This is a genomic window from Streptomyces sp. GC420 (genome assembly GCF_009916105.1).
Lineage (GTDB): Bacteria > Actinomycetota > Actinomycetes > Streptomycetales > Streptomycetaceae > Streptomyces.
Genome location: NZ_JAAAXQ010000008.1, coordinates 1 through 48,730, shown reverse-complemented (window position 1 = coordinate 48,730; position 48,730 = coordinate 1). Strand labels below are relative to the sequence as shown.

Here is a 48,730-nt window from a genome sequence, read left to right as displayed (position 1 = left end):
GTCGGGGACGAGCTGGGCGTTTCCGTCCGCGAGGGCGGTCGCCATCGGCGAGGTGGGCACGACGAAGCGGATGAGCTCCCCGACCGGCTGCAGGGGCACGTCACCCCCGACGCCCGCGGCTGCGGTGCGGCGCATCGCGGTGAAGGAGCCGGTCGGCTCCTCGCCACGCAGTACGGGCTCCAGCAACTCCACCGTGACCATGTCGGCGAACCGGGGGACGACGAATCCCGCCAGCTCCTCGGCCGTGTGCACCACGTCCAGCGTGGTGCCGATCCGGGTGCCCGCCTCGTAGAGCAGAGTCAGCCGCTCTCGCGCCGCCTGCGCCCGCCCCGCCAGCGCCACCAGTTCCGTGGATTCCCGCAGCGTCAGTACGCTGCCCGCGGGTCGTCCGTGCAGCTCCGTCGGCCGCTTGTTCACCGCCAGCAGCCGGCCGCCCGCCAGACGCACCTCGTCGGTCACGGGCTCGTCCGAGGCCAGCAGCTCCGCCGTCGCGTCGTCCAGTCCCAGCTGCGACACGTGTCGCCCCTCGGCGTCCTCCGGAAGGTTCAGCAGCAGCCGGGCCTCGTCGTTGGCCAGCGACAGCCGGCCGTTGCCGCCGATGATCAGCACACCTTCCCGTACGGCGTGCAGCACCGCGTCGTGGTGCTCGTACATCCGGGTCATCTCCGCCGGCGCCAGGCCGTGCGTCTGCCGCCGCAGCCGCCGCGACACCAGGGCCGTACCCGCGGCCGCCAGCCCCAGCGCCACCGCGGCCGCCGCCAGCAGCACCGGAAGCTGCCGGTCGGCCGAGCTTTCCACCGTCTCCGTGGTGATTCCGACCGAGACGATGCCGGCGATCGACCCGTCCGGCCGGACGACCGGGCTGGTGGTGTCGACGGCCGGCCCCAGACTGCCGGAGAAGGTCGTGGTCTCGGTACGGCCTTCCAGCGCCTCGTCGTACGTGCCGATGACATGTTTGCCGATCAGGCTGGGGTCCGGATGGGTGTAGCGGATGCCGTCCGTGCTGAACACGACGATGTAGTCCACGCCCGTCCGCTGCCGGATCTCCTCGGCCGACGGCTGCAGCACGGCAGTCGGGTCGGCGCTGTCCAGCGCCTGCACCACACCCGGCCCCCGCACGAACGTCTCGGCGATGACGAGCGACTGCTGTCGGGCCTCACCCGTGACGTCGCGCTCCTTCTCGAGCGTCAGGGCCACGACGCCGGCGAGCACCAGCACCAGCACGACCACGACCTGCAGCGTGAAGACCTGACCGGCGACACTGCGCACCGACAGCAGGGAACGCAGCGTCGGCCACCAGCCACGGCGCGGCGTCCACCGCCTCTCGCTCCCGTCCGGAGTGCGGTCGGAGCCGTCAGCCTCCCCGGCGCGCCGCCGGCGCCCGGCATCCGTGGCGGGCGTCCGGGGCTCCTGGTCCGGATCCTTGCGCCGATCCCGTGGGGCTTCCGCGCCGCGGCGACCGGGCGCACGAGACGACGGCCGCGAGGATCGACCGAAAAGTCTGACCACGTCCCATTTCTAGCACCCTGTGAGTTCGCGAGGCTGATCGTCGCAGCGCGGCAGTCCCGGGGAACGGTCGCAGCGCTCAGCGGCTCCGACGCCTCACACGGCCGGAGCGTCGCGGCCGCGCTGTCCGGCGGGGGTCTCCTTCGCGCTCCCGCCCCGTGTCGCCTCACCACGACCGCCGCCGCGGGAGGTGAACGGCGTGTCGAGCGGCAGCGCACCGGGGCCGCTGGAGAGCAGCAACAGGAAGGCCCAGCAGTACAGCACCGGCCCCTCGCCCTTGTTCTGAAGGGGGAACAGGCCGTCGGGCTGGTGCACGGTGAAGTACGCGAAAGCCATCGCACCCGAGGCTGTGAAGGCCGCGCCGCGCGTCCCGACACCCAGCAGCACCAGCGTTCCGGCCACGAGTTCGATCACCGCCGCCCCCAGTACGGCCAGTCGCCCGCACGCTCCGCTTCACGGCCCAGCAGGCCGAACAGCGAGGCCGCTCCCTGGGAGGCCAAGAGCAGACCGATGACGACGCGGAACAGTCCGAGGACGTAGGGCTGGAACCGCTTCAGCCGGGCCGTCAGCCTCGCGCCGGCCGTGACCACTCCTGACACCAGAGGACGTGGGGCACCAGGAAACCCCAAAGCCATGGCCGAGCGCAGCCCATCACCGGGTACGAAGGGTCAGGGGCGGGGCTCGGGCCGGGTTCCGTTACCAACGGCGCTCATGCTTGGACGTTCCTACGAAGTTTCGAGGGCGTTGAACATCCCTGAGCTCGTCCGCGTATCGAGGCCAAGGCATCGGTACGCGTGACCGGCAACGAGGCCAGGAGCATCACCTTGAGACGCAGAACGAGAAGACGCCCCACCGGGGCAAGACGCGCGACCGCCGCGGCCGTCGCTCTGATACTGGGCGGGGGCGGCCTGATCGCGGTCACGTCCTTCGCTTCGGCATCCGAAGGCTGGGGGTCGGGGGCGCAGAGTCCGGAACGGCAGGACCAGGTATCACCGCGGTCCATGTCGACGATCAAGTGCCCGGACGTGGCGACCGGACTCAGTGAGGTGCCGGAGCAGGCCCGCCCCGAAGTGGACAAGGAACTGGCCGCCATGGACGGTCAGATCGTCGACGCCTACCAGCGTCTTGCCGACGGGACGGGACGGCAGGAGCAAGACCCGCAGGCTGTCCGGTCGACCGTGCTCGGGTCACTGCGTACGCAGCGGACAGAGAGCCTCGACCGCATAGCCCGGGCGATCGGCCGCGTGACCGGTGAACAGCCGCAGGATCTTGCCGGCCAGGCCACGTGCACCGTGTAGGAGGCCGCCGACGACAGTGACGGTCAGGACCAGGGCGGCAACCAGGGTGGCGACCAGGGCCAGGGTCAGGACCAGGGGCAGGGACAGGGACAGGGACAGGGACAGGGACAGGGCAACGGCGGGCAGGCCGGCAACGGCCCCGTCGCCGCGGACTTCGTGGACATCACCACCGTCCAGCCCAACGTCCAGAACCCGCGCAAGTCGCGCGGCGCCTCCCGGCCTTCTCCACCAGCTGCGGCGTGAACGCCAACGGACTGTTCAACTCCGACAACGTGATCGTCGCCCCCGGCGTCTCCAACGGCGCGCACCACTTCCACGACTACGTCGGCAACCAGGCCAACGACGCCTTCGCCAGCGACGACGAACTCGCCGGCGCGGACACGACCTGCCAGAACCAGGGCGACAAGTCCTCGTACTTCTGGCCGGTGCTGCGCCTGCAGAACGGCACCCAGGAACAGGACGCCAACTCCCCCGGCGGCGGCATCGAGGGCAACGCCGGCGAAATCGTCACGCCCAAGCAGGTCACCATGAAGTTCGTGGGCAACCCGCGCGGCAAGGTCGTCGGCATGCCCCGGCTGCTGCGCATCATCACCGGTGACGCCAAGGCCTTCGTCAACGGCAACGCCAACGCCAACGCCTCCTGGAGCTGCACCGGGTTCGAGAACCGCCAGCTGAAGGACAAGTACCCGATCTGCCCCGAGGGCAGCGACGTGGTCCGCACCTTCAAGTTCCAGAGCTGCTGGGACGGCCAGAACATCGACAGCGCCAACCACCGCACCCACGTCGCGTTCGCCGACGCGGGCGGAAACTGCGCCAACGGCTTCCGGGCCATCCCGCAGCTGGTCCAGCGCATCGTCTACGACGTGGACGCGCCGAGCCTGAACGACGGCGGACAGACCACCCCGCTGTTCGCGGTCGACTCCTTCCCCGAGCAGCTGCACAAGCCCGTCACCGACCACGGCGACTTCATCAACGTCTTCTCCGAGCAGCTCATGCGAGAGATGGTGGACTGCATCAACGGCGGCCGGGTCTGCGGCACCGGCGCCCCCTCCGGGCAGGAGCCGCCGCAGAACACGGCCGGCCCCGACCCCAGCGCCTCGTCCGGCTCCGGCGCCTCGCCCGACCCCAGCGCTTCGCCCGACCCCAGCGCCACGTCCGGCTCCGGCGACAACGACGGCGGCCCCGCGGAAAACGAGGGCTCAGTATCAGCGGCGCCCACGGCCAGTGCCCAGCACACCGATCCGGCCAACACCCCGGGCAACGACCGGGCCGGCGACGCCGTACCCAAGGCGGAGACGTCGCCCTCGGCCGTCGGGAGTGGGCCCGCCGATGGGCCCGTGGATGACGCCCAGGGCGCAGGCTCCGTCCCCGGCTCCCGCCAGTCACCCGGCACGGCCGGGAACGACCCGTCCGCCGCCGCGCGGACCCAGCCCCGGGCGACCGGGGGCGGCGCGCTCGCCGACACAGGAGCCCGGCTGTGGCCGGCCGCGGCCGGAGGAGGGCTCGTCATCGCCGGCTTCGCGCTCCTCCACCGCACCCGGCGCAAGGCGGGCTGACGGCACCCCGGCGGCCACCCTCGCAGACGCCGCCGCGGGCTTCGGTCACCAGTAGTGATTGCGGCCTGCGACGGCGTGGCCGGTGGCTCCGAGGACCCACAGAACGGCGCCGACCACGGCCAGGATGATTCCGATCGTCCACAGGATCGAGATCCCGGTGACGAAGCCGATGATGAGCAGAATGAGACCCAGAATGATCATGGCATTCTCCGGTGGCCTCGTGGTGGCCGAGTAGTTCCGCCCTACCGTGTACCCCTGTCCTGCCGTCCCTCACCCGGGGAACGCGGCGATTCGATCCACCCCAGCGAGCGCTCGACGGCTCGCTGCCAGTTGTCGTACTCCGACTCCCGCCGCTCGGGGTCCATGTCCGGCAGCCATTGGGCGGCCCGGTGCCAGTTGCGGCGCAGCACTTCCAGGTCCGGCCAGTAACCCACTGCGAGCCCGGCGGCGTAGGCGGCGCCAAGTGAGACCGTCTCCGCGACCATGGGCCGTACCACCGGCACGTCGAGCACGTCGGCCAGGAACTGCATGAGCAGGTTGTCGGCCGTCATGCCGCCGTCGACCTTGAGTTCCTTCAGGGCGACCGAGGAGTCGGCGTTCATGGCGTCGACCACCTCGCGTGTCTGCCAGCCGGTGGCCTCCAGGACGGCCCGGGCCAGGTGTCCCTTGGTGATGTAGGAGGTGAGGCCGACGATGACGCCGCGTGCGTCGCTGCGCCAGTGGGGTGCGAACAGGCCGGAGAACGCGGGGACGATGTAGCAGCCCCCGTTGTCCTCGACGGTGCGTGCGAGGGTCTCGATCTCCGGTGCGCTGCTGATCAGTCCCAGACGGTCGCGGAACCACTGCACCAGCGAGCCGGTAACGGCGATCGAGCCTTCCAGGGCGTAGACGGCGGGCTCGTCCCCGATCTTGTATGCGACGGTCGTGAGGAGTCCGTGCCGGGACCGGACGACCTTGGTGCCGGTGTTGAGCAGCAGGAAGCTGCCGGTTCCGTAGGTGCACTTCGCCTCGCCGGGTGAGAAGCCCGTCTGTCCGAACAGGGCCGCCTGCTGGTCGCCGAGGGCGGCGGATATGCGAACGCCCGGGAGAACCGAGCGGGCGTCGCCGTAGTGGTCGGCCGAGGACCGGATCTGCGGCAGCATCGCGCGGGGAACCCCGAAGAACTCCAGCAGTCCCTCGTCCCAGGTGAGCGTGCGGATGTTCATCAGCATGGTGCGGCTGGCGTTGGTCGCGTCGGTGATGTGCAGGCCGCCGGCCGCACCGCCGGTGAGGTTCCAGATCAGCCAGCTCTCCATCGTGCCGAACAGCACGTCGCCGTCCCCGGCGCGCCGTTCCAGCCCGTCGACGTGGTCGAACAGCCAGCGGATCCGCGGGGCGGAGAAGTAGGTCGCGGGGGCCAGGCTGCAGCGGTCGAGGAAGAAGTCCTCTCCGGTCCGGTTTCTCAGTTCCTCGACGAGCGGTGCGGTGCGGGTGTCCTGCCAGACGATCGCTCTGCCCAGCGGGACACCCGTGCGCCGGTCCCAGAGCACCGTCGTCTCCCTCTGGTTGGCGATGCCGACGGCGGCTACGTCCGCGGTCCCGACGCCGGCATTGGACAGGGCCTCGGGCACCACGCGTTGCAGATTGCGCCAGATCTCCAGTGCGTCGTGCTCGACCCAGCCAGGCCTGGGGTAGTACTGATGGTGCTCCCTCTGAGCGACCGACACCAGCCGCCCACCGTGATCGAAGAGAATGCACCGGGTGGAGTTGGTTCCTTGGTCGATCGACATCACATACCGTTCAACCATGATCGGTCTGCCTTCCGGTGTATCGCGGAGGGCGCGGCGGCCTACCAGCGAGCCGCACCGAGGTCTCTGGAGATCGCCCGGGCGGCATCTCGGAGCAGCGTGATCAGGTCAGGCCGTGGGTGCCCCTTGCTGTCACAGATCCGCTCCACCGGGCCGGACACTCCGACGGCGCCCACCACGAGGCCTCCCTGCCCCCGGATCGGCGCGGCGACTCCGGCGACGCCCATGTTCATCTCCTGCACCTCGGCGGCCCATCCGACGTCCCTGATGTCGGCGAGCGCCCGGTTGAGTTCCTCGGGGGCGACCAGGGTGTGCCGGGTGAACGACTCCAGCCCGGCTTCCAGCACCGGCTCGAGGGTGGTGGCCCCGTAGGCCAGCAGGATCTTCCCGAGTGAGGAGGCGTGCAGAGGCAGCAGGGTGCCCACGTCCAGGGTCTGGAGGGTGTCGTCCGGCCGGAAGACGTGGTGGACGACGAGCACCTTGCCTTCCAGCGGCGTGCCCAGGCGGACCGCCTCCCCACTGCGGGCTGCCAGGGCATCGGCCCAGTTGATGGAACGGGACCGCAGCTCGTTGACGTCGAGGTAGCTGGTGCCGAGATGGAGCAGGGCCGCTCCGAGCTGGTATTTTCCGGTCGCCGCGTCCTGTTCCACGAAATCCACGTGCTGCAGGGTGCGCAGGATGCCGTGGGCGGTGCCCTTCGCCAGACCGAGCGACGCCGCCACCTCGCCGAGTCCGAGTCGGCGGGGCCCGCCGGCGAGCAGGCGCAGGATCGCCGCCGCCCGTTCGATCGACTGGACTGGGCCGGCCATGAAGCGATCGTAGCCCCGCCCTCGCGGGCCCGCTCCGTACGGCTCTCCCGTGCGTGGTCCGTCGTTCGACAATGCCGACCGGCGTTCATTGACCCCGTTCGTCCCGGTCCATAACGTGCTCTGACGTCGGCATCGCGCCGGTGGCCTCTCACCGGAGGAGAACTCATGGCAGCACAGGTGAAGACCCCGCCTCAGGAGGCAGTCGAGCACGTCTGTCCGCTGCCGCACACCCCCGTGGCCGCCTCCACCGTACGCCGGCGTGTGCGCGCGGTCCTCGACGCCTGGAACCTGTCCCCGGAGGCCGCCGAGGAGGCGCTTCTCGTGGTCTCGGAGCTGTTCACCAACGCGATCGTCCACGCACTGCCTCCGGCGGTGCTGCGACTGTGCTGGAGAGGCGCCGACGGGCTCGGCACACTGCACGTCGAAGTCACGGACGGGGGAAGCTCGCTCCCGACCGGGCGGTCGGCCGCGTGGGCAGACCCTGACGAGCACGGCCGGGGCCTGGGCATCGTCCAGGCGCTGGCGGCCCGGCACGGCATACGTGTCCACTCCGGCGGGATCACCCGGTGGGCGGATCTCGTCGTGGCGTGATCGTGCCGGAGTGATGCGCCGCCCCGGGAGCGCGACGCCCGAGTGCCGGCCGCCCGGCCCGGCGGCGATCCGGCGCGAGCGCGGTAACGGCGATGCCATCGCTGATTCATCGGCAACGGAGCGGAGCCGCACAACACCGAAGAACCGCTTTGTCTGTACGGATGTTTCCGAATGCGAGCCATTTTCCACCAGCCGGACGCGGCAGTTGCCCGTGTGCACACAGTCATTCGGCCAGCGCAAATTCCCCATCCTACACAGGGCATCGCCCACGTCGCCAAAACGGCAGGCGGAATCCAGCACTATTGGGCGGCCGACCGACCGCAGGACAGGGCCGCGGGCAGCTCCCCCCTACGACCGCCACCCGCCCGCGACCACGCCGGTGAGAGCCCGTCCACGACACCGGCCGCCCCACGGGGCACCAGCATCGACCCTGACCTGAAATCGCTGCGGGGAAAAGGAGTTCGCACGGTCTTTCCGGAAGCACAGTAATGTTCCGAATTGCATCCGCAACCGCCCGGCGGGCAACCACCGGAAGGAAGGCGGTATGGAATTCAAATAGCTGAACCAGAGGGAACGCCGCCCGCGCGGTCCGAACCGCCGGAACCGCGGGCGGCGGCAGAACAGGCACCACGCTCATTCCGAGGAAGGAGACTCGTGCCGAATCCCGCATCCATCACCGGCTCCGTGCGCACCTCGGCCGCCCGCGTCCCCGAGGTGCGGCTGCCGAGCCGCACCATCACCCTGCGGACCGGCCACAACACGCTCACACGCCTGGCCACCGTCGGTGATCACGACGCGGTCAACGACCTGCACGCCCGGTGTTCGACGGCGTCCCGCTGCACCCGCTACCAGAGTCCGCGCCAGTGTCTCAGCCCGGCCGAGTGGCGCTATCTGACCCATATCCCCAACGGCCTGAGCTGGGTCACGCACGCCCAGGACAACCCGCACACCGTCATCGCCGTGGCGAATCTGATGCTCACCGGAAATCACCGGACGGCGGAACTGGGCCTGCTGGTCGAGGACCGCTGGCAGAGCAGGGGGCTGGGAACCGCACTGGCTCGCCACGCCGTCGAGGCAGTTCCGCTGCTGGGCTGCCGTGCGGTCACGGTGACGACCGGAGCCGACAACATCCGGATGCTGCGCATCCTGACCAGGCTCGGCACCACGCCGCCCTCCCCCACCGGCCCCGTCGTCGACGTCACCATCAGCCCCCGGGGCGCCGACAGGCCGTGCTCGTGACGCAGACGGGCACACACGAACGCGGACCGGCCGGCAGGCAGGCAGGCCGGCCGCGCATCACCGACGGAAACCGCTGCCGCCGCCGGTGCGGGTACTGGTGGCTGATGCGCCGACGGCGCCCCGGAGGTGTCCAGCCGGTCAGTCCTGAGGGGTGGCTCCGGTGGTGAGGTCGAGGGCGATGTCGGTGATCATGTCTTCCTGGCCGCCGACCATCTTTCTGCGGCCCGCTTCGACGAGGATGGAGCGGGTGTCGAGGCCGTAGCGGGCGGCGGCGGTCTCGGCGTGGCGCAGGAAGCTCGAGTAGACGCCGGCGTAGCCGAGGGTGAGGGTTTCGCGGTCGACCCGGACGTCGCGGTCCTGCAAGGGGCGGACGAGGTCGTCGGCGGCGTCCATGAGGGGGAAGAGGTCGCAGCCGTGTTCCCAGCCCATGAGGTCGGCGACGGCAACGAAGGCCTCGAGTGGGCAGTTGCCCGCTCCGGCGCCCTGGCCGGCGAGGGAGGCGTCGACGCGGGTGGCGCCGTTCTCGACTGCGACGACGGTGTTGGCGACGCCGAGGGCCAGGTTGTGGTGGGCGTGGATGCCGGTTTCGGTGGCCGGGTCGAGGATGTCGCGGTAGGCGCGGAAGCGTTCGCGTACGTCGTCCATGGTGAGGCGGCCGCCGGAGTCGGTGACGTAGACGCAGTTGGCGCCGTATGACTCCATCAGTTTGGCCTGGCGGGCGAGTTCGGCGGGCTCGGCCATGTGGGACATCATCAGGAACCCGGCGACGTCCATGCCCAGTTCGCGGGCGGCGGTGATGTGCTGGGCGGAGATGTCGGCCTCGGTGCAGTGGGTGGCGATCCGGACCGAGCGGATGCCTAGGGAGTGGGCCTGCTTGAGGTCGTGCAGGGTTCCGATACCGGGCAGCAGCAGCGTGGTGGGTACCGCGTTGCGGGCGGCGTCGGCGACGGCTTCGATCCATTCCCAGTCGGTGTGAGCCCCGACCCCGTAGGTGATGCTGGAGCCGGACAGGCCGTCGCCGTGGGCGATCTCGATGGCGCCGGCTCCGGCGGCGTCGAGGGCGGCGGCGATGGCGCGGGCCTGCTCGACGGAGTAGCGGTGGCGGACGGCGTGCATCCCGTCCCGCAGGGTCACGTCCTGAACATAGAGAGCGGGTGCGGGCGTCATGCGGTCACCGTCTTCGAGGTCTGGTGTGCGGCCATGTGTTCCGCGGTGCGCAGGGCGGCGGAGGTCATGATGTCGAGGTTGCCGGCGTAGGCGGGCAGGTAGTGGGCGGCGCCCTCGACCTCGAGGAAGACCGACACTTTGGTGGCGGGGCCGGAGGTGGTGGGGGGCAGCAGTGTGCGCAGGGGGTCGTCGTCGGCGACCCGGTCGAACTGGACCTTCTGCTTGAGCCGGTAGCCGGGCACGTAGGCCTGGACCCGGGCGGCCATCTCCTCCACCGAGGCGGTGACCGCGGCGTCGTCGCAGTCGCCGACCAGGCAGTAGACGGTGTCGCGCATGATCAGCGGCGGTTCGGCGGGGTTGAGGACGATGATGGCCTTGCCGCGGGTGGCGCCGCCGACCTTCTCGATGGCCGAGGAGGTCGTCTCGGTGAACTCGTCGATGTTGGCGCGGGTGCCGGGCCCGGCGGAGCGCGAGGAGATGGAGGCCACGATCTCCCCGTAGTGGACGGGCGTCACGGCGGCGACCGCGGCGACGATCGGGATGGTGGCCTGGCCGCCGCAGGTGACCATGTTGACGTTGGTGGCGTCCAGGTGTTCGTCCAGATTGACGGACGGCACGACGTACGGGCCGACCGCGGCCGGGGTGAGGTCCACCACCGTGCGGCCGAGGGCGCGCAGTACCTGGTCGTTGTAGCGGTGGGCACCGGCCGAGGTGGCGTCGAAGACGATCCCGATCTCGGCGAACTCGTCCATCTTCACCAGGCCGTCGACGCCCTCGTGGGTGGTGGCGACCTTCAGCCGGCGGGCACGCGCCAGACCGTCGGAGTCCGCGTCGATGCCCACCATGGCACCCATCTGAAGGACCTCGGAGGTACGCAGCACCTTGATCATCAGATCGGTGCCGATGTTCCCCGACCCGATGACCGCGACCTTCGTCCGGCCTCGGGCGGTAATGCTGCTCACTGGTTTTCTCCTTCTTCTTGCGGGGCTTCTGGGGTGTCCGGGGCTTCCGGGGCTTCCGGGGCGAATGCGACGCGTACCGAGCCGAGGCCTGAGATACGGGCCTCGAAGGCGTCGCCGGGACCGGCGACGGCCATGGGACCGAGAGCGCCCGTGAGGACGATGTCGCCGGCCCGCAGTGGATCGCCCGCGGCGGCGAGCGTCGACGCGAGCCAGACGGCCGCGTTGAGCGGGCCGCCGAGGCAGTCCGCGCCGGTGCCCGAGGAGACCTTCTCCCCGTCGCGGGTCATCGTCATCCGCACGGTGCGCAGGTCCACGGCGGTCAGCGGCACCGGGCAGCCGCCCAGGACGAACAGGCCCGAGGAGGCGTTGTCGGCGACCGTGTCGACGATGGTGATGTCCCAGCCGGCGATGCGGCTGTCCACGATCTCCAGCGCGGGCAGCGCGAAGTCCACGGCGCGCAGCACATCGGCCACCGTGCACTGCGCGTGCGGCAGGTCCGCGCCCAGGACGAGGGCGACCTCGGCCTCCACCTTCGGCTGGAGCAGCCGCCCGGCGGGCACGGCGCCGCCGTCGGGGACCGCCATGTCGGACAGCAGGGCGCCGAAGTCCGGCTGATCGACGCCGAGTTGCCGCTGCACCGCCGGAGAGGTCAGGCCGATCTTGCGGCCTACCACCCGGTGGCCGCCCGCCGTGAGCGCACGCTCGAGGTTGAGACGCTGCACGGCATACGCGTCCGCGATGCCGCCTTGGGCGAGCAGGGACCGCACCGGCGGGCAGGGCACCCCGCTGCGGGACGCGGCGGCCAGGGCATCGGCGGCCTCGACCACCGCCGCGGGCGGGATCGGGGCGCTGGGGGGTGTCGTCATGCGACCACTCCAAGAAGGGTGCGGGGTGCGGGGTTCGAGGTGCGACGAGGTCCGGTATAGACGCGGGGGTGAAGATGCGGCAATTCTTGTTCCGTGACACGGAACGCCGACCAGGGCAACATGCTGGACAAAGCCGCCGCCATCCTCGATTGCTTCCGCCCCGACGGCGGCGCATACCGTCTGGCGGAACTCGCGGAGCGCACCGGCTTCAGCAAGACCACCACGCACCGGCTGTCCGCGGACCTGGTCCGCCTGGGCTTCCTGGAGCGTGAAGGCGTCGGCTACCGGCTCGGCGGCAGACTCTTCGAGCTCGGCACCCTGGTGCCCCGCCGCCACGGGCTGCGCGAGACGGCGCTCCCCTTCGTGCAGGACCTGTACGAGGCCACCCACGAGACCGTGCACCTCGGCGTCCTGGAGGACCACGACGTGGTCTACCTGGAGCGCGTCCACGGCCACGACCCGCTGCCGCTGCCCTCCCGGGTGGGCGGCAGACTCCCGTTGCACTGCACCGGCGTGGGCAAGGCGCTGCTGGCCTTCTCCGGCCCCGAACTCACCGAACTCGTACTGGCCGAGCCGCTGACGGGCCTCACGCCGTACTCGATCACCAATCCGGACCGGCTGCGCACCGCCGTCGAGCAGGTCCAGGCCTCCGGCCTGGCATACGAGGAGCAGGAGGCCACGCTGGGTGTGTGCTGCATCGCCGCTCCCGTGTTCGACGGCGGCGGCACGGCCGTCGCCGCGCTCTCCGTCGCCGTCCCACGGGCGAGGTTCCGCCCCGCGCAGCTCGCCCCGGCCGTGCGCACCGCCGCACTCGGCCTCTCCCGGACCCTGCGGCAGCACGGCTGACGAGCCGCCGGCGGGCCCGGCCGGCCTGGCGGGGTGTTCCGCGCGGCCGGGCAGGACGGTCGCTGCCGTCGATCATGCTGGAGGCTGATGCCCCGGACGGCGGCGGTTGTCATGCTGCTGCGCATGACGATCCACGCTTTCGGCCCGCCGTACGGGGCGGGCCGCGTCCCGCCCCACCCGGACCCCGTGCTGGCCTGCCCGCTTCCGTACCACCGGATGGCACTGACGACCGGTCGGCACCAGTCGTGGCGGCCCATCGCGGGGACCGGTGTGGTGCTCTTCGGCGCGGTCTTCCTGATGGTGGTGCTCATGGCCGCCTCCGAGATCGCGGCGGCGGTCCTGGACCGCCCGGCCGACGCCGACGGCATTCATACCTGGGGCGGCATCGGTGATACGGCTCTGGCGCTGCTGTCCGTCGCCGTGGTCATGCCGGTCGTCTTCCTGGCGGCACGCTGGGTGCAGCGCCGTCCCGCCGGGACGGTGTCGTCGGTCGCCGGACGGCTGAGGTGGCGCTGGCTTGGGATGTGCCTCGCACTGGCCCTTCCCCTGGCCGCCGGCTCGATCGGCGTCTTCGCCCTGCTGCCCGCGTCGGGAGGCGGGGACACCGGAACCGAGGAGGTGAACTGGGTCGGCCTGCCCTCGTTCCTGCTCGGTCTCGCGATGGTCTGCGTCCTCGTGCCCTTCCAGGCGGCGGCCGAGGAGTACGCCTTCCGGGGCTGGCTGGTCCAGGCGGTCGGCGCCTGGTTCCGGTCTCCCTGGATCGCCGTCCTGCCGCAGTCGCTGCTCTTCGCCGCGGCCCACGGATGGGGCACGCCGTGGGGGTTCGCCGACCTGACCGTGTTCGGTCTGGTGATGGGCCTGCTGACGATACGTACCGGCGGACTCGAGGCCGCGATCGCCCTGCATCTGCTCAACAACCTTCTCGCGATGGGCATCGCGGCGGGGATCGCGGGCGCGCTCGAGTCCGACGAGACGGCCGCCGACATGGACTGGGTGGCGGCGGCCGTCGACATCCCGGTGATCCTGCTCTACGCGGCGGTCGTGCTGTGGATGGCGCGCCGCCGCCGCGTCGCAGCGGTGAGCGAGGCCGGCCTACCACCGTATGGGTACGGCGTGTTCCCGGCCGGGCACCTGGCGGGCGGGGCACCTGCGGGTCCGCCGGGTGGTGTCCCGCCCTTCCCCACCGCGGCCTGGGGAGCGGCCTCCGGACCGCGGCCGGGTCCTCACGGCCCGGCCGGCCGGCTCCCGGCCCCCGGTGGTCAGGACCCGGCCGCCGAGCACTCACCGCCCGGTACGCCTCCGCCCGCCCAGGGCCCTCCCGGTGGCCGGACTCCCTCCGGCAACGGCGAAACACCGAACGCCACTTGATCGGCCCGGACCCGGATTCGCCGCCGGGGTGCGGTTGTCGAGGACGGCCCCGCGCGGCGACGGTGACGGTGACAGCTCGCCGCACCCGGCGCTTGCCTTCGAGTGCTCTTGAAGTCCTAACGTCCCGTCACATGGACGCCATGCAGCGCAGGACGCTGGGTAACAGTGGAATCACCGCCGGGGCACTCGGATTCGGATGCTGGGCGATCGGCGGAGAGTGGCAGGACGCGGACGGCAGGCCCCTCGGCTGGGGCAAGGTCGACGACGACGAGTCCGTCGCCGCGATCCATCGGGCGCTCGACCTCGGCATCACGTTCTTCGACACGGCTGACGCGTACGGCGCCGGTCACAGCGAACGTGTGCTGGGGCGCGCGCTGCGGGGGCGGCGGGACGACGTGGTGATCGCGACCAAGTGGGGCAATGTGTGCGACGAGCGGACCCGGACCCTCCTGGGATCCGACGGCACTCCCGCGTACGCCCGCCGGGCGCTCACCGCCTCCCTGCGCCGGCTCGGCACCGACCACGTCGACATGTACCAGCTCCACCTGTCGGACGCGCCGTTGGAACGGGCCCTGGAACTGCGGGAGACGTGCGAGGAACTGGTGCGGGAGGGGCTGATCCGGGGATACGCGTGGAGCACGGACGATCCGGAACGCGCCGCGTTCTTCGCCGAAGGGGCGCACTGCGTCGCCGTGCAGCACGCCGCCAACGTCCTCGAGGACGCGCCGGAGATGTTCGCGCTCTGCGCGGAGCGGAACCTCGCGAGCATCAACCGCAGCCCGCTCGCGATGGGGCTGCTCGCCGGACGACGGGATCGGCCGGGCACACGGGGCGAGGCCGGAGACATCCGCGCCGTGCCGCCGCAGTGGCTGCGGTGGTTCGGCCCGGGCGGGGTGCCCGCCCCCGAGTGGGCAGCGCGGGTCGAGGCCGTACGGGACATCCTCACCAGTGACGGTCGGACCCTCGCGCAGGGCGCGCTCGCCTGGCTGTGGGCGCGCAGTCCGCTTGCCGTGCCGATCCCGGGATTCCGTTCGGTCGCCCAGGCCGAGGAGAACGCCGGGGCCCTCGCGTACGGGCCCTTGGGCGACGAGCGGATGCAGGAGATCGCGGCCCTGCTGGCGGTGTGAATCCGGACGGGAGCCATGCCGTCGCGTGGGCCGGTTCCGTGCCTCCGGAACCGGCGGATCCCGGGCACCCGGACTCCTCCCGGGCCGAGGGGGCACTGCCTGCGGTGGGGTGCCCATCACCGTGCGCGATCGGCTCTCTGTCCCATGAGGCCGGGGATGGCGCGACACAGTGGCCATGGGTACTCGCGGGGAGTCCGGATAACGTCGCGGCCATGACTGAGTTCACCAGCTTCGCCGTGCACGTCCCCGAAGTCCGTCTGGAACCCGATCCGCTCGATCCTTCGCAGATCGTCAGCGGGAACCCCGAAGTGTCCGGAAAGGTGCTGTGGGAGTCCGAGGACGGTACGCAGGTGCGGGGCATCTGGCAGATCACGCCGGGCGTGGTCACCGACACGGAGGCGAACGAACTGTTCGTGGTCGTCAGCGGCCGGGCGACCATTGCCGTGGACGGGGGCGATACGTTCGGTGTGGGCCCCGGCGATGCCTGCGTGCTCCGCGAGGGCGACCGGACCACCTGGACCGTCCACGAAACACTGCGCAAGGCCTACCACATCACCCTGCCCGCAGGCTGAGGACGGCCGCCCGCAAGGGAGACCGCATCCGCGGTGCCCTCGGGGTGGCCGGCGCCCGGTGCGGCAGCGGCCGCGCGTTCGTGCTTCCCCGCGGCGGCGCCCCAGTGGGCGCGGGCGCCTTGCCGTCAGCCTCGAGTCCCGGGCACGGTGCCCGCCGGCGCGGAAGCCACCGAGTCGCCGGAAGCGCGGGGCGCGGCGGGAGTGCGGCGGGCTCGCTCGCCGGGAACCGGCTCTCCTGCGCATGGTCGCCGGGATCGGCGCGACCGGCTTCCTCGACGACGCCCAGCGCGACCGCGTCCCGGCCATCGCCCTCGACGGCGCCCGCACCGCACGCGGACGGGCTCCCGCCCCGGCACCCCACATCAGCACGTGTGCCGCTCCGCGCACCTCGCGTCCGTCCCGGCTGCCGGAGGCCTGGGCGGCGGCGTCCGGTGCGGCGGGGTGGCCGGACACTGACTGCCACAGGACGTGGGCGCGGCGAGGACGCCACCGACCGCCTGCGCGCGGCCTCTTGACGCGCTGTCGGCCCGGTGGGTTCATGGGAGCGCTCCCAAGTTACTTCTGATGCCCGAGTTTCTTGACGCTCACTCCCTGGAGTCGCAGTGAGGACAACAAGAAGCACGACGCCGAAGAACCCCGTCACCGCCCTGGTGGCCAGACTGGCCGCCCTGATCGGGCTCGTTCTTCTCGGGGCCCTGGGCCCGACCACCGCCCAGGCCCAGCCGGCCGGCGCCCTCGCCACCGGCCTGCACGTCAGCGACGGCCGTCTGCTCGAGGGCAACGGCAATGACTTCATCATGCGCGGCGTCAACCACGCCCACACCTGGTATCCGGGCGAGACGCAGTCACTGGCCGACGTCAAGGCGCTGGGCGCCAACACCGTCCGCGTCGTACTCTCCGACGGCCACCGCTGGACCGAGAACAGCCCCGAGGACGTGGCCCGCGTCATCGGCCAGTGCAAGGCCAACCGGCTCATCTGCGTACTGGAGGTGCACGACACCACCGGCTACGGCGAGGAAGCCGCGGCGGGCACCCTGGACCATGCGGCCGACTACTGGATCGGCCTGCGTGACGTACTCGCCGGCGAAGAGAACTACGTCGTCATCAACATCGGCAACGAGCCCTGGGGCAACACCGACCCCGCGGGCTGGACCCAGCCCACGATCGCCGCCGTCCAGAAGCTGCGCGACGCCGGGTTCGAGCACACGATCATGGTGGACGCGCCCAACTGGGGCCAGGACTGGCAAGGAGTCATGCGCGCCAACGCCCAGTCCGTCCACGCCGCCGACCCCACCGGCAACCTGGTCTTCTCGATCCACATGTACAGCGTCTACGACACCGCCCAGGAGATCACCGACTACCTGAACGCCTTCGTCGACGCCGGGCTGCCCATCCTCATCGGCGAGTTCGGCGGCCCTGCCGACCAGTGGGGCGACCCGGACGAGGACACCATGATGGCCACCGCGGAACAGCTCGGGCTCGGCTACCTCGCCTGGTCCTGGAGCGGCAACACCGACCCGGTCCTCGACCTGGCGATCGACTTCGACCCCGGCCGGCTCAGCTCCTGGGGCCGGCGCATCTTCAACGGGCCCGACGGCATCGCCCAGACCTCCCGGGAAGCCACCGTCTACCGCGGCGGCGACCCGGACGACACCCAGGCCCCGACCGCCCCCGGCACCCCGGCCGCATCCGCCGTGACGGCCACCTCCGTCACCCTCACGTGGACCGCCTCCACCGACGACGTCGGCGTCACCGGCTACGACGTCGTCCGCGTCGACGGCGGCACCGAGACCACGGTCGCCGCGTCCACCACCGATTCCGCCACCCTGACCGGCCTCACGCCCGACACGGCCTACGCCTTCGCCGTCTACGCTCGCGACGCGGCCGGAAACCGCTCGACCCGGTCGGCCACGGTGAGCGTCACCACCGACGACGGCGGGAGCACCCCCGCAGTGAGCTGCTCCGTCGGCTACCGCGTCGTCAACGAGTGGCCGGGAGGCTTCCAGGGCGACATCTCCGTACGCAACACCGGCACCACGGCCATCAGCGGCTGGACGCTGGCCTTCACCTTCGCCGACGGCCAGACCGTCTCCAACATGTGGGGAGGAACCCCCACCCAGGACGGCGCCGCTGTGAGCGTCACCCCCGCCTCCTACACCTCCACGCTCCCCGCCGGCGGCTCGGTGACCGTCGGTTTCACCGCGGGCAGGGACGGCACCAACACGGCCCCCACCTCATTCACCCTGAACGGCACGGCCTGCGCCACCGTCTGACCGGTCGTCCCACCGACCGGCGGGAGCCTGACACCCGCCGGCCGGTACACCTCCGCGCGGGGGCCGCGGCGCTTCCCCGTCCGGTGCCCTGCCGCCGGCCGGGCCGTCTCCGCGGCCCCCCGCCGCCATGCGCCGACGGCGGCCCCTGGACCACCGGGCCGCCCGGGTGAGGTCTTTCCCCGGGCGGCCCGGCATCTGCCGCGGTCCGCCGGGCGGGGTGTGCCGCGCCTGCCCTCAGCGTCGCCGGCGGCGCCCCTCGATGTCCGTGACACCACTCTCCCGGCCGTCCGGTCGTGCTGACGACCCACCGACGGACGCTCCCGCGCGGACAGGGCGCGCTCGAACGGCTCGGGTCGGAATCGGGCGGCCGCCAGTCGATCCCGCCGGTCGATCCGGCCTCCGGCGGCCTCGCAGCGGGCTCGGGGCCGGGCGCGGCGTCGCTGGTCATCCCTCATGGCGACGACCCTGAAAAGCCGCAGTGGAGCTGCCGCTCATGCAGAAGAAACTGCCCAGGGAGCGCCGCCGCGAACTCGTCGGCCGCGCACTGGAGGCGGTCGGCCTCGCCGATGCCCACGACGCCTACCCGTGGCAGCTCTCCGGCGGCATGCAGCAGGGGGTGGCGATAGCCCGCGCAGTGGTCCCGTCGGTCAAGGCCGCGCGAGGACGCCAGAGGTCCTCGGCCATCTCGCCACCTCACAGCCACCTCACGAAAGTGACGGTCTGTCAGGCAATCGGGGCGTCGGGGGTGTCATCGGTCCTGTCTGCCGCCGTGGTCGCTCGCGTACGCCGAGAACGTGGGCCAGTCCGGGTCGCGGGTGCCGAGGAAGCGGGCGTCGAGGATGTCGGCGAGGTCACCGAGGGCGGTGGCGAGAACGGTCGCGCACAACCGGACGTCCGCGCGTTCGGCCCGGGAACACAGGTCGGCCAGCCGCCGCGCGTAGTCGACGTTGAGGGCCAGGGAGGTGCGCTCGTCTCCGTCGTGGAAGTAGTAGCACTCCGCGTGCTGTATGAAGTCGACGGAGGTTCGGGCGATGTCGTTCGCCAGGCTCTCCAGGAGGGCCGCTCCGGTGGCGGAGTCGAGGTCGTGTGCCGTGGGGTCCGCGCGCCTCAGGTGAGAGAGTCGCAGGGCCAGCGCGCGGCGCCGGGCCAGGGCCGGATAGATGCCCAGGACCCAGGAGACGGTCGCCGTCAGCAGCGCGAAGCCCACCAGCGCCTCCATGGGGGCCAGGATCCTCAGCCAGCCCGAGGCCGGGGCGATGTCACCGAATCCCAGCGTCGCCATGGTGACCATGGACATGTAGACGGCGTCCAGGATGCCGGTGTGCTCGTCGGGTTCCAGCGCCGCCGTGAAGGAGAAGGAGTCCGGCATGTGCGGCCAGTAGATCAGGGCCCAGCCGACGGCCATGGTGAAGGTCCACAGGGCGACGACGGAGACCATGCCGAGCGGACCGGCCAGTCCGGTCACGCGTCGGCGGCTGAACCTCGCCGACAGCCGCCACACCACGGTCATCACCCATTTGCTCAGACCACCGTGGCGGGTGGGGTGCCACAACGTGTGGAAGAGGTCCCGCAGGATCACCATCACCAGACCGGCGCCGGCCAGTGTGATCAGCCAGTTCATGGGGCCTTCCTACCAGCCGCCGGCGCCCGTCCGCGCAGGTGGTCCCGGTATTCCGCGTCATCCGGTACGACCGCCCCCGCCTCGTGCACCGGACGGAGGGCGCACCGGGCCGGGGGCCTGGTTGCCGTGACGGCGCCGCCCGGGGACGGAAGGCCCGGACGGCACCGTCCGTACATGGGGGAAGGTCCAGGAAGTCAGGCGGAACCGGCTCCCCGGCGTCGCCTGAGCCACCACACCGCGCCGCCGAGGACGACGATGACGACGGCCCCGATGCCGATGGGGATGGCCGGGGACATGCCGTCGTCCTCGCCCTTGCTCACGACCGCGTCCGACGGCGGCGGCGTGGGTGTGGGTGTGGGTTCGCCCGCCTCACCGGGGGCCGTGCCGGCCGGCGCGGCCGTGGTGGCTTCTCCGGTGGGGGCGGGGCTCTCGGGCTTCGCGCCGGGCTCGGCGGCCCTCAGCCGCAGCACCGGGGCGGAACTGCCGTGCCCTCCGCCGCTGGACTCCCCCAGTTCGATCCAGCGGTCGACGCGGCCGTCGCTGTAGGTCTGCAGGGTCTTGAAGGGCAGTTCCTCGGCGTCCGGCAGTTGCCGGACGGTCACCGCGTACGCGGCGTCGCCGCCCGCGGCGATCTCGGGTCCGGAGACGGTGTAGCCACGCTTGGTCGGGGCGAGCTTCCAGCCCTCGGGGCCCTCGTCGTAGGTGATGTCACCAGGGACGAGACCCTCGGGCAGGATCACCTCCAGTTTCGTGATGCCCGCCGAGGCGGACTCCGACTCCGCCGTGAAACGCAGCGTGACGTCCTTGGCGAGTGCGCGGGCGTCCTCCGCCTCGACCTCCACGTGGGCGGACGCGGGTCCTGCGGCGGCGACGGCGACGGCCAGGACGGCGGCCGTGACGGTGCCGAAACGGCGCACGGCACGCGCCCGGGTGGTACGGAACACAGCAATCTCCCTGAGAGTGGGGGCGACGACGGAGCGCGGGACGCGCGGTGTGCGCACGGCGGGAATCGCGAGGAGGAATCCCACCGGGGTGGGCGCGCCCAGGGACGGCCGGGGAGCCGGATGACCGGAAACCGGGTGCTGCCCCGTCACGGCGAGCGCGGCGGAGACCGCCGTGAACACGCCCGCCCGCGCCGTGGCGACCCGTACCCCTGCGGCCGGCCCCGCGTCGTTGCAGTGAACGGCACGGTGCGCTGCGCGGGGGTGGCTGGTGCATGTCATGGCGGCCACCATCATGCTGCACCCGGGCCCGGCGCGGGCCTACGACCGGGTGAATCCGGCCGACGGAACGGCCTGCTGACGACCTGTACGCACCGGGTGGCCCCGGGCCGCTGTCTCCTGCCGGTTCGACGCCGCGGTGCGGGGTGGTGCCCTTCAGGTACTGTGCGGGATCCTGTTCGTGCTGTACACCGGCGTCCCGTGGCGGCACCTGCCGCAGGAACTCGGCTTGGCACGAGCTGCTGCTCGGCGAGCTGCGGGCGGCCGGGATGCTGGACCTCTCCAGGGCCGCCATCGGCTCTTCGCACGTGCGCGCGATGAAGGGCGGGCCAGCCACCGGGCGCTCCCCGGTGGACCGGGGCAGGGCCGGCAGCAAACACCACGTGATTGTCGAGGCGCACGACATCCCTCTGGGGGGGTGACCCTGACCCGTGGAAACCGCAACGACATCACCCAGCTGATCCCGCTGATGCAGGTCGTTCCGCCGATCCGCGGCAGGAGCGGCCGACCCCTGCGCCGCCCCGCCGGGTATACGCCGACCGCGGCTATGACCACGACGTCTACCGCGACAAGGTCCGCCGGCTCGAGATCGCCCCGGTCATCGCCCGACGCGGCGCCGAACACGGCTCCGGCCTCGGAGTCCACCGCTGGGTCGTAGAAGGCGCCGTCGCGCTGCTGCACTGGTTCCGGCGCCTGCGCATCCGCTGGGAGATCCGCGACGACATCCACCAAGCCTTCGTCACCCTCGGCTGCGCCATCATCTGCTGGCGACGGCTGAAGACCTCAGTCACTCCTCAGTGCTGGGCGTCGGTGTTGCTGCCGAAGTCGGGTACGTCGGCGGACAGCAGGTGTTCGGCGCCGCCTTCGAGGGACTTGGCCGTCTCGGTGGAGCGGGGGAGCATGGTCTTCTCGTAGGTGCGGATCGCGTCGGCGACGGTGGCGGCGTTCGCGAGAGCGAGGGCGATTTCGCTGGCGTCGAGCATGGCGAGGTTGACGCCGACGCCGAGCGGGGGCATGAGGTGGGCGGCATCTCCGAGCAGGGTCACCGTCGGGTTGTGTTCCCAGGTATGCGGGACCGGGAGGGCGAAGATCGGGCGGTCGACGTAGGGGCCGTCGTTTTCGGTGATCATCCGGCGCATGCGGGGCGACCAGTGGGCGTACTCGCCCAGGAGCAGGGCGCGGATGCCGTCGGTGTCCTCGACTGTCAGGCCGCTCGTGCTGATCCAGTCGGCCGGGACTCGTTGGATGATGTAGACGCGGATGTGGTTTCCGCTGCTGCGCTGGGCAAACAGGCCGCGCTCGCCGTCGGCTGCATGGGCGCTGCCCTGGCCGACCAGCTCGGCCATGCTCGGGTGCCGGTTCTCGACGTCTGAGAACCATGCTTCCAGGAAGCTCACCCCGGTGTACTCGGGGACGGCTGGGGACACGGCCGGGCGTACCCGGGAGGAGGCGCCGTCGGCGCCGATGACCAGATCGGTCTGGACGGTCGTGCCGTCGGTGAAGTGCAATCGCCGCGGCCCGTCGTCGGGTCCACTGATCGTGTCGAGGGCGCGGCCCCAGTGCACGGTTCCCGGTTGCAGGGAGTCGAGCAACAGGTTACGCAGCTGGCCACGGTCGATTTCCGGCTTGAAGAGTTCGTGGGCCGCCGGGACTTCATGGGACGTGATCGTGCCGGTCGGGTCCATCTGGCGCATTTCCTGCCCTTCGGGGCGGGCGAGCTTGAAGAACTCGTCGAGCAGACCGGCTTCACGCAGGGCGATCTGGCCGTTGTCGGCGTGCAGGTCGAGGGTGCCGCCCTGGTTGCGCGCGGCGGGGCCCCGGTCGCGGTCGTAGACGGTGACCGCTATGCCGCGCTGCTGAAGGATGCGGGCGCAGGTCAGTCCGCCGGGGCCGGCGCCGATGATGCTGATGCGTGCCCGGGCGGGTTCTGGGGAGTTCATGGTTGTCCCATTCAGTCGGCGAAGAGGGGCGAGCAGGCCGGGCGTTGTCGACCTCGGCACCGGATGTGCCACGCAGAGGGCCTCTCAGGTGAACAGGTCGGCGCGGGGCGGACGATGGCCAGGCTGACGAGGATGTGCCGCTCACGAGTGCTCGCAGTACTTATAAAATCAGAGCGAGTAGAAAAGTGCAACGACTCTACTTAGCGACTGATTCGACCATCGAGTACGCTGTAGCCATGACCGTGCCCTCTGCCAGCCGCCGCGACCGCAAGAAGGCGGCCACCCGGCAGGCGATCGCCGACGCCGCACTGCGACTCTTCCTGGAGCGCGGCTACGCTCAGGTGAGCATCCGTGACATCGCCGACGCCGCCGACGTGTCGACCGCTACGGTGTTCAAGCACTTCAGCGGCAAGGAAGCGCTGGTGTTCGACCAGGACGAAGACCGAGAGTCACAATTGATCGCCGCGGTGCGGCAGCGACCCTCCGATCAGAGCATCCTCGATGCCCTTCGACAGCACGTCCTGGACACCTGGCCATCGATCGAGGCACATCCTCAGGCCGCCGAGTTCACCAACCTGGTGAACTCCACGCCGGTGCTGCGTGCCTACGCCGAACGCATGTGGACCCGGTACACCGACAGCCTCAGCGCAGTCGTCGCCGACGAGTTCGGCGTGGACCACGACAACCCCGCATGTGTGGCTCTTGCCCGATTCGTACTCGAGATCCCGGTGCTCGCTCGCGGTCGGCAGGACCGCCGGGCCGCCGTCGAGGCAATCTTCGACATCCTCGCCCACGGCTGGAAGCCGCCAAGCAAGCCGCCCGCGCAGTAGCGCCTTGGCCGTTTCCTGGGCCCGTCCTCGACCAGCCCCGGCTTGCCCCACTACGCGTTTCGGTCGCACTCACCCCTGCCTGACAACGAGAACCGACATCCCGTCATTCCTCTGCGGCAAGCACCTCACCCAGTCCTAAGACGGCCTGGTGAGTGAGAACAGTGCCTTCGACGTGGCGGTGATCGGTTACGGGCCCACCGGGGTCACCGCGGCGAATCGACTGGGCGGGCCGGGCCTGCGCGTGCTCGTCGTGGAACGGGACGCGGAGCACGCGCGCACCGCGACGTCCCAGCCCTCGTGGGACCACCTGGGCGTTCCCTCGCTGACCGTCGTACCGGCCGGCTCACGGCCCTCCGTCGGGGCCGTGGTCGACACCGACGGCGTCCTGCTGGCCTGGATGAACCGTCACCGTGCCGCCACCCTCGCCAGCGAAGTCGGCTGGAACCCCGTCGTCGACGAGACGACCTGGCAGCCCACCACCCACCGGGGCATCAGCATCTGGGGACACACCCCCGTGGGCCGGACGGTCATCGACAGGCTCGAGCAGTTCCGCAACGGCGCCCGCTCCCTCATGCGCGCCGAGGACACCGTTCCCGCGCTCAGCGGGCCGGGCATCCCCGACGACTGACCGGTTCCGGCGGTCAGCCGCAGGCCGGGGTCACGGACGCGGCCAGGTCTCCGGGAGACCGTGTCCGCCGTCGGCCACGAGCACGGCACCGGTGACGAACGAGGCCGACTCGTGCGCCAGGAACAGCACGCAGGAAGCGATCTCGTCCGGGGTGCCGCTGCGGCCGATCGGGCCCGCCGCGGCGGCGGCCGCCTCGAACTCCAGCTGGGAGCCGGTCGCCACATAACCAGGAGCCACGACGTTCACCGTGACACCGTCCCCGACGGTCTCGAGAGCGAGTGCCCGGGACAGTCCCAGCAGTCCCGCCTTCGCGGCGGTGTAGGTGGCCTGCCCCGGCATGGCGTTGACCGTGCCGGTGGTGGAACCGACCGAGACGATGCGGCCGTATCCGGCCTCTCTCATCGTCGGCACGACGGCCCGGCACATCAGGAAGGCGGTGGTCAGGTTGCGGGCCAGGGCCGCGTCCCAGTCGGCGAGGGACAGGTTGGCCACGTCGTCGTCGGCGTCCCAGCCCGAGGCCACGGACGTCATGCCGGCATTGTTGACCAGTACGTCGATCCGGCCCCAGCGTTCCAGTGCCGCGTGTGCCAGGGTGTCCGCGGCCCCGTCGACTGTCAGGTCGGCGACCACGCCGACGGCGGCATCACCCAGTTCGGCCGCCCGCTGATGCACCCGCTCGGAGGTCGCGCCGAGCACGACCCGGGCGCCCTCGGCGACGAGTGCCGCGGCCACGGCGGCGCCGATGCCGTCCGGGGCACCGGCACCCGTGACAATGGCCACCCGGCCCTGGAAGCGCGTCATGGCGGACAACATACAGCCGGGCCTGACGGCAGGTGTCCGGGGCACCGGCGCGTCCGCCGTACGGGATCGCCCGGCGTCGCCCGGGGGTCCGGTCGCTCAGGCGGGCCGGCCGGTGTCGGGAGCGGCCGGTGGCCGCGGGGGCGCGGAGCCGTCGGAGGACGGCAGGGTCTGCTCGGTCCAGATGGCCTTCCCCGACCTCGTGTAACGACTGCCCCAGCGCTCGGAGAGCGCGCCGACCAGTTGGAGCCCGCGGCCCCCCTCGCCGGTTTCCGTGGCCCGCCGGACACGGGGCATCGTCAGGCTCGCGTCGGAGACCTCGCACACGAGGGTGTGGGTACGCAGCAGGCGCAGTCCCGTCGGCCCCTTCGCATGGCGCACGACGTTGCCGACCAGTTCGCTGGCCAGCAGTTCGGTGCTCATGGAGAGATCGTCGAGGTTCCACCGTGCCAGCTGCTCGCGTACGTGCCTGCGTGCCTCGCCGGCCGCCCGGGGGCCGTCGGGCAGCTGCCAGGCCGCCATGTTCTCCGCGGGCAGGGCGTGCACCCTGGCCACCAGCAGCGCGGCGTCGTCCCTGGCGGGCTCACCCCCGGGCAGCAGCTCGTCGACGAGGTGGTCCGCCGCGCTCGGCCGAGGTCCGGATGGCGGCCACCTCCTCGTCGTGGAGGCGGCGCGCTTCGGTGGCCTCGAATGCGTACAGGACGAATCCGTCGGGCACGGGGACCAGGCGCACGTAGTGGCTGACGCCGGAGTCCGGGACGGTGACGTCGAAACCACTGGCGCGGCCCCGCGCGGCCGCTGCGCGGCACCGTTCTTGCAGGTCCGGGAGCCGCTGGACGGCCGGCACCTCCCACAGGCACCGGCCCGGCAGCCGCTCGCCCGGGCTGCCGAGCAGCCGCTCGGCCCGGAGGTCGGCGAACGTGACACGCCAGTCGCCGTCGACGAGGACGAGGACGTCGCTCATGTGCCGCAGCGTGCGGGTCTGTCCCGCGTGGGCGGAGAGCCGGGCCGACGCGTCGGCCGTCGGCGGTCCGGGAGCGGTCCCGGGGCGGACGGGGGCGGGCGTGCCCCGCAATCGCTCCTCGGCCCAGTCGGCCACCGCGTGCAGAAAGGCCATCGCTCCTCCGTGTGCCCTTGCGGACGCCCGGTCGGCGGGGTCGTCGGTTACCGCGCCGATGAGACTCTGCGCCCCGGGCGAGGGCACTCCACCGCCACCGTGCGAGCCGGGGTCCGGAGGGGTGCCGCTGCGCTCCCTTCCCGCAGTCCTGCGGCGGACGGACAGTGCGGTCGGCCCCTGTGCGGTGTCGAGCGGCTCGGAGCGACCGACCACCCGTCCGATATAGGACTCAAGGCATGAACAGAGGCATTCGCCCGTCTCCTCGGAGGCTCCTCCCGCGCGCCGGCAGCGCCCGGTTCCACGGCACGGCCTCAGAGACGGACGACGATCAGGGCGGTGTCGTCGGTGGCACCGCCGACCGGAAGCATCTCCAGCAGGAGGGCGTCGGCGAGGGCTTCGGGATCGGCCTCGCCGCAGTGGCCGAGGGCGCGCGCGAGGCGGGCGAGGCCGACGTCGATGTCCTCGCGGCGGCGTTCGACCAGCCCGTCGGTGTACAGGACCAGGGTGGCACCCTCCGTGAAGGAGACTTCGGCCTGGGGCATGGAAACGTGCTCCGGGCGGGCCCCGAGCGGCGGGTCGGTGGCCCGGTCCAGGAACTCCACCGCACCGTCGGGATGCAGCAGTGCGGGCGGCGGATGGCCTGCGCTGCTGTAGGCGATGGTGTGGTTGTCCCAGTCGATGCACGTCTCTACGGCGGTGGCGTTCTCGGCGCCGTCGACGGAGCGGGCGTACATACCGAGTACATCCAGGGCCTGGGCCGGGCCCTCGGCAACCCGGGAGGCGGCACTGAGTGCGCTGCGCAGCTGTCCCATGACGCCGGCGGCAGCCAGGCCGTGGCCGACGACGTCACCGACGGCGACGCCGATGCGGTCACCGCCGGGCAGGTCGACCATGTCGTACCAGTCGCCGCACACGTTGAGGGCACCGACGGCGGGCTGGTAGCGCACCGCGGCCGGGTGGTGCCCGGTGTGCCGGAGGGCCGGGAGCATCGCCTTCTGCAGGGCCAGAGCCACCTCGCGTTCGCGGGCGTGCGCCTCGCGCAGCCGCTCATTGACCTCTTGCAGTTCGCGGGCACGGGTGTAGAGCTCGGCCTCCAGCACCCGGGACCGGTCGCCCAGGGGGCGGCCACGGGCGCGGATCAGCTCGGTGACCTCCTCCACCCGGTGCACCAGCAGGGCCACCTGCCCGTCGGGGCCGAACACCGGGGCATTGACCGGGCTCCAGTACCGCTCCTCCCACTGGCCGGGCCGTTCCATGGACTCCACGTCGTACCTCTGCAGCGCCATGGCATCGCGCTCGCCGTTCTGCAGCACTCGCTTGAGCGAGGCCTCCAGGTTCCGCATACCGCTGGCGGAAGAATCGTTCGGGTTGTCGGGGAACACGTCGAACAGGTACCTGCCGACCACCTGCTCCCGGGTGCGGCCCGACACGCGCAGGAACTCCTCGTTCGCGTCCGCGTACACGAGCTCGGGGGTCAGCAGCGCCACCATGCCGGGCAGCGCCTGGAACACCTCCGCGTAGTCGATCACCGCATCCGTCATGCTCCGCCTGCCTCAGCGTCCGCCGCAGTCGTGTGCTCCCTACCATAGGAGCCTGCCCCGGCCGGCGCCGGATCTCGTGCCCCCGGGAACGGGTGCGACCTCCGCACCGGGGACCACGTCCTCCGCTGCGGGCCGTGGACGCCGGCAGTCATGCGCCCACGGCGCGGTCACCCTCGGAGCACAGCAGCACTCGACCGGTACCCACGGTCCTTGTCACTGGCGGGTGCGATGATCACCGTCACCGGCGCGAGGGTGCCGGTCTGGCAATCCAAGGGGGCTCGGATGGACTCGCGACAGGGGACTTCGGCATCGGTGGAGAGATGTTGACGGCCGCGTCGAATACCCTGCGGCTCCCGCCGAACTCCGTGCGGGTGCGATGGACGCCGACTCGGCTGATGACCGCCTCACTCACCAGCGCAAAATACCTCGTCCCTCCGATAGCACAGGAGTGTGCAGCGTGACCGAAATGGAAGAATTGCAGGCATGGGCCGCGAAATGGCTGGGAGATCGAGAGATCCCACAGGAATTCCTCCAGCTGACGGCCATTCAGAACGCCCGGCTCAAGGGCGGCCACGAGCGCGCCGCCCTGGAAGCGGCACGACCGACAGAAGCCGACGGCGAAAATGCCGAGAAGTTCCTGGAGTACATGCAGGACTTCTCTGACCCTCTACACTGCCTTGGCATCAAAATCCTCGGCCCTGAAAGCGCTCGAGGAGATGGTCTCGCACGTGCCGTCCTCGACGATGAAGCGAACGCGGAGGTTCCACACCTCGCTGCATTGCTGAGCTACTTTCTGCCCGCAGCGGAGACGAAAAATGATCTGGTTTACGGGTACTGGCTGTATCCGGGTGAAGTCTGGCCGCCGCCTGTTGTCTACATCGACACCGAAGCCACGTTCTTCACCGAAAGGGGCCGTACTCTTGCAGAGGCGTTGCTGGCGGACTGCTGGGACGATGCGGCGGTTGCCTTGCTTGGGCAATGGTTCGCCGACCTCGGCCTCCCGGTGACGGTTCGCGCAAACGCAGAGATCCCGGATTCTCCCGTCCGCATGGATCCACAGGTCCTGGAGAGCGAACTGTGAGCAGGACTGCGTTGCCGACGACACAGCCGGCTGGCGCCCCAGAGTCTCGCACCACGACCGCACCCGCCTTCTGCAACGAGTTGAGGGCCTGGGCGGGCCACGCGGCCGAGGGCCTCGCCCTGCGCGGTCCGTGGTGCCGGTGCCACCCGCACGTCCGGTCCCGATGGTCCGTCAGCGGTGGTCCATTAGGCTGGCTCGCGTGGAAAAGTGCCAGAGCACGACAGCCGGCGCCGCCGCCGTTGACCGGGACTGGTCCAGCACCCGGCTGTGGGTGGAGCGGAGCCTCCCTCCCGGAGACCGGATCCGGGTTGTCGCGGCGCTGCGGGGTGGCTGGACGTCACATATGCGCCGCCTCGACATCGAGGGCAAGGACGTGCCGTACTCACTGGTGCTCCGGTCCTTCGTCAAACCGTTCTACCTCAGGCACGCGCCGGGGCTGCTCACGCGGGAAGCGGACATGCTCCGTCTGCTCACGGACACGAACGTGCCGGCCCCGCGTCTTCACCGCTTCGACGCAGCGGCCGAGCAATGCGACCACCCTTCGCTGCTGATGTCATGGCTGCCGGGACGCATCAGGCTGGACGAGGAGGACATCGAGCGCAGGAGCGAACTCCTCGCCCGGCAGATGGCGGCGATTCACCGGTTGCGCGTTCCGGAGCGGACGCGGCCGCGCACCTACGAGGCCTGGACGAGTCCGGAGTCGGCGTGTCTGCCCGAGCGCACGCGCCGACCCGGGCTGTGGCAGCGCGCGGTGGATGTGATCCGCCGTCCGCCACCGGCCCACCGGCCCTGCTTCCTGCACCGCGACTTCCATCCGGGGAACGTCCTCTTCACGGGAACCGGAGCCGGCCTGGCGATCACGGGTGTCGTGGACTGGGTGGAGACGTCCTGGGGGCCGGCCGACCTGGACGTCGCCCACTGCTCCACCGCGCTTGCCCTGCTGCACGGAGTGCACGCCGGTATGCGTCTGGCGGATCACTACGTCGCGGCCGGAGGAACGCTCGGCGAAGACCCGGCAGACCACCTGTACTGGCGTGTGCTGGACGCCCTGGCCTTCGCGCCGGACGCGGAGAAGGTGGCCGTGCCCTGGCGGGAACTCGGAAGGCACGACCTGACGCCGGCCTTTCTCGCGCGGCGCCTGGAGGAATACCTCCAGGCGCTCTTCAGCCGGTACGGCTGAGAACCTCCGCCCCGGGCGCGGAAGCCCGCTGGGGGCCGGGGCCTCGGCGTAGCCGGTGAAAGGCGCTGAGCCCGGCCACGGCCGGCCCGCATCGCTGCGCAGGTACGGCGGCAGAGCGGTCAGCCGGCCTACGCCGACGCCGAGCCGAAACCCGACGCCGCCCCGGACCCCGATCCGTCGGTGGTCCGATTTCCCAGCGAGTCCTTGACGGCAGAAGACAGTACACTTGGACATGTGTCTGATGTCGCGCTGGTACTGGGCACCATCACCGTTGATTCGGCCGACGCGCCGGCTCTGGCCGACTGGTGGGCGCTTGTACTGAACGGTTCAGTGGAAGGCTTCCCCGAAATCGGCATCCAGGTCGTGCGCACCGACCGCCTCAGGGGCCTCAACCTCGCGGTACAGCACTCCGAGAACCCGACACCGGGCAAGAACAGGATTCACCTGGACTTCGGCGCGGCGAATCGCGCTGAGGCCGTCGATCGCCTCATCGGGCTCGGCGCCAGGCGCATCAGCGACAACGACTTCCAGGGGTTGGGCTGGACCGTACTCGCCGACCCGGACGGCAACCACTTCTGCGTCTCGGATCCTCAGCCCTGACACCGCAGTGACACGCCCGGTTCGCGGGGGAGGGCCCTGAGATCGGATCAGCATGAACCGGACGTCACGCGATTACGCCGAAGCCCTGCGCTGCGCGCCGGGACGGAGGAGCATCCGGCCGGACTGGTCGACCATGTTGCGCAGCGCTGTCAAGTAGCGCTCCTGGCCTCCCAGTTCGTCCAGGACGCGATGTGCCTCGTCACGGAACGCGTCGATGTCCTGCCGATACTCTTCGAGAAGGGCCGGTTCGGTGAGCAGGTCCATGAGTTCCTCGCGGGCGTCTTCGCTGTCCTTCGAGGCTGTGGACAGGCTCCTGATGCGTTCCCGGCGCGGGGGCGGTGCCTGTTCGACGGCGCAGGCGAGGAGGTAGGTGACCGTGCCGTTCGCCAGGTCCTCGTTCCGGCCGGAGAGAATGTCCTCCTGGTCGTTGAACAGCTGCCAGAGAATGCCGAACAGGCAGCCGAACTCACGCCACTGCTCGACCCGTTCCGCCTTCGCGCGGGCCAGGAGTGCACCCATGGCGGTGATCATCCCGAAAGGCGCCCCGGACTTGCCCCTGTAGACGTCGGTCACCGTCTCGCGGGCGGCTTCGCCGACGTGGGCCCGCAGGTCGCGCAACTGCCCTTCGGCGCCGGTGAACCAGCCCCGCACCAGTTCGCCGGCCAGGGAGGCGCGCACTGGTTCGGGGAGGCGCCGCGAGTGAATGATCCGGGTCGGCAGCGTGTTTCCGGCGACGACGGCGGCGAGGAGCGCCTCGTCGTGCCGGAGGCCGGCCGTGTCGACCGCGCCGGGCCCGTCGGCCAGGTCGTCGAGGTAGCAGGCGAATTTCCACCACAGTACGTGCACCGCGGCCAGCGGGACGGCCGGCTGCGGTGCGCCCGTCTCCGCCGCGTGCACCAGCATCGGCAGTACCGACAGGGGATGCCTCAGCTCGCGGTGTCCGAGGAGTTCGGTGACCGCGCCGCCGATGGTGTGCGTGGAGGGTGCGATGCCGGCGAGTGCGGTGGCGATTTCCGCCTCGATGTCGGCGGCGAATTCCCGGTACAGGTCCAGGTACGACAGCGGCGTCACGCAACACCCTCCACGGGAACTCCTCGAACCGACATACGCCGTCGTTGATTCGATCATCGCGTCCGGGGGGTATCCAGAGCGATTTTCGGTCCGGCCGGTTTCCGCCGATCTCGACGCCGCATCGACCTCGCAGTGCCCGGTGCCCTGCCGCCGTCCGCCGGTTCCGGGACGCGGAAGGTGTGGCCGGTCCGCGGACCGGCCACACCGTAATCGTCGATCCCGGGCCGGCCCCGGGCATGGGCCCGTGACGGCGCCGGTCCACCGGTCGGGTCTCGTCGGCGGCCTTGTCGTCACGGGCGGGAACAGGTCCGCGATCGTCGCCGTCCAGCCGTGGAGGGTCTCCAGTCCGAGCAGTACTCGGGGGCGTCCCCCAGGTTGTCCCCGGTGGTCAGGGGGAGCGGAATGTCGGCGATCTTCCTGATCCCCTTCGTGCCGCCCAGCAGGGCGACGGCATTCTTGCCCGCGGGTTCGCCGATCACCTGCGGTGAGTTGGCGACGGTGGCGGAGAACCGCCCCTCCCTGATGGCGGCCAGACCTTCGCCGGTGCCGTTCTCAAATCAACTTGCGTCGGCTTGCTCTGCCACCGGAAGCGTTGTCCCGCTCGCTTTGACTTCGAGAATCCGAATTCGTTGCGGATGCACCCGGTCATGCCTCCGCCGCGTCGTGCCCGGCCCTCCGACCGGGGATCGGGGAAGCCGGGCTCGACAGCCGCACTGCATGATGGCGGCCATGGCGCTCGGTCCGCTCATCGCCGGGGTGATCGTCGACCACGTGGGCTGGCGGTGGATCTTCCTGCTTCCGGTGCCGGTGTCTCTGGTGACCCTGGTCTTCGCCGCGCGGCTGCTGGCCGACTCCCGGGCTCCCGGCACGCGCAGACTCGACTGGCCGGGGCAGCTCACCGCGGCGGTGGCGATCACGGCACTGGTGTACCGGGTGATCGAGGGCGGCGCCGAGGGCTTCACCGCTCCCCGGGCGCCGGCCTCCCTGGCGCTGGCCGCCGTGAGCGCCGCCGCCTTCGTGGAGGTGGAGAGGCGCAGCGACAGCCCGATGCTGGAGCTGTCCCTGTTCCGCAGCGCGGCGTTCACGGCGTCCACGCTGGTGGCCATGGCCGGCTTCCCGGGGCTGATCGGCTTCTTCTTCGTCCTGAGCCTCTACCTCGGTCTCGTGCAGCGGCTGGACACCCTGCACGCCGGTGTGCGCATGGTGCTGGTCAACATCGTGTCCATGGTCCTCGGGGTCGTGATGGGCCGGGTGATGCGCCACCTCTCGGCACGGGTCCTCATCACGGCCGGTCTGCTGATCACGGCAGCCGCCCTGCTGTCCTTGCCTGCGGCGGGTCAAGACCCTCACCCTCCCCCACGAGTCCCGCTGACCCGGCGCGCCGCCGTGCGGCGACCTGTCGGGGGTGTCCGGCCGCTACCCCGGTGCCGCTCCTGCCGTCCGCGGCCGGGCGCGCGGCGCAGCACATGCCGAAGGGGACCGTGCGGCGGAGAATCGGGCTGTGGGCCGTGTTCCGGAACGGGCCGTCCGCCGGAGGGCTCGCAGGCTTGTGCTGGTGAACGGCTTGTGCTGGTGGACGGTGCCGCCCGGCCGGGACCTTACGGGCGCGGGTGAACGGCAGCGCGGCGGCCCCGGCGGGCGGCGCGGGGAGAGGGGGGTGCGAGGACCGGGCGAGCGGCGCTCCGGAGCACCGGGAGCAGCGGAAACAAGGAAAGGGGCGGCCATGCGCGGTGGACCTTCTGTGCTGGGGATCGTACTGGCGGGCGGAGTGGGCAAGCGGCTGATGCCGCTGACGGCCGACCGCGCCAAGCCGGCGGTCGTGTTCGGCGGCACGTACCGGCTGGTGGACTTCGTACTGTCCAACCTGGTCAACGGCGACATCCTGCGGATCTGCGTGCTCACGCAGTACAAGTCGCACTCCCTGGACCGCCACGTCACCACGACCTGGCGCATGTCCAGCCTGCTGGGCAACTACGTCACGCCCGTACCCGCCCAGCAGCGCCTCGGCCCCCGCTGGTACCAGGGCAGCGCGGACGCGATCATGCAGTCCCTCAACCTCGTGCACGACGAACGCCCCGACCACGTCGTGGTGTTCGGCGCCGACCACGTCTACCGCATGGATCCGCGGCAGATGCTCGCCCAGCACATCGACAGCGGCGCCGGTGTCACGGTTGCCGGGATCAGGGTGCCCCGCGAGGAGTCCTCCGCCCTGGGGATCATCACCCCCGGGGCCGACGGCAGGAAGGTGGCCGGCTTCCTGGAGAAGCCCGCCGAGCCACCCGGCCTCCCCGACGACCCGGACCACGTCTTCGCCTCGATGGGCAACTACATCTTCACGACCCGGGCCCTGGTGGAGGCGGTGCTCGAGGACACCGAGAACGAGGAGTCCGCGCACGACATGGGCGGCTCCATCCTCCCCATGCTGACCGCGCAGGGCGAGGCACAGCTGTACGACTTCGGGGAGAACGACGTACCCGGCCAGACCCCGCGCGACCGCGGCTACTGGCGCGACGTCGGAACGCTCGACGCGTACTACGACGCCCACATGGACCTGATCTCCGAGAAGCCAGCCTTCAACCTCTACAACCGCGACTGGCCCATCTACACCAGCAGCGGCAGCCAGCTGTCCCCCGCACGCTTCAACGTCGGCGGCTTCGCGAGCGAGTCGATCATCAGCCCCGGCTGCCTGATCCGCGGACAGGTCTCGCGCTCGGTGCTCTCGCCGGGGGTGGTGGTGGAGCGGGGCGCGGTCGTCCAGGGTTCCGTGCTCCACGACAACGTCAGGATCGGACGCGGAGCCGTCGTCAGGAACGCGATTCTCGACAAGAACGTGGACGTGCCGGCCGAGGCGACCATCGGCGTCAACCTGGACTACGACAAGGAGATCTACACCCTCTCCGAGAACGGCATCCTCGCTCTCGGCAAGGGGCAGCGCGTCTCCTGACGGGGGGACGGCGCGCCACGGGCCCGGGCGCCACGACGGCCCACGCCGTGTGCCGTCACCGCGTCGTGTGGCGCTGCCGCGGCGTGCGGCGCCCCAGCGGCGTCCGTGCGTGCCCGCGCGGCCTGCTCCCCGCCGGGTGGGCCGTGACACCGGGGCCGGCGGTCACCGGCCGCCTGCGGCGTCACCCTTCGCCCGCGGCGCCCGGTCCCCCGGCGGGCGCCGCGGGCCCTGGGGAACGACCGGAGATCCGCAGGAGCAGCAGGGCGGTGTCGTCGGTCCGCTCGCCGCAGGACTCGGCCTGCTCGACCAGTGCGTCGGCGATGCTCTCGAGGGAATGACCGGCCTCGGCGAACGCGGCCTTGAGCCCGGTGAGTTCGCTGTCGTCGCGGTTGGCCGGGGACTCGGCCAGTCCGTCGGTGTAGAGGGCGAGGACGGCGCCGGGAGGCAGCTCGACCTCCGTGACGGGGAAGGCGGCCGCGGGCTTGACCCCGAGCAGGGGCCCCGGTGGCACATCGAGGATGCCGCAGCGGTGGCCGGCGCTCCGCAGGAGCGGAGGGCAGTGGCCCGCGGAGGCCAGGCGCACGCGGTGTCGGTCGATGTCGATCTGCGCGCACAGGCAGCTGGTGAGCAGGTCCGCGTCCAGGTCGGTGAGCAACTGGTTGGTGCGGACGAGGATGCGTCCCGGGGTCTTTCCCGCGACGGCGTAGGCGTGGATGGCGGTGCGGACCTGGCCCATGAGGGCGGCGGCGTGCACGTTGTGGCCCTCCACGTCGCCGATGACGGCGACGGCCTCGGCGGGCCCGGTGCACACGATGTCGTAGAAGTCGCCGCCGACGTCGACGCCGAAGCCGGAGGGCAGGTAGCGGACGGCCGTCTCCAGACCGGGGACGCCCGGCAGCGCGTGGGGCAGGAGGCTCTCCTGGAGCCCCCGGGCGAGTTGCCGCGCCGCGTCGTAGAGGCGGGCCCTGTCCAGGGCCTGCGCGATCAGGCCGCTGAAGGCGACGAGGGTGGAACGCTCCTCGGCGGTGAAGGTGTGCGGCCGGCGGTAGCCCAGGACGCAGGTGCCCACGGTGCGTCCGGACACCAGCAGCGGCAGGTACGCCCAGGCCGCCATGCCGTCGTCGACCTCAGCGCGGGCGGGATACCTCAGGCCGAGTTCCCGGCGGCTGGAGAAGAAGGACGGCCTTCCCTCGGTGAGTCCGAGCACTCCGGGTGTCGTCGGGGAAGTGAGCGGTGTCCGGTCCAGGTCGGCCACGGCCCGGGGGGCGAATCCCTGCTGCCCGACGATGTGGATCCGGCCCGCTTCCGCCACCAGGAGGGCGAAGGCCTGGGCGTCGAAGGCGAGCATGAACTGGTCGGCCACCAGTTCGATGACGTCCTGTACGCCGGCGGCCTCGGTGAGGGCACCGGACAGGTGCATGAGGTGGTGGATCGCGCCCAGCCGGACGCTTCCGGGACGTGAGGCGGCGGCGTCCGGGGCGGATCGCCCCGGCCCGGGTCCGCCGGCGGCGGGGGTGATGCGCACACTGACGCCCGTGGGGTCGGGATGGAGCCGGAAGTCGAAGTGCGCACCGGGGCGGCGGGAGGCGGTGAAGGACACCGGCCGCTGGCTGACGACGGCCTCGCGATGGTGCCACTCGCACACGGGATCGCTCAGCCACGGCAGCGATTCCCAGGGACGGGTGCCGAGCAGCCGGTCCTTGGGGCCGAGGAGTGCCACGGCCGCCGGGTTCATGAACGTGAGCCGCCCGTCGGGATCGAGCGAGACGGCGGCCTCCGGGAGACGGGCGAGGTGGTCCAGGGCCGCGAGCGCCTCGTCCGCGCCCGCGGGCCGCGCCCGCACGGGAGGGATGCCGCGCGGTTCGGCGGGAGGCACAAGGCGGTGCCCGGCCCGGTCGGCGGCCGAGAGGACGGCGGCACACCTCTCGGTGGCCTCACCGATGGTCCGGGTCTCGTCCGGACTCAACTCGGGCGGTCTCCCGGGCCTCCAGAACAGCAGCATGCCGCCCCACGTGGTGCCCTCGGCGGCCAGCGCGGCGGTCGCCATGGCGTACTGGTGCGGGAAGGCCATGGCGGGCTGCGGGTAACGCCGCGCGTACTCCTCGCTCGACGGCACCCAGACCAGCTTCCGCCCGCGCACCGCCTCTATCAGCGGGTCCGCGTGCCGGGCGGAGAGGCGGAGCCGGAACAGCGGCCGGGCGAAGCGCGGCGGTATGCCCGTGCCGACCTCCGCACTCAGGATCTCGCCACCGGGCTCCAGGAGATAGAGGGCGCCCGCGTGCGCTCCCACGCGCTGCATGGTGTCGACCAGAGTCTGGTCCAGCAGACGTCGCGCGGCGGCCGGATCCAGGTCCGCGATGTGGCTCGGCATGGTGGCTCCGCTCACACCATATCCCGGCGGGTGCCGCGCCGCCCGCCCCGTGGCGGGCCGGCCCGTCACGGGGCGCGGCGCCGGGACCACTCCGCGCACCGGTGGCGGAAAGCGACTTCGGCCTCGGCCACCCGCTCGCCCGGCGGCACCTCGCCACGGGTCTGTGGCTTCCGGACGAGCACCCCGCGGAAACTCTGCGCTCCGCACGGCGCTCAGCAGCCCGACGGGTTTACGCAAAGGTGCGCTCTGGGGCGACGGACTGAGGAAAATTACAGGCCACACCAACGCAAGCGCTTGCGTACGTGCCCGGTCCGCCGCTACCGTCGCCCCGAAGGCACGAGATCGCACAGGGTCACCCACGGGTCTGATCACACAAGGACTGAGGAGGTTCGCGTGACGGTGAGTATCACCGATGTCGCAAAGGCGGCGGGCGTGTCGGCGTCCACGGTCTCCCGCGCGCTGCGCGGGCGCTCCGGAGTATCCGACGAGGTCCGGGCGAGGATCACCGAAGTGGCTGCCTCGCTCGGCTACACAGCGTCGCGCAACGCCTCGGGCCTGGCCAGCCGACGGACCTTTACCGTGGGCGTGCTCACTCCTTTCGTGGGCCGCTGGTTCTTCGGCCAGGTCATCGACTCGGTCGAGAAGGTGCTCAGCGCCTCGGGGTACGACCTGCTGCTCTACAACGTCGGTTCCGACGAGGCGAGGGACCGCTTCTTCACGGCCATGCCCGCCCGTAAGCGGGTGGACGCCCTGCTGTCGCTCCTGGTCCTCACCGACGACGAGGCGGCGGCCCTCAGGTCGATGGAGGTCCCGCTCGCCGCTGTCGTGGGCGGCCCCCGGCCCGGCTTCGCCACCGTGGGCATCGACGACCGGGCAGGAGCCCGGCTGGCGGTCCGGCACCTGATCAACCTGGGGCACCGGCGCATCGGCCTCATCGGCACCGGGCCCACGGCACCCATGCACTGGACCACCCCGATCGAGCGGCGCCGGGCCTACCTGGAGACGCTGGCGGAAGCGGGCCTCGCCTTCGATCCGGAACTCGAGGCCGACGGCGACTACACCGTCGCGGGCGGGGAGCGTGCGATGACCCAGCTGCTCACTGCGGTCCACCCGCCGACCGCCGTCTTCGCGCAGTCCGACGAGATGGCCATGGGAGCTCTGCGAGCGCTGCGGCACCACGGGCTGCGGGTCCCCGAGGACATGTGCCTCGTCGGCTTCGACGACCACGAGCTCGCCGAGGTGGCGGGCCTGACCACGGTGGCACAGCCCGTCGCCGAGCAGGGAACCGCGGCCGCCCGCATCCTTCTGGACCAGATGCAGAACCCCGGCGCCGAAGCGCCGGAGTTCGTGGAGCTCCCCGTACGTCTCGTGGCCCGTGACACCACCGGGCCGCTGCGCGCTCCCTCAGCGCGGTAGCCGAGCGGCCGCTCCGCGACCGGCGATCGCGTCGGGGCCCGCGGCCACGTCGCAGGCCCAGGGCGGATCCGCGCCGGGCACGGCGCAGGTCAGGGCAGCGACCCGGGCGGCGTAGGAGCAGGATTCGGCGACCTCCCCGGGCGTGAGCCCTCCCAGACGGCCGCCAAGCCTGCCGAGCACGGCGAGCCGGTGCAGCAGACCGGCGGTGAAGGAGTCGCCGGCTCCCACCGTGTCCACGACCTCGGTGGGCGGGGCGGGAACCGTGACCCGCTCGCCGTCCAGGGATGCCAGGGCGCCGCGCCCGCCCAGGGTGACGACGACGAGGCGGGCTCCCATGGAGTGCCAGGTGTCGCAGGCCTCCTCCGGCGTCGCACCGGGGAGCAGCAGCTCCAGGTCGTCCTCGCTCAGGCGGAGTATGTCGGCGAGTTCGCACCAGCGTGGCAGGCGTGTGCGATAGGCGGCGGGCGGTACCAGCCGGGGGCGGACGTTGGGGTCGACCGACACGGTGGCGTGCTCGCGCACCGTCCGGAGGTACTCCTCGACGCGTGTGCCGCCGGGCTCCCGTATGAGCGCCAGTGAGCCGGTGTGCAGGCACGCCGTTCCGCGCAGCGGGACGGCGGCCAGTTCGCCGGAGGTCCACTGCCAGTCGGCGGTGCCTTCCGCGTGGAAGGAGTACGCGGCCTGACCGTGGCGGTCGAGGTCGGCCACGGCCAGGGTGCTGGACTCGTGCGCGCTGACGCTGCCGGTGAGGTCGACACCGGAGCCGGTGAGGTGGGTGCGGAAGAGCTCGCCGAATACGTCGTGGGAGATGCGGCCCAGGAACCGCGTGGGGGTTCCCAGCCTGGCGAGGGCGACCGCGGTGTTGGCCGGTCCGCCTCCGGGCAGCACACGCAGGGTGATGCCCCGGCTCGTGGTGACGGGAGCGCGGACCGCGGGGTCGGTGAAGGCGTCGGCGACGCATTCGCCGAGCACGGTGACGCGGGGACCGGTCATGGTGGTGTTCCTGCCTCTCTCGCTCTTTTCGCTCAGCCCTTGACGGCGGAGCCGGCCACGCCCTGGACGAACCAGCGCTGGAAGAACGCGAAGACGATCAGCACCGGCAGCACCAGCAGCACGCCGAAGGCGAGGATCTGGCCCCAGTCCGGGGGCTGCTGGCCCTGGAAGACGCTGATCGCCAGCGGCAGCGGGCGTACCGCCGGGTCGGAGACCATGAGGACCGGCCAGAGGAAGGAGCCCCACTGGACGAGGAAGGTGAGGATGGCCACCGACGCGAAGGCCGGTCTGCTCATGGGGATGATGATCGAGAAGAGCGTGCGCCACGGGCCCGCGCCGTCGAGCCGGGCCGCCTCCTCGATGCTGGGCGGTATGGCGCGGAAGAAGGTGTGGAACTGGTAGACGGAGAAGGCGTTGGCGAGGAAGGGCAGGGCCTGGATGTAGAGGGTGTTCCGCTGCCCGTTGAACATGTAGAACAGCGGCACCGCGACGGACTCGAAGGGCACGAGCATCAGCAGCAGGACGAGGGTGAAGAGTGCGTCCCGTCCTCGCCACCGCAGTCGTGAGAGTCCGTACGCGGCCATGGAGTTGATGATCAGGCCGCAGCCGACGACGATGGCCGCGAGCAGCAGGGAGACGCCCATGAAGCGCCAGAAGTAGCCGGTGCTGTCGGAGTTCAGGCTGTCGAGGACGGCGGAGTAGTTGTCCAGGGTCAGGTGGGTCGGCAGGAATCCGGACAGTCCGTCGAGCACCTCGTCGGACGGTTTGAGGCTGCCCAGGAACATGTAGATCACGGGAAGCGCGAAGACGAACGACAGCACGCCGAGAACGGCGTAGTCGGCGAACAGGCGCAGGGGCGTGCGGGTCATGCTCAGTCCTCGTTCTCGGGCCGGACGAAACGGCGCTGAAGGAGCGTCAGGCATATGACGATCAGGAAGAAGACGACGGTGACGGCGGCGGCGCGGCCCACGTTGTTCTGGTCGAAGGCCGTGGTGACCGCCTGGTACATCACCGTGCGGGTGGCGTCCTCGTTCAGCCCGCCGCCGCGGATCAGTACGTAGACCTGGTCGAACACCCGGAAGGAGAGCACCGAGGTGAGCATCGCCACGAAGACCAGCGTGCTCCGGATGCCCGGCAGGGTGACGTGCCGGAACTGCTGCCGGCGGGTGGCGCGGTCGAGCCGGGCGGCCTCGTAGAGCTCGCCGGGTATCTGCTGGAGGCCGGCGAGCAGGATGACCATCTGGAAGCCGACCCCCTGCCAGACCGACAGCACGATGACGGAGGCCATCGCGGTGGCGGCGTCCCCGAGCCAGTCGAAGGCGCCCCAGTTGCCGAACGTCAGGTGCGCCAGGGCCGAGTTGAGCATGCCCTGGTCACTGCGGGCGAGGATCAGCCGCCAGATGACGGCCACCAGCGCCATGGGGAAGACGACCGGCATGAAGAAGAAGGAGCGGAAGAGTCCGATGGCCTTCAGCTTGCGGTTCAGCAGGAGCGCGAGGGCGAGGGCCAGACCGGTCTGCAGCGGTACGACCACCACCGCGAAGGTCAGGTTGTTCAGCAGCGCCCGCAGGAACGGGCCGGACAGGTCGGGGTCGGTGAACAGCCGCCGGTAGTGCTCCAGGCCGAAGAAGCTCGGCTCCAGCGGGGAGCCGAGGCGGACGTTGTAGAAGGAGAGCGCGAGGGCGTAGACGAACGGCACGCCGACGAAGGCGATCAGCCCGAGGAGTGCCGGGGCCGACATCAGCAGCCCGTGCAGCCGGTCGCGGTTTCTCCTGGGTGTGGAACTCATGGACTGTGTCCTGTTCTGGAGTGTTCCGTCATGTCCCCCCGGGGGGCGGGTCCGCGTCCGGCCGTTCGACAGCGTCCCGGCGCTGTGCGCGGATGCCCGCCCGTACGGGGATGCGGGATTTACTGGTACGGGTAGCCTGCGTTGTCGGCGAAGTCGCGGTCGATGGCCCGCGCGGCCTTGGAGAGGGCCGTCTTCGGGTCGGCGCCGCCGTAGACCGCGCTCAGCGCCTTGCCGAATTCCGAGGTCACCACGGGGTACCCGGCGGTGACGGGCCGGGTGACGGCGACGCAGGACTCGGTGATGCGGGTGTCGCCGCAGGGCTGGTCCAGCTGCTGGGCGAAGAGCTGGAGCGGACCGCCCTCCTTGTACAGCCTGCTCTTGGCGAGTGCGCTCCTGGTCGCGGGCGGAGCGCCGTTGGCCTCGGTCATCGCAGCGACGTTCGTGTCGCCCAGCAGGTAGTCGAGGAAGGCTCCGGCCGCCTTGCCGTTCTTCGATCCCGCTCCGATGCCCCAGCCCCAGGAGCCCTGCCCCGTCTTGGGGCCCTTGCCGAAGTCCGGCAGCGGCAGCACGACGAGGTCGTCCCCGAGGGCCTCGCTGTATGCCGGGTACATCCAGTGGCCGACCCAGCTGAGGGCGACCCGGCCCTTGGCGAAGGCGTTGCCGTCGGTGTTGGGGTCGATGTCGGACTTCCACGACTGGAAGGTCTTCAGCGCCGAGACGGCCTCGGGCGAGTCGAGTGCCCCGGCGGCCTTGCCGTCCTTCATCAGGGTGCCGCCCGCCGACCACACGATGGGCGAGAACCCGTAGGTGCCCCACTCGGTGGCCAGGCCGTTGCCCTCCTGGATGTCGAGGGTCTTGCCGTCGGGGTCCTTGTCCTTCAGCCGGGCGAGCGCGGCCGTGAACTCCTTGGCGCTCCAGCCGTCGGACAGATCCTTCGGGTACGTCACTCCGGCCTTGTCCAGCAGCTTCTTGTTCCCGTAGATCCCGAGGCCGGAGTCGTACATGCCGAGGCCGTAGAGCTTGTCACCCACCGTGCCCTGCGCCTTGATCGCGTCGGTGACGTTGTCGATCGTCCCTCGGGAGACGTACGAGTCGAGCGGGGCGAGCTTTCGGGTGTAGACGAAGTTCGCCATGGTCGGGCCGTCGAACTCCATGACGTCCGGCAGCGCGGAGGCATCCGTGGTGGTGATGGTCTTGGTGTAGTCGTTGCCGGGGATGAGCTTCAGCTCGACCCGCACCTCGCCCTGCGAGGCGTTGAACGACCTGACCGCGCCCTGCAGCGCGTCGTCCTCGCTCTTCTGGCCCTGATGGGCCCAGACACTGATCGTCCCCTTGCCGCTGCCCGAGTCGGCCTCGGTGGTCCCGCCACCCCCGCCGCAAGCGGCCAGCGCCGCCATGGGCAGCGCGAGCGCCAGTCCTGTGCCGACCGTGTGACGGCGTCTCCTGCTCCTGCGGTTCATGCTGTTGCCTCCTGAATCAGTGCTGTTGCGAGGGGCCGGACTGCTGCTCGCTCGCGGGGAATGGCGGGACGCCGGGACGGAGCCACGGGACCCGGAGCCGGTGCGCTTCGCGCGGCGGCCGCACCGGCCGGCCGTCTCGCTGGAGGTGCCCGCCTTCGTGGCCCATGGCTCCGCGGCCACCGCGCCGTCCGTTGGGGAAGGCCCGACAGCCGGCCCGGGCCGGGTGCCCGCGGGCAGCCCTGTCCGGGACCGCGACGCGTGCCGCCGGCCCGGCGGCTCACCCGAACCGGCGTTCGGCGAAGCGTGCCGGCACGTCTCGCGGTTGACGCCGACGCCCCGCGCGGGCGGCATCGGCGATGCGGACCGGCACGGCAGGACCTCCCTCCCCCCGGACCACAGCGGTGTGGGCTGCGGGTGACCAGACCGTAGACCCGACGCGATGGTTGCGCAAGCGTTTGCGTTCATATTTACTCAGGCCTGTTCCTAGATGGAGCCTCGAATCAGTTTGATCAGCGCACACGTTTGGGCGCTGTGGATCGGCAGGAGCTGCCCATGCGATACGCCCCGCCAGGCCTCTGCGTGAACGACTTCGCGCTACTGGACGATGAAGCCGGCACGTACACGGTCCTGCACCTTCAGGGCCCGTGGACGGAGCGTTTCGACCACCTGTCGATGGAGACCTCGTACGGGAGGGCGACCTCGACCGATCTCGTCCGCTGGGAACCGCGGGGCACCGCCTTCGGCACGGGCCTTCCTGGCCGCTTCGATCAGCGAGCCGTGTGGACCATGCATCCCTTCCGACACGAGGGCGGGATGGCGATGTTCTACACCGGGGTCAGCGGACTCACCCCCGGCGGCCTGCCCCTGCAGGCGGTGGGCCTCGCCCACTCCGACCGCGTGGACGGGACCGGCTGGCGGCGCCACGGCACCGGACCGGTCGTCGAGGCCGACGGGCGGTGGTACCGCACCGGCGAACACATGGCCTGGCGTGACCCCTTCGTCGTGCGCAATGACGACGACACCGGCTGGGTCATGGTGATCTGCGCGAGTGACGCCTCGCTGCCCGTCGAACGCAGCGGTTGCGTCGCCCTGGCCGTCTCCGAGGACCTGGAGCACTGGGAGGTGCGGCCGCCCCTCATCTCCCCGGGTGACATCGACGAGTTGGAATGCCCGGTCCTGGAACGGCTGGAGGAGGGCTGGCTGCTGATCGGCTGCGTCGGTGCCACGAACAGCTTCGAGGCCTGGAGCGCTCCCCGCCTCGACGGCCCGTGGGAACGGCACGGACCGCTCGGCCCCTCGGGTGCCTACGCGCCCCGCGTCACCACCGCTCCCGACGGAGCCCGCGTCGTCCTGCACACCACTCCCCGCCGCGTCGGGCTGACCGATGCCGGCGCCCGCTGCCGGGGCATGCTCGCCCAGCCCAAGACCCTGGTCACGAGCGGCGGCTCGGCGCCGCGACTGCAGTGGTGGGACGGCCTGGACGGCTGGCTGGGCGCGGAGACGGTACGACCCGCCCTGCACGCCCTGGCCGACGTCGACGTGGAACGGGACGGGGACGAACCGCTCGAAGTGGTGCTGCGCACCGACCTCCCCGGGGGCGGCCGGCCCTCACTCACCGTGGGCTGCCACGGCCGGAAGCTGTGGGCCGCGGGCCCGGGCGGTTCCCGGCTGTGCGGGACCGAACTGCCGGATCCCGCCCGCACCCTGCGCATTCTCACCGTCGGCGAGTACGTCGAGGTGTACGCGGACGAGGTCTTCGTCCTCACCACGATGTGCTACTCGGGCCACGCCGCTCCTTGGACGGTCAGCACGCCGGCCACCACGAGGAGACTGCCCGTCCGGCCGGTGCGGCTCCCCGACCAGGACCGCGACGATGCGTCGGCGGTGTGGCCCGGGCGGTCCTGAACGGGAGCGGTGCGGCCGCGGCCGGCAGTTCGCATCCGACCGCCGTCCGTTGCCCCCGGCTTCCGGGAGATGCCTCCGGCCCTCGCCGGGCGCACCGGAGAGCCGGGCCGGACCGCGAGGACCGGATCTGGCCGGTATTCCTCCGGACGAGGGACGTCGTCACGGAAGATCGCGGGTAAGGGAATCATGTCCGGGTCCCGGGATCTTGACGGCCCGGACTCCGACGGTGCAGAACCGACAGGACAGGACGCACAGCATGCCGCTTGAAGGCGAATACGAGCCGAGCCCCGAGCAGTGGGTACGTGATCAGGTCGCCCTGTACGAAAGCTCGGGCGGGACAGAGGGAACGACGATGCGGGGAATGCCGGTCATCGTGCTCACCACCCGGGGCGCGAAGTCCGGAAAGCTCCGCAAGAACCCACTCATGCGGGTCGAGCACGAGGGCGTCTATGCCGCGGTCGCATCGCTCGGCGGCGCGCCCAAACACCCTCTCTGGTACCACAACCTGGTCGCCCACCCGCGGGCGGAGGTCCAGGACGGGCCGCGGCGGTGGGACGTGACGGCCCGGGAGGTCACCGGGGACGAGAAGGTCCTGTGGTGGAGCCGCGCGGTCGGGGCCTACCCCGACTACGCCGAGTACCAGAAGAAGACGGGCCGTGAGATCCCCGTCTTCGTCCTGGAACCCGTGGACGGTTCCTCCCAGGACTGAGCGTTCTCCCGCCCGTGGTGTTCACGGCGGTCCGCGGCGGGACCGCGGGGAGCACCACGGGCGGAGCGTGCGGACACCGGGGACCGGCTGTTCAGTCCCTGGACAGGTCGGCGACGAAGGACGCCACCCACGCCAGCGCCGCGTTCCAGTTGACGGCGGTCTCATTGGTCGACCAGGACTGGATGTCGTCGATGTAGCAGAACTGGCCCACACAGCCCTGGAGCTTCCCCTGGGCGAAGGGGTCCTGGATGCTCGAGTTCGGTCCGCCGGCCAGCGTCCCCCGGGGCGGGTTCGGCAGGCTCGGGTCCAGTTGGCGGGCGTACCACCGGCTGTGCTGGTTCTGCGAGCTCACCTCGCCGTAACCGGTCACGTACGACTGGTTCAGCGCGTTGCGGCCGAGTATGTAGTCGAGGGTCTCCACGACCGCGTCCCGGTAGACGGTCCGGCCGGTGAGGTCGTACGCGTGGGCCATCACCACGGCGTTGTTGAGCACCTGGCTGTTGGAGCCCCAGTCGTACCTGTTGCCCTCCGGGCCGTACGGGAGGCCGTACGGGTGTGCTCTCTGCGTGGCCAGGTAGGTACCGGCGCCCTCGATCACGGAGCGGCGGACCCGGTCACGGTCCGGCAGGCCGTTCGGGACGGTCGCCAGGTCGAGCCGGCCGGGCACCGCCGTCCTGCCCCAGTCGAAGCCCGCGGGGGTGAAGATGTCGGCGGTGTGCAGCGGGGAGGCGAGAACGTGGTCGGCGTACTTCTTCTCGCCGGTGGTGATGAACAGTTCGGCGGCCGCCCAGTAGAACTCGTCGGTCGCGTCGCCGTCGTAGTAGGCACCGCCGCCGGTGCCGTCGGAGTCGGACGGGTACTTCTCCGGGTTGGCCACCGCCGCCGCCCAGGCTGCCCTGGCGGCCGCAAGTGCCCTGGCGGCGAAGGCGCTGTCGTGGCGCCGGTAGATCCGGGCCGCCTGCGCCGCGGTGGCGGCCAGATTGAGGGTGGCCTGGGTCGTCGGCGCGTGGAGTTCGCGCTTCTCCGGGTCGAGGTGCGGCAGCAGCGGCAGGCCGGTCCACTTCTCGTCGTGGATCTTGTTGTGCACCATGCCGGCCAGCGGCTCGCCCGCCGGCACCTGCATCTTCAGCATGAACTCCAGTTCCCAGCGCGCCTCGTCGAGGATGTCCGGCACCTTGTTGGCGCTCTCGGGAAGGGCCAGCGTGCCGTCGCCGAGTTTCTCCGGCTGAGCGGACTCCGCCCGGCGCGAGCGCTCGTACTCGCTCAGCAACTCCCAGGTGGTGATGCCGCCGTTGATGACGTACTTGCCGTGGTCGCCCGCGTCGTACCAGCCGCCGGTGACGTCGAGCGAGTAGTCGCACAGCCCCCGCTGACAGGGGACGTCGTCGTCGCCGGTGTTCGGCGCCGTGTTCAGGTGGCCGGCCGGACGCGCGTATCCGGGGCGCAGGGAGCCCAGGATCTCGATGCCGCTGCGCTGGGTGTAGTAGTACCCGAGCGCGTCGGTCCGCAACCGCTCGTAGGCGCTCGTGCCGATGTCGAACGGCCTGCTGGTCTCCCCGTCGGCCACCAGGGTGAAGCCGGCGCCGCGGGTGCGGTACGAGCCGAAGTCGATCGTCTGGACGTTCTGGCCCGAGGAGGCGTCGATCCCGCGCGGCACCGACTGCCCGCGGGCGACCGTCGCGCCCTCGGCGTTCTTCAGCCGCCAGGGCACCGGATCGGTGGCCTCGGTGACGAGGGTGGCACGCTTCGGCCCCCGGGGCAGATAGGCGACCTGGTTGACCCGTACCCGGGGGCCGGTGTCGGGCTCGTACACCTCCGGCGGCACTCCGCCGAGCAGTGAGACGTCGTCGACGCAGAAGCGCCACGGATCCGCGCTCGCGCCGAGCTGGAAGCCAACCTGTCCCTGCGCGGTGTCGACCGGCGAAGTGAACGTGAAGGTATACGTGTTGCCGGAGACGCTCATCTGCGGGCTCACGTCGAGATAGGTGTCGTACGGCGGCTGCGAGAGTCCGACGACGGCCCGCAGTACATGGCCCTCGGGTGTGCCCGACGCGGAGAAACCGAGCCTGTACGACTCGCCCTTCACCAGGTTGATGTCGTTCTGGCCGATGGCGGCGTCCCAGGGGTTCGCGGTGCCGCCCGGCACGTCCGCGCAGAGCCGCCCTCCGGACAGCCCGGCGGAGAGGTTGGCGGTGGTCCACCAGGGATCCGTGCCGGTGTCGAAGCCGCCGTTCCTGATCTGTTCGACCTCGTCGGCCGAGGCTCGGTCGGCGGGCGTCACCGTCGGTGCGGTCGCGGCGAGGGCAGCCGCGACGAGCAAGGTCGTCAGGCGTCTGATCACGTGTGACTCCTCGAGGGAGGTGGGGGCCGCGCGGAGGTGGAGGACTGGCGCGCGGAGGGGCGCGGCGCCAAGTGGGAGCGCTCCCAACAGACCGGCGCAGCAATGCTCTTGGAGGATGGGCGCGCTGTCAACGGTTCGCGCGGAATGGCTCCCGGCCCGCGGGAGAGCACGCCGGAACCTCGCGAGAACACCGACCTCGGGAGAACGCCGGGATCGCGGGCACGCTCCGGAACCGCGGGAGCGGGCGCCCTCCCCGCCTGCCGACGGGTCCCGCGAACGCGCCCGTCGTCCGGGGAGGGCGCGGCGGGGCGGAGTCCCGGCGGTCGGGGCCGGACCCAGGCGCCTCGGGGGAAGGCCAAGAGGCGGCACGTGCTCCTGGCCGGCGCCCGTGCGTCCCGCCGGGCTAACGAGCCGACCGAATAGGGACCCACTGCGCGAAAGCAGGATATCCGGCCCGGGGAACCGGGTACCCGGCGTCCCATGAAGTGGCAGCAGATCGAAAGCTCGCCGGCGGCCACCTACGTGCTGGTCCTCGAACCGGGAGAAGAGACGGTGGCGGCACTGACCGCCTTCTCCCGGGCGCGGGACCTGCGTGCCGCCCAGGTCACCGCCGTCGGAGGCTTCGACGAGGCGGTCGTGGGGTGGTTCGACCGGCAGGCCGGGGACTACCGGCGCATCCCCGTGGACGGCCAGTGCGAGGTGCTGTCACTCGTCGGAGACGTCGCCGTTGGCGACGAAGGCCCAGTCCCCCACCTGCACGCGGTGCTGGGACTTCCGGACGGGACGACCCGCGGCGGGCACCTGCTGGTGGGCCGGGTCTGGCCGACCGTCGAGTTCGTGGTGCGGAGCAGCCCGTCCACACTGCACAAGACCTTCCGGCCTGAACTCGGCCTCGCGCTCATCGACCCGTCGCCCTCCGGGCGGGACGAGGCCTGATCCTCCGCCCGGGGGCGGTCGAGTCGAGGCGACGGGGTCCCGGCATCGCGCACCCCGGCCACCGCTGTCGCGCGGCGGCGGGCACGCCGGGCCTCCGGACGCGCCGGAGGCGGAGTGGAGGAAGCCGCCACTGCCACTGTCGCTGCCGCGCCCTGGCGGTCCGGCGCGGTTCGCTGCGGGCATCGGCGGCGGCGCCTCGGCCGCCGGCACGGCAATGCCCGCGAGGGCGTCCGCCGGCGACGGGGCCGGGCGGGACGCACGCCGACCAGGGG

At 71.3% G+C, this 48,730-nt stretch carries 37 protein-coding genes and 9 pseudogenes; 23 read left to right on the top strand and 23 right to left on the bottom strand.

What is annotated here, in order from left to right; all coding sequences use genetic code 11:
* Window positions 1–1,269 (bottom strand): annotated as a pseudogene (locus tag GUY61_RS02275) (histidine kinase); the annotation flags it as partial.
* Between the two features lie 333 nt (window positions 1,270–1,602).
* Window positions 1,603–2,075, bottom strand: a pseudogene (locus tag GUY61_RS02270) (DoxX family protein).
* Window positions 2,076–2,330: 255 nt separating this feature from the next.
* Here GUY61_RS02270 and GUY61_RS02265 point away from each other — a divergent pair.
* Window positions 2,331–4,360 (top strand): annotated as a pseudogene (locus tag GUY61_RS02265) (DUF1996 domain-containing protein).
* A gap of 45 nt (window positions 4,361–4,405) precedes the next feature.
* Here the strand turns inward: GUY61_RS02265 and GUY61_RS02260 are convergent.
* The 3 genes from GUY61_RS02260 to GUY61_RS02250 are packed head-to-tail and all read right to left on the bottom strand — an operon-like array spanning window position 4,406 to window position 6,956.
* Entirely contained in the window at window positions 4,406–4,561 is a 156-nt protein-coding gene (locus tag GUY61_RS02260) for a DUF6131 family protein (protein WP_166628322.1), read from the bottom strand.
* A gap of 41 nt (window positions 4,562–4,602) precedes the next feature.
* The gene (gene glpK, locus GUY61_RS02255; protein ID WP_166628321.1) at window positions 4,603–6,147 is read right to left on the bottom strand and encodes a glycerol kinase GlpK; all 1,545 of its coding nucleotides are present in this window, start codon (window positions 6,145–6,147) and stop codon (window positions 4,603–4,605) included.
* A 41-nt stretch (window positions 6,148–6,188) separates the two neighbouring features.
* Entirely contained in the window at window positions 6,189–6,956 is a 768-nt protein-coding gene (locus GUY61_RS02250; protein ID WP_166628320.1) for an IclR family transcriptional regulator, read from the bottom strand.
* A gap of 165 nt (window positions 6,957–7,121) precedes the next feature.
* Between GUY61_RS02250 and GUY61_RS02245 the strand changes: the two genes are divergently transcribed.
* Both GUY61_RS02245 and GUY61_RS02240 read left to right on the top strand, forming a co-directional pair.
* The gene (locus GUY61_RS02245; RefSeq protein ID WP_166628319.1) at window positions 7,122–7,547 is read left to right on the top strand and encodes an ATP-binding protein; all 426 of its coding nucleotides are present in this window, start codon (window positions 7,122–7,124) and stop codon (window positions 7,545–7,547) included.
* Between the two features lie 654 nt (window positions 7,548–8,201).
* Window positions 8,202–8,786, top strand: a complete 585-nt coding sequence (locus GUY61_RS02240) for a GNAT family N-acetyltransferase (protein WP_313896468.1) — start codon at window positions 8,202–8,204, stop codon at window positions 8,784–8,786.
* Between the two features lie 138 nt (window positions 8,787–8,924).
* Here GUY61_RS02240 and dmpG read toward each other — a convergent pair whose 3' ends face one another.
* Genes dmpG through GUY61_RS02225 form a run of 3 tightly spaced genes read right to left on the bottom strand, consistent with a single transcriptional unit; the run spans window position 8,925 to window position 11,781 of the window.
* Window positions 8,925–9,953, bottom strand: a complete 1,029-nt coding sequence (gene dmpG, locus GUY61_RS02235; RefSeq protein ID WP_166628318.1) for a 4-hydroxy-2-oxovalerate aldolase — start codon at window positions 9,951–9,953, stop codon at window positions 8,925–8,927.
* Entirely contained in the window at window positions 9,950–10,915 is a 966-nt protein-coding gene (locus GUY61_RS02230; RefSeq protein ID WP_398953927.1) for an acetaldehyde dehydrogenase (acetylating), read from the bottom strand. Before GUY61_RS02230 ends, dmpG begins: the two co-directional genes overlap by 4 nt.
* Window positions 10,912–11,781 (bottom strand): 2-keto-4-pentenoate hydratase, encoded by an 870-nt coding sequence (locus GUY61_RS02225; protein WP_166628317.1) that lies wholly within the window; start codon window positions 11,779–11,781, stop codon window positions 10,912–10,914. Before GUY61_RS02225 ends, GUY61_RS02230 begins: the two co-directional genes overlap by 4 nt.
* Window positions 11,782–11,901: 120 nt before the next feature.
* Here GUY61_RS02225 and GUY61_RS02220 point away from each other — a divergent pair, with 120 nt between their 5' ends.
* The 7 genes and pseudogenes from GUY61_RS02220 to GUY61_RS41075 all read left to right on the top strand — a co-directional run.
* Window positions 11,902–12,627: an IclR family transcriptional regulator gene (locus GUY61_RS02220; RefSeq protein WP_166628325.1), complete on the top strand. Its 726-nt coding sequence runs from the start codon at window positions 11,902–11,904 to the stop codon at window positions 12,625–12,627.
* 123 nt (window positions 12,628–12,750) lie between these two features.
* Window positions 12,751–13,995: a CPBP family intramembrane glutamic endopeptidase gene (locus GUY61_RS02215; RefSeq protein WP_166628316.1), complete on the top strand. Its 1,245-nt coding sequence runs from the start codon at window positions 12,751–12,753 to the stop codon at window positions 13,993–13,995.
* Between the two features lie 131 nt (window positions 13,996–14,126).
* Window positions 14,127–15,122 carry an aldo/keto reductase gene (locus GUY61_RS02210; protein WP_166628315.1) on the top strand — a complete coding sequence of 332 codons (996 nt, stop codon included), beginning with the start codon at window positions 14,127–14,129 and terminating at the stop codon, window positions 15,120–15,122.
* 212 nt (window positions 15,123–15,334) lie between these two features.
* The gene (locus GUY61_RS02205; protein WP_166628314.1) at window positions 15,335–15,694 is read left to right on the top strand and encodes a cupin domain-containing protein; all 360 of its coding nucleotides are present in this window, start codon (window positions 15,335–15,337) and stop codon (window positions 15,692–15,694) included.
* A gap of 232 nt (window positions 15,695–15,926) precedes the next feature.
* Window positions 15,927–16,028: pseudogene (locus GUY61_RS39610) on the top strand (TetR family transcriptional regulator); the annotation flags it as partial.
* A 268-nt stretch (window positions 16,029–16,296) separates the two neighbouring features.
* Window positions 16,297–17,967 carry a cellulase family glycosylhydrolase gene (locus tag GUY61_RS02195; RefSeq protein WP_166628313.1) on the top strand — a complete coding sequence of 557 codons (1,671 nt, stop codon included), beginning with the start codon at window positions 16,297–16,299 and terminating at the stop codon, window positions 17,965–17,967.
* Between the two features lie 478 nt (window positions 17,968–18,445).
* Window positions 18,446–18,604, top strand: a pseudogene (locus tag GUY61_RS41075) (ABC transporter ATP-binding protein); the annotation flags it as partial.
* A gap of 111 nt (window positions 18,605–18,715) precedes the next feature.
* Here GUY61_RS41075 and GUY61_RS02190 read toward each other — a convergent pair.
* Both GUY61_RS02190 and GUY61_RS02185 read right to left on the bottom strand, forming a co-directional pair.
* On the bottom strand, window positions 18,716–19,588 hold the full coding sequence (locus tag GUY61_RS02190) for a potassium channel family protein (RefSeq protein WP_166628312.1): 873 nt from the start codon (window positions 19,586–19,588) through the stop codon (window positions 18,716–18,718).
* A gap of 194 nt (window positions 19,589–19,782) precedes the next feature.
* The gene (locus GUY61_RS02185; protein WP_208105444.1) at window positions 19,783–20,811 is read right to left on the bottom strand and encodes a DUF1775 domain-containing protein; all 1,029 of its coding nucleotides are present in this window, start codon (window positions 20,809–20,811) and stop codon (window positions 19,783–19,785) included.
* 96 nt (window positions 20,812–20,907) lie between these two features.
* Between GUY61_RS02185 and GUY61_RS39600 the strand changes: the two are divergent.
* Window positions 20,908–21,591: pseudogene (locus GUY61_RS39600) on the top strand (IS5 family transposase); the annotation flags it as partial.
* A gap of 11 nt (window positions 21,592–21,602) precedes the next feature.
* Here GUY61_RS39600 and GUY61_RS02180 read toward each other — a convergent pair.
* A complete protein-coding gene (locus tag GUY61_RS02180) occupies window positions 21,603–22,748 on the bottom strand; it encodes an NAD(P)/FAD-dependent oxidoreductase (RefSeq protein ID WP_166628311.1) in 1,146 nt (381 codons plus the stop codon).
* Window positions 22,749–22,984: 236 nt separating this feature from the next.
* Between GUY61_RS02180 and GUY61_RS02175 the strand changes: the two genes are divergently transcribed.
* The 3 genes and pseudogenes from GUY61_RS02175 to GUY61_RS02165 form a co-directional block, all read left to right on the top strand.
* A complete protein-coding gene (locus tag GUY61_RS02175) occupies window positions 22,985–23,578 on the top strand; it encodes a TetR/AcrR family transcriptional regulator (protein ID WP_166628310.1) in 594 nt (197 codons plus the stop codon).
* A 148-nt stretch (window positions 23,579–23,726) separates the two neighbouring features.
* Window positions 23,727–23,846: pseudogene (locus tag GUY61_RS41770) on the top strand (FAD-dependent monooxygenase); the annotation flags it as partial.
* Between the two features lie 162 nt (window positions 23,847–24,008).
* A pseudogene (locus GUY61_RS02165) lies at window positions 24,009–24,206 on the top strand (extradiol ring-cleavage dioxygenase); the annotation flags it as partial.
* 30 nt (window positions 24,207–24,236) lie between these two features.
* Here the strand turns inward: GUY61_RS02165 and GUY61_RS02160 are convergent.
* The 4 genes and pseudogenes from GUY61_RS02160 to GUY61_RS02150 form a co-directional block, all read right to left on the bottom strand.
* A complete protein-coding gene (locus GUY61_RS02160) occupies window positions 24,237–25,007 on the bottom strand; it encodes an SDR family NAD(P)-dependent oxidoreductase (RefSeq protein WP_166628309.1) in 771 nt (256 codons plus the stop codon).
* Window positions 25,008–25,103: 96 nt separating this feature from the next.
* Window positions 25,104–25,622 (bottom strand): annotated as a pseudogene (locus GUY61_RS38985) (ATP-binding protein); the annotation flags it as partial.
* Window positions 25,588–25,968 (bottom strand): PAS domain-containing protein, encoded by a 381-nt coding sequence (locus tag GUY61_RS38980; protein WP_398953932.1) that lies wholly within the window; start codon window positions 25,966–25,968, stop codon window positions 25,588–25,590. The pseudogene GUY61_RS38985 and the gene GUY61_RS38980, both read right to left, overlap by 35 nt.
* A gap of 464 nt (window positions 25,969–26,432) precedes the next feature.
* Window positions 26,433–27,662 (bottom strand): PP2C family protein-serine/threonine phosphatase, encoded by a 1,230-nt coding sequence (locus GUY61_RS02150; protein WP_166628308.1) that lies wholly within the window; start codon window positions 27,660–27,662, stop codon window positions 26,433–26,435.
* 457 nt (window positions 27,663–28,119) lie between these two features.
* Between GUY61_RS02150 and GUY61_RS02145 the strand changes: the two genes are divergently transcribed.
* From GUY61_RS02145 to GUY61_RS02135, 3 genes are all read left to right on the top strand, one after another.
* Window positions 28,120–28,743 (top strand): hypothetical protein, encoded by a 624-nt coding sequence (locus GUY61_RS02145; RefSeq protein WP_166628307.1) that lies wholly within the window; start codon window positions 28,120–28,122, stop codon window positions 28,741–28,743.
* Between the two features lie 163 nt (window positions 28,744–28,906).
* Window positions 28,907–29,923 carry a phosphotransferase family protein gene (locus GUY61_RS02140; RefSeq protein WP_166628306.1) on the top strand — a complete coding sequence of 339 codons (1,017 nt, stop codon included), beginning with the start codon at window positions 28,907–28,909 and terminating at the stop codon, window positions 29,921–29,923.
* 234 nt (window positions 29,924–30,157) lie between these two features.
* A complete protein-coding gene (locus GUY61_RS02135; RefSeq protein WP_166628305.1) occupies window positions 30,158–30,523 on the top strand; it encodes a VOC family protein in 366 nt (121 codons plus the stop codon).
* 72 nt (window positions 30,524–30,595) lie between these two features.
* Here GUY61_RS02135 and GUY61_RS02130 read toward each other — a convergent pair whose 3' ends face one another.
* Window positions 30,596–31,594, bottom strand: a complete 999-nt coding sequence (locus tag GUY61_RS02130) for a polyprenyl synthetase family protein (RefSeq protein ID WP_313896467.1) — start codon at window positions 31,592–31,594, stop codon at window positions 30,596–30,598.
* A 290-nt stretch (window positions 31,595–31,884) separates the two neighbouring features.
* Window positions 31,885–32,073 (bottom strand): hypothetical protein, encoded by a 189-nt coding sequence (locus GUY61_RS02125; protein WP_166628292.1) that lies wholly within the window; start codon window positions 32,071–32,073, stop codon window positions 31,885–31,887.
* A 250-nt stretch (window positions 32,074–32,323) separates the two neighbouring features.
* On the opposite strand from GUY61_RS02125, the gene GUY61_RS39595 reads away from it, so the two are divergent.
* Together GUY61_RS39595 and glgC are read left to right on the top strand one after the other, a co-directional pair.
* The gene (locus GUY61_RS39595) at window positions 32,324–33,208 is read left to right on the top strand and encodes an MFS transporter (protein ID WP_313896466.1); all 885 of its coding nucleotides are present in this window, start codon (window positions 32,324–32,326) and stop codon (window positions 33,206–33,208) included.
* Window positions 33,209–33,317: 109 nt separating this feature from the next.
* Complete coding sequence (gene glgC / locus GUY61_RS02115) at window positions 33,318–34,538, top strand: glucose-1-phosphate adenylyltransferase (RefSeq protein ID WP_166628303.1); 1,221 nt, start codon at window positions 33,318–33,320, stop codon at window positions 34,536–34,538.
* Between the two features lie 181 nt (window positions 34,539–34,719).
* On the opposite strand, the gene GUY61_RS02110 is transcribed toward glgC, so the two are convergent.
* Entirely contained in the window at window positions 34,720–36,909 is a 2,190-nt protein-coding gene (locus tag GUY61_RS02110; RefSeq protein ID WP_166628302.1) for a SpoIIE family protein phosphatase, read from the bottom strand.
* A 393-nt stretch (window positions 36,910–37,302) separates the two neighbouring features.
* Between GUY61_RS02110 and GUY61_RS02105 the strand changes: the two genes are divergently transcribed.
* The gene (locus GUY61_RS02105) at window positions 37,303–38,325 is read left to right on the top strand and encodes a LacI family DNA-binding transcriptional regulator (protein WP_166628301.1); all 1,023 of its coding nucleotides are present in this window, start codon (window positions 37,303–37,305) and stop codon (window positions 38,323–38,325) included.
* On the opposite strand, the gene GUY61_RS02100 is transcribed toward GUY61_RS02105, so the two are convergent.
* From GUY61_RS02100 to GUY61_RS02085, 4 genes are all read right to left on the bottom strand, one after another.
* Complete coding sequence (locus tag GUY61_RS02100) at window positions 38,314–39,318, bottom strand: carbohydrate kinase (protein WP_166628300.1); 1,005 nt, start codon at window positions 39,316–39,318, stop codon at window positions 38,314–38,316. The genes GUY61_RS02105 and GUY61_RS02100 overlap by 12 nt on opposite strands.
* A gap of 32 nt (window positions 39,319–39,350) precedes the next feature.
* Window positions 39,351–40,187 (bottom strand): carbohydrate ABC transporter permease, encoded by an 837-nt coding sequence (locus GUY61_RS02095; RefSeq protein ID WP_243766116.1) that lies wholly within the window; start codon window positions 40,185–40,187, stop codon window positions 39,351–39,353.
* Window positions 40,188–40,189: 2 nt separating this feature from the next.
* Complete coding sequence (locus GUY61_RS02090; protein WP_166628298.1) at window positions 40,190–41,107, bottom strand: carbohydrate ABC transporter permease; 918 nt, start codon at window positions 41,105–41,107, stop codon at window positions 40,190–40,192.
* Between the two features lie 119 nt (window positions 41,108–41,226).
* Window positions 41,227–42,567, bottom strand: a complete 1,341-nt coding sequence (locus GUY61_RS02085; RefSeq protein ID WP_166628297.1) for a sugar ABC transporter substrate-binding protein — start codon at window positions 42,565–42,567, stop codon at window positions 41,227–41,229.
* Between the two features lie 552 nt (window positions 42,568–43,119).
* Between GUY61_RS02085 and GUY61_RS02080 the strand changes: the two genes are divergently transcribed.
* Together GUY61_RS02080 and GUY61_RS02075 are read left to right on the top strand one after the other, a co-directional pair.
* A complete protein-coding gene (locus tag GUY61_RS02080; protein WP_166628296.1) occupies window positions 43,120–44,472 on the top strand; it encodes a mucin-1 in 1,353 nt (450 codons plus the stop codon).
* A gap of 256 nt (window positions 44,473–44,728) precedes the next feature.
* Window positions 44,729–45,181: a nitroreductase family deazaflavin-dependent oxidoreductase gene (locus tag GUY61_RS02075; protein ID WP_166628295.1), complete on the top strand. Its 453-nt coding sequence runs from the start codon at window positions 44,729–44,731 to the stop codon at window positions 45,179–45,181.
* Window positions 45,182–45,272: 91 nt separating this feature from the next.
* Here GUY61_RS02075 and GUY61_RS02070 read toward each other — a convergent pair whose 3' ends face one another.
* The gene (locus GUY61_RS02070) at window positions 45,273–47,522 is read right to left on the bottom strand and encodes a glycoside hydrolase family 9 protein (RefSeq protein ID WP_166628294.1); all 2,250 of its coding nucleotides are present in this window, start codon (window positions 47,520–47,522) and stop codon (window positions 45,273–45,275) included.
* Window positions 47,523–48,002: 480 nt separating this feature from the next.
* Here GUY61_RS02070 and GUY61_RS02065 point away from each other — a divergent pair, with 480 nt between their 5' ends.
* Entirely contained in the window at window positions 48,003–48,458 is a 456-nt protein-coding gene (locus GUY61_RS02065; RefSeq protein ID WP_166628293.1) for a PPC domain-containing DNA-binding protein, read from the top strand.
* Window positions 48,459–48,730: the final 272 nt, after the last annotated feature.

Coding starts and splice junctions, on each gene's coding strand:
- GUY61_RS02185 (WP_208105444.1), bottom strand. CDS start 20,811: ATGACATGCACCAGCCACCCCCGCGCAGCGCACCGTGCCGTTCACTGC.
- GUY61_RS39595 (WP_313896466.1), top strand. CDS start 32,324: ATGGCGCTCGGTCCGCTCATCGCCGGGGTGATCGTCGACCACGTGGGC.
- GUY61_RS02225 (WP_166628317.1), bottom strand. CDS start 11,781: ATGACGACACCCCCCAGCGCCCCGATCCCGCCCGCGGCGGTGGTCGAG.
- GUY61_RS02065 (WP_166628293.1), top strand. CDS start 48,003: ATGAAGTGGCAGCAGATCGAAAGCTCGCCGGCGGCCACCTACGTGCTG.
- GUY61_RS02150 (WP_166628308.1), bottom strand. CDS start 27,662: ATGACGGATGCGGTGATCGACTACGCGGAGGTGTTCCAGGCGCTGCCC.
- glpK (WP_166628321.1), bottom strand. CDS start 6,147: ATGGTTGAACGGTATGTGATGTCGATCGACCAAGGAACCAACTCCACC.
- GUY61_RS02215 (WP_166628316.1), top strand. CDS start 12,751: ATGACGATCCACGCTTTCGGCCCGCCGTACGGGGCGGGCCGCGTCCCG.
- GUY61_RS02085 (WP_166628297.1), bottom strand. CDS start 42,567: ATGAACCGCAGGAGCAGGAGACGCCGTCACACGGTCGGCACAGGACTG.
- GUY61_RS02160 (WP_166628309.1), bottom strand. CDS start 25,007: ATGACGCGCTTCCAGGGCCGGGTGGCCATTGTCACGGGTGCCGGTGCC.
- GUY61_RS02220 (WP_166628325.1), top strand. CDS start 11,902: ATGCTGGACAAAGCCGCCGCCATCCTCGATTGCTTCCGCCCCGACGGC.
- GUY61_RS02250 (WP_166628320.1), bottom strand. CDS start 6,956: ATGGCCGGCCCAGTCCAGTCGATCGAACGGGCGGCGGCGATCCTGCGC.
- GUY61_RS02100 (WP_166628300.1), bottom strand. CDS start 39,318: ATGACCGGTCCCCGCGTCACCGTGCTCGGCGAATGCGTCGCCGACGCC.
- GUY61_RS02180 (WP_166628311.1), bottom strand. CDS start 22,748: ATGAACTCCCCAGAACCCGCCCGGGCACGCATCAGCATCATCGGCGCC.
- GUY61_RS02140 (WP_166628306.1), top strand. CDS start 28,907: ATGGTCCGTCAGCGGTGGTCCATTAGGCTGGCTCGCGTGGAAAAGTGC.
- GUY61_RS02175 (WP_166628310.1), top strand. CDS start 22,985: ATGACCGTGCCCTCTGCCAGCCGCCGCGACCGCAAGAAGGCGGCCACC.
- GUY61_RS02090 (WP_166628298.1), bottom strand. CDS start 41,107: ATGAGTTCCACACCCAGGAGAAACCGCGACCGGCTGCACGGGCTGCTG.
- GUY61_RS02205 (WP_166628314.1), top strand. CDS start 15,335: ATGACTGAGTTCACCAGCTTCGCCGTGCACGTCCCCGAAGTCCGTCTG.
- GUY61_RS02245 (WP_166628319.1), top strand. CDS start 7,122: ATGGCAGCACAGGTGAAGACCCCGCCTCAGGAGGCAGTCGAGCACGTC.
- glgC (WP_166628303.1), top strand. CDS start 33,318: ATGCGCGGTGGACCTTCTGTGCTGGGGATCGTACTGGCGGGCGGAGTG.
- GUY61_RS02190 (WP_166628312.1), bottom strand. CDS start 19,588: ATGAACTGGCTGATCACACTGGCCGGCGCCGGTCTGGTGATGGTGATC.
- GUY61_RS02210 (WP_166628315.1), top strand. CDS start 14,127: ATGGACGCCATGCAGCGCAGGACGCTGGGTAACAGTGGAATCACCGCC.
- GUY61_RS02260 (WP_166628322.1), bottom strand. CDS start 4,561: ATGATCATTCTGGGTCTCATTCTGCTCATCATCGGCTTCGTCACCGGG.
- GUY61_RS38980 (WP_398953932.1), bottom strand. CDS start 25,968: ATGAGCGACGTCCTCGTCCTCGTCGACGGCGACTGGCGTGTCACGTTC.
- dmpG (WP_166628318.1), bottom strand. CDS start 9,953: ATGACGCCCGCACCCGCTCTCTATGTTCAGGACGTGACCCTGCGGGAC.
- GUY61_RS02095 (WP_243766116.1), bottom strand. CDS start 40,187: ATGACCCGCACGCCCCTGCGCCTGTTCGCCGACTACGCCGTTCTCGGC.
- GUY61_RS02110 (WP_166628302.1), bottom strand. CDS start 36,909: ATGCCGAGCCACATCGCGGACCTGGATCCGGCCGCCGCGCGACGTCTG.
- GUY61_RS02080 (WP_166628296.1), top strand. CDS start 43,120: ATGCGATACGCCCCGCCAGGCCTCTGCGTGAACGACTTCGCGCTACTG.
- GUY61_RS02075 (WP_166628295.1), top strand. CDS start 44,729: ATGCCGCTTGAAGGCGAATACGAGCCGAGCCCCGAGCAGTGGGTACGT.